The 57,671-nt window shown below is 42.3% G+C and carries 53 protein-coding genes, 2 tRNA genes and 1 rRNA gene (1 of these 56 running past the window's edge); 5 read left to right on the forward strand and 51 right to left on the reverse strand.

From position 1 onward, the window contains the following. The 13 genes from AYJ08_RS01600 to uvrB all read right to left on the reverse strand — a co-directional run. Positions 1-348 (reverse strand): 16S ribosomal RNA (locus AYJ08_RS01600); the annotation flags it as partial. 430 nt (positions 349-778) lie between these two features. Further along, positions 779-1,432 (reverse strand): bifunctional phosphoribosyl-AMP cyclohydrolase/phosphoribosyl-ATP diphosphatase HisIE, encoded by a 654-nt coding sequence (hisIE, locus tag AYJ08_RS01605; RefSeq protein ID WP_064016328.1) that lies wholly within the window; start codon positions 1,430-1,432, stop codon positions 779-781. Beyond that, complete coding sequence (gene hisF, locus AYJ08_RS01610) at positions 1,395-2,186, reverse strand: imidazole glycerol phosphate synthase subunit HisF (protein ID WP_064016329.1); 792 nt, start codon at positions 2,184-2,186, stop codon at positions 1,395-1,397. The genes hisIE and hisF overlap by 38 nt, the downstream gene beginning before the upstream one ends. Beyond that, on the reverse strand, positions 2,180-2,926 hold the full coding sequence (gene hisA / locus AYJ08_RS01615; protein WP_064016330.1) for a 1-(5-phosphoribosyl)-5-[(5-phosphoribosylamino)methylideneamino]imidazole-4-carboxamide isomerase: 747 nt from the start codon (positions 2,924-2,926) through the stop codon (positions 2,180-2,182). Before hisA ends, hisF begins: the two co-directional genes overlap by 7 nt. Continuing rightward, entirely contained in the window at positions 2,923-3,543 is a 621-nt protein-coding gene (gene hisH, locus AYJ08_RS01620) for an imidazole glycerol phosphate synthase subunit HisH (RefSeq protein ID WP_064016331.1), read from the reverse strand. Before hisH ends, hisA begins: the two co-directional genes overlap by 4 nt. Before the next feature lie 4 nt (positions 3,544-3,547). Further along, positions 3,548-4,147, reverse strand: coding sequence for an imidazoleglycerol-phosphate dehydratase HisB (gene hisB, locus AYJ08_RS01625; protein WP_022586210.1), 600 nt, complete (start codon positions 4,145-4,147; stop codon positions 3,548-3,550). A 48-nt stretch (positions 4,148-4,195) separates the two neighbouring features. After that, positions 4,196-5,479 carry a histidinol dehydrogenase gene (hisD, locus tag AYJ08_RS01630; protein WP_064016332.1) on the reverse strand — a complete coding sequence of 428 codons (1,284 nt, stop codon included), beginning with the start codon at positions 5,477-5,479 and terminating at the stop codon, positions 4,196-4,198. 19 nt (positions 5,480-5,498) lie between these two features. Further along, positions 5,499-6,116, reverse strand: a complete 618-nt coding sequence (gene hisG, locus AYJ08_RS01635; RefSeq protein WP_064016442.1) for an ATP phosphoribosyltransferase — start codon at positions 6,114-6,116, stop codon at positions 5,499-5,501. 35 nt (positions 6,117-6,151) lie between these two features. Further along, positions 6,152-7,324 (reverse strand): ATP phosphoribosyltransferase regulatory subunit, encoded by a 1,173-nt coding sequence (locus AYJ08_RS01640; RefSeq protein WP_064016333.1) that lies wholly within the window; start codon positions 7,322-7,324, stop codon positions 6,152-6,154. Positions 7,325-7,570: 246 nt separating this feature from the next. Further along, a complete protein-coding gene (locus AYJ08_RS01645) occupies positions 7,571-8,053 on the reverse strand; it encodes an acyltransferase (RefSeq protein WP_064016334.1) in 483 nt (160 codons plus the stop codon). Positions 8,054-8,099: 46 nt separating this feature from the next. Next, positions 8,100-9,026, reverse strand: a complete 927-nt coding sequence (gene hprK / locus AYJ08_RS01650; protein WP_197490564.1) for an HPr(Ser) kinase/phosphatase — start codon at positions 9,024-9,026, stop codon at positions 8,100-8,102. Between the two features lie 188 nt (positions 9,027-9,214). Then, the gene (uvrA, locus tag AYJ08_RS01655) at positions 9,215-12,103 is read right to left on the reverse strand and encodes an excinuclease ABC subunit UvrA (RefSeq protein WP_064016335.1); all 2,889 of its coding nucleotides are present in this window, start codon (positions 12,101-12,103) and stop codon (positions 9,215-9,217) included. Positions 12,104-12,115: 12 nt separating this feature from the next. Continuing rightward, on the reverse strand, positions 12,116-14,092 hold the full coding sequence (uvrB, locus tag AYJ08_RS01660) for an excinuclease ABC subunit UvrB (protein ID WP_064016336.1): 1,977 nt from the start codon (positions 14,090-14,092) through the stop codon (positions 12,116-12,118). Positions 14,093-14,266: 174 nt separating this feature from the next. On the opposite strand from uvrB, the gene AYJ08_RS01665 reads away from it, so the two are divergent. After that, positions 14,267-15,232 (forward strand): flagellar hook assembly protein FlgD, encoded by a 966-nt coding sequence (locus AYJ08_RS01665; protein WP_064016337.1) that lies wholly within the window; start codon positions 14,267-14,269, stop codon positions 15,230-15,232. A 126-nt stretch (positions 15,233-15,358) separates the two neighbouring features. On the opposite strand, the gene AYJ08_RS01670 is transcribed toward AYJ08_RS01665, so the two are convergent. The 17 genes from AYJ08_RS01670 to prfB all read right to left on the reverse strand — a co-directional run bounded on the left by AYJ08_RS01670 (position 15,359) and on the right by prfB (position 35,224). After that, positions 15,359-16,642, reverse strand: coding sequence for a PDZ domain-containing protein (locus AYJ08_RS01670; protein WP_064016338.1), 1,284 nt, complete (start codon positions 16,640-16,642; stop codon positions 15,359-15,361). A 188-nt stretch (positions 16,643-16,830) separates the two neighbouring features. Continuing rightward, positions 16,831-18,312: a S41 family peptidase gene (locus AYJ08_RS01675; RefSeq protein ID WP_064016339.1), complete on the reverse strand. Its 1,482-nt coding sequence runs from the start codon at positions 18,310-18,312 to the stop codon at positions 16,831-16,833. Between the two features lie 83 nt (positions 18,313-18,395). Then, entirely contained in the window at positions 18,396-19,583 is a 1,188-nt protein-coding gene (locus AYJ08_RS01680) for a murein hydrolase activator EnvC family protein (protein ID WP_064016340.1), read from the reverse strand. A gap of 46 nt (positions 19,584-19,629) precedes the next feature. Next, entirely contained in the window at positions 19,630-20,523 is an 894-nt protein-coding gene (gene ftsX / locus AYJ08_RS01685) for a permease-like cell division protein FtsX (protein ID WP_064016341.1), read from the reverse strand. After that, positions 20,513-21,199, reverse strand: coding sequence for a cell division ATP-binding protein FtsE (ftsE, locus tag AYJ08_RS01690; protein WP_031413001.1), 687 nt, complete (start codon positions 21,197-21,199; stop codon positions 20,513-20,515). The genes ftsX and ftsE overlap by 11 nt, the downstream gene beginning before the upstream one ends. A gap of 384 nt (positions 21,200-21,583) precedes the next feature. Further along, on the reverse strand, positions 21,584-23,032 hold the full coding sequence (gene argH / locus AYJ08_RS01695) for an argininosuccinate lyase (protein ID WP_064016342.1): 1,449 nt from the start codon (positions 23,030-23,032) through the stop codon (positions 21,584-21,586). Beyond that, the gene (locus AYJ08_RS01700) at positions 23,029-24,318 is read right to left on the reverse strand and encodes an argininosuccinate synthase (RefSeq protein WP_064016343.1); all 1,290 of its coding nucleotides are present in this window, start codon (positions 24,316-24,318) and stop codon (positions 23,029-23,031) included. Before AYJ08_RS01700 ends, argH begins: the two co-directional genes overlap by 4 nt. Before the next feature lie 90 nt (positions 24,319-24,408). Continuing rightward, the gene (gene argF / locus AYJ08_RS01705) at positions 24,409-25,380 is read right to left on the reverse strand and encodes an ornithine carbamoyltransferase (protein ID WP_064016344.1); all 972 of its coding nucleotides are present in this window, start codon (positions 25,378-25,380) and stop codon (positions 24,409-24,411) included. After that, on the reverse strand, positions 25,325-28,564 hold the full coding sequence (gene carB / locus AYJ08_RS01710; protein ID WP_064016345.1) for a carbamoyl-phosphate synthase (glutamine-hydrolyzing) large subunit: 3,240 nt from the start codon (positions 28,562-28,564) through the stop codon (positions 25,325-25,327). Before carB ends, argF begins: the two co-directional genes overlap by 56 nt. Further along, positions 28,557-29,663 (reverse strand): carbamoyl phosphate synthase small subunit, encoded by a 1,107-nt coding sequence (locus AYJ08_RS01715; protein ID WP_064016346.1) that lies wholly within the window; start codon positions 29,661-29,663, stop codon positions 28,557-28,559. Before AYJ08_RS01715 ends, carB begins: the two co-directional genes overlap by 8 nt. Positions 29,664-29,822: 159 nt before the next feature. Then, entirely contained in the window at positions 29,823-31,010 is a 1,188-nt protein-coding gene (locus AYJ08_RS01720) for an aspartate aminotransferase family protein (RefSeq protein WP_064016347.1), read from the reverse strand. A 22-nt stretch (positions 31,011-31,032) separates the two neighbouring features. Further along, positions 31,033-31,869, reverse strand: coding sequence for an acetylglutamate kinase (gene argB, locus AYJ08_RS01725; protein WP_064016348.1), 837 nt, complete (start codon positions 31,867-31,869; stop codon positions 31,033-31,035). 68 nt (positions 31,870-31,937) lie between these two features. Beyond that, a complete protein-coding gene (gene argC / locus AYJ08_RS01730) occupies positions 31,938-32,990 on the reverse strand; it encodes an N-acetyl-gamma-glutamyl-phosphate reductase (RefSeq protein ID WP_064016349.1) in 1,053 nt (350 codons plus the stop codon). A 123-nt stretch (positions 32,991-33,113) separates the two neighbouring features. Continuing rightward, entirely contained in the window at positions 33,114-33,467 is a 354-nt protein-coding gene (gene cccB, locus AYJ08_RS01735) for a cytochrome c551 (protein WP_003344497.1), read from the reverse strand. Between the two features lie 323 nt (positions 33,468-33,790). Then, positions 33,791-33,877, reverse strand: a tRNA-Leu gene (locus AYJ08_RS01740). Between the two features lie 7 nt (positions 33,878-33,884). Next, positions 33,885-33,967, reverse strand: a tRNA-Leu gene (locus AYJ08_RS01745). Positions 33,968-34,113: 146 nt separating this feature from the next. Beyond that, positions 34,114-35,224, reverse strand: a protein-coding gene (gene prfB / locus AYJ08_RS01750) for a peptide chain release factor 2 (protein ID WP_156037942.1) whose coding sequence is annotated in 2 segments (ribosomal slippage) — positions 34,114-35,142 and positions 35,144-35,224 — 1,110 coding nt in all. Because the reading frame shifts where the segments join, the coding sequence is not laid out codon by codon here. A 187-nt stretch (positions 35,225-35,411) separates the two neighbouring features. On the opposite strand from prfB, the gene AYJ08_RS01755 reads away from it, so the two are divergent. Both AYJ08_RS01755 and AYJ08_RS01760 read left to right on the forward strand, forming a co-directional pair. Next, entirely contained in the window at positions 35,412-36,152 is a 741-nt protein-coding gene (locus AYJ08_RS01755; RefSeq protein WP_064016350.1) for a response regulator transcription factor, read from the forward strand. Continuing rightward, positions 36,142-37,560, forward strand: coding sequence for a HAMP domain-containing sensor histidine kinase (locus AYJ08_RS01760; protein ID WP_064016351.1), 1,419 nt, complete (start codon positions 36,142-36,144; stop codon positions 37,558-37,560). The genes AYJ08_RS01755 and AYJ08_RS01760 overlap by 11 nt, the downstream gene beginning before the upstream one ends. Positions 37,561-37,571: 11 nt before the next feature. Here the strand turns inward: AYJ08_RS01760 and cls are convergent, their stop codons facing one another. The 7 genes from cls to AYJ08_RS01795 all read right to left on the reverse strand — a co-directional run bounded on the left by cls (position 37,572) and on the right by AYJ08_RS01795 (position 46,469). Next, positions 37,572-39,026, reverse strand: coding sequence for a cardiolipin synthase (cls, locus tag AYJ08_RS01765; RefSeq protein ID WP_064016352.1), 1,455 nt, complete (start codon positions 39,024-39,026; stop codon positions 37,572-37,574). A gap of 88 nt (positions 39,027-39,114) precedes the next feature. Beyond that, positions 39,115-41,589 carry an accessory Sec system translocase SecA2 gene (secA2, locus tag AYJ08_RS01770; RefSeq protein WP_064016353.1) on the reverse strand — a complete coding sequence of 825 codons (2,475 nt, stop codon included), beginning with the start codon at positions 41,587-41,589 and terminating at the stop codon, positions 39,115-39,117. 153 nt (positions 41,590-41,742) lie between these two features. After that, the gene (gene hpf, locus AYJ08_RS01775) at positions 41,743-42,294 is read right to left on the reverse strand and encodes a ribosome hibernation-promoting factor, HPF/YfiA family (RefSeq protein WP_031412985.1); all 552 of its coding nucleotides are present in this window, start codon (positions 42,292-42,294) and stop codon (positions 41,743-41,745) included. Between the two features lie 267 nt (positions 42,295-42,561). Further along, positions 42,562-42,759: a cold shock domain-containing protein gene (locus AYJ08_RS01780; protein WP_003334330.1), complete on the reverse strand. Its 198-nt coding sequence runs from the start codon at positions 42,757-42,759 to the stop codon at positions 42,562-42,564. An 854-nt stretch (positions 42,760-43,613) separates the two neighbouring features. After that, complete coding sequence (locus AYJ08_RS01785) at positions 43,614-44,369, reverse strand: OmpA/MotB family protein (protein ID WP_064016354.1); 756 nt, start codon at positions 44,367-44,369, stop codon at positions 43,614-43,616. Beyond that, positions 44,359-45,189 (reverse strand): motility protein A, encoded by an 831-nt coding sequence (locus tag AYJ08_RS01790; protein ID WP_064016355.1) that lies wholly within the window; start codon positions 45,187-45,189, stop codon positions 44,359-44,361. The genes AYJ08_RS01785 and AYJ08_RS01790 overlap by 11 nt, the downstream gene beginning before the upstream one ends. A 161-nt stretch (positions 45,190-45,350) precedes the next feature. Next, a complete protein-coding gene (locus AYJ08_RS01795; protein WP_064016356.1) occupies positions 45,351-46,469 on the reverse strand; it encodes a DegT/DnrJ/EryC1/StrS family aminotransferase in 1,119 nt (372 codons plus the stop codon). Positions 46,470-46,607: 138 nt separating this feature from the next. Here AYJ08_RS01795 and AYJ08_RS01800 point away from each other — a divergent pair, with 138 nt between their 5' ends. Next, a complete protein-coding gene (locus AYJ08_RS01800; RefSeq protein ID WP_064016357.1) occupies positions 46,608-47,168 on the forward strand; it encodes an acyltransferase in 561 nt (186 codons plus the stop codon). A gap of 86 nt (positions 47,169-47,254) precedes the next feature. Here the strand turns inward: AYJ08_RS01800 and fliT are convergent, their stop codons facing one another. The 14 genes from fliT to AYJ08_RS01870 all read right to left on the reverse strand — a co-directional run bounded on the left by fliT (position 47,255) and on the right by AYJ08_RS01870 (position 57,357). Then, a complete protein-coding gene (gene fliT / locus AYJ08_RS01805; RefSeq protein WP_064016358.1) occupies positions 47,255-47,623 on the reverse strand; it encodes a flagellar protein FliT in 369 nt (122 codons plus the stop codon). Continuing rightward, positions 47,623-48,015, reverse strand: a complete 393-nt coding sequence (fliS, locus tag AYJ08_RS01810) for a flagellar export chaperone FliS (RefSeq protein WP_064016359.1) — start codon at positions 48,013-48,015, stop codon at positions 47,623-47,625. Before fliS ends, fliT begins: the two co-directional genes overlap by 1 nt. Before the next feature lie 28 nt (positions 48,016-48,043). Then, complete coding sequence (gene fliD, locus AYJ08_RS01815) at positions 48,044-49,642, reverse strand: flagellar filament capping protein FliD (RefSeq protein ID WP_064016360.1); 1,599 nt, start codon at positions 49,640-49,642, stop codon at positions 48,044-48,046. Positions 49,643-49,654: 12 nt separating this feature from the next. Continuing rightward, complete coding sequence (gene flaG / locus AYJ08_RS01820; protein ID WP_003334318.1) at positions 49,655-50,011, reverse strand: flagellar protein FlaG; 357 nt, start codon at positions 50,009-50,011, stop codon at positions 49,655-49,657. A gap of 236 nt (positions 50,012-50,247) precedes the next feature. After that, positions 50,248-51,492 (reverse strand): flagellin lysine-N-methylase, encoded by a 1,245-nt coding sequence (gene fliB / locus AYJ08_RS01825; protein WP_064016361.1) that lies wholly within the window; start codon positions 51,490-51,492, stop codon positions 50,248-50,250. Between the two features lie 52 nt (positions 51,493-51,544). Further along, positions 51,545-51,916, reverse strand: a complete 372-nt coding sequence (locus tag AYJ08_RS01830; RefSeq protein WP_064016362.1) for a DUF8042 domain-containing protein — start codon at positions 51,914-51,916, stop codon at positions 51,545-51,547. 199 nt (positions 51,917-52,115) lie between these two features. Further along, positions 52,116-52,361 (reverse strand): carbon storage regulator CsrA, encoded by a 246-nt coding sequence (csrA, locus tag AYJ08_RS01835; RefSeq protein WP_031412969.1) that lies wholly within the window; start codon positions 52,359-52,361, stop codon positions 52,116-52,118. Positions 52,362-52,370: 9 nt separating this feature from the next. Then, positions 52,371-52,790, reverse strand: a complete 420-nt coding sequence (gene fliW, locus AYJ08_RS01840; protein WP_064016363.1) for a flagellar assembly protein FliW — start codon at positions 52,788-52,790, stop codon at positions 52,371-52,373. A gap of 13 nt (positions 52,791-52,803) precedes the next feature. Then, positions 52,804-53,382: a DUF6470 family protein gene (locus AYJ08_RS01845; RefSeq protein WP_031412966.1), complete on the reverse strand. Its 579-nt coding sequence runs from the start codon at positions 53,380-53,382 to the stop codon at positions 52,804-52,806. 21 nt (positions 53,383-53,403) lie between these two features. Beyond that, entirely contained in the window at positions 53,404-54,312 is a 909-nt protein-coding gene (gene flgL, locus AYJ08_RS01850) for a flagellar hook-associated protein FlgL (RefSeq protein ID WP_064016364.1), read from the reverse strand. Positions 54,313-54,455: 143 nt separating this feature from the next. Continuing rightward, positions 54,456-55,937, reverse strand: coding sequence for a flagellar hook-associated protein FlgK (flgK, locus tag AYJ08_RS01855; RefSeq protein ID WP_064016365.1), 1,482 nt, complete (start codon positions 55,935-55,937; stop codon positions 54,456-54,458). 14 nt (positions 55,938-55,951) lie between these two features. Then, positions 55,952-56,455: a flagellar protein FlgN gene (locus tag AYJ08_RS01860; protein ID WP_064016366.1), complete on the reverse strand. Its 504-nt coding sequence runs from the start codon at positions 56,453-56,455 to the stop codon at positions 55,952-55,954. 18 nt (positions 56,456-56,473) lie between these two features. Next, positions 56,474-56,752, reverse strand: a complete 279-nt coding sequence (gene flgM / locus AYJ08_RS01865) for a flagellar biosynthesis anti-sigma factor FlgM (RefSeq protein ID WP_003334308.1) — start codon at positions 56,750-56,752, stop codon at positions 56,474-56,476. A 191-nt stretch (positions 56,753-56,943) separates the two neighbouring features. Next, complete coding sequence (locus tag AYJ08_RS01870) at positions 56,944-57,357, reverse strand: TIGR03826 family flagellar region protein (RefSeq protein ID WP_064016367.1); 414 nt, start codon at positions 57,355-57,357, stop codon at positions 56,944-56,946. Positions 57,358-57,513: 156 nt separating this feature from the next. Here AYJ08_RS01870 and map point away from each other — a divergent pair, with 156 nt between their 5' ends. Beyond that, positions 57,514-57,671 carry the start of a type I methionyl aminopeptidase gene (gene map, locus AYJ08_RS01875; RefSeq protein WP_031412961.1) on the forward strand. The gene runs 592 nt beyond the window's last position, so the window shows 158 of its 750 coding nt (coding positions 1-158); the start codon lies at positions 57,514-57,516; its stop codon lies beyond the right edge, outside the window.

The following is a 57,671-nucleotide window of genomic DNA, read 5'->3' on the forward strand; positions in this document are numbered from 1 at the left end:
CTGCTGCCCGTAGGAGTCTGGGCCGTGTCTCAGTCCCAGTGTGGCCGGTCACCCTCTCAGGTCGGCTACGCATCGTCGCCTTGGTGAGCCTTTACCTCACCAACTAGCTAATGCGCCGCAGGCCCATCTGCAAGTGATAGCTTGCGCCATCTTTCCGTTTCGCTTCATGCGAAGCAAAACTCTATCCGGTATTAGCATAAGTTTCCCTATGTTATCCCAGTCTTGCAGGCAGGTTGCCTACGTGTTACTCACCCGTCCGCCGCTAGGGTCCGAAAACCCTCGCTCGACTTGCATGTATTAGGCACGCCGCCAGCGTTCGTCCTGAGCCAGGATCAAACTCTCCATTAAAGTAGTTCTTGATCAAAGCTTCAAAACTTGCTTGGCTAGTGTTTCTATCAAACATTTTACTGTTCAGTTTTCAAAGATCATATTTTGTCGAACATTTGCTAGTATATCATCTCTATCAGAGTGAGTCAAGCATTTTTTTCGACTTATTTCGAAGCCTTTCGACCTCGTTCGTTGTTGCCAGTGCAATGTTCCCTGGCGACATGTATTAATCTATCATATTTACATATTTAAAGTCAATAGTTTTTATAAAAAATATCTTTTTTTCTCGTAAAACATTGTTGAATCTACTATTGCAGACATCTAACTATACATGAAATCTCTTAAAAAACCTAGTAAGAAACATATAATCTAGCGTATTTTTCTTCACTACATTATATGCTTCTCTACCCTTTTATCATATTTACCGCTTTTTCATTCCAACATAAATTTCTTATCTATTTTTATTTTGTCGATTCTGTAATTCTAATAATACCTGTTCGAGCGGTAGGTTTTGCTCACGTAATAACACAAGAAGATGATAAAACAGGTCAGCCATTTCATAACGTAATTCATCTTGATTACGATTTTTTGCTGCTAGTAAAACTTCTGCTGCTTCTTCCCCTACTTTTTTCAAAATTTTATCTATTCCTTTTTCAAAAAGATACGTAGTGTAGGCTCCCACAGGCATTTCCTTTTGACGAGTAGCAATTAACGCTTCTAGCTCTTTAAGAATGAAGAAATGGTTATTCTCACTGCTGCTTTCAGCAATCTCACCTACTTCTTCCTCTCGTGAAAAACAGGAATAGCTACCGGTATGACAAGCTGGACCAGCAGGTAAAACCTTTAACAACAAAGCATCTCCATCACAGTCTGCAGAAATAGAAATAAGCTTTTGGCGATTCCCTGATGTCGCCCCTTTATTCCATAATTCTTGTCTGGAACGACTCCAGAGCCATGTTTCGTTTGTTTCATAGGTCTTTTCCAGCGCTTCCCTATTCATATATGCCAATGTAAGAACTTCTTTCGTCAAAGCATGCTGAATAATCACAGGCAATAAACCTTGATCATCAAATCTCAGCTGCTCTATGATTCGGTTCTCTTTCATATCGTACAGGCACCCCCTCGGTTGTTAAAAAATGCTTCACTGCAGAAATAGACGTTTCCTCATAATGAAAGATAGAAGCTGCCAGTGCTGCATCTGCCATTCCCACTGTCAGTACATCCAAAAAATGTTCTACACGTCCAGCACCACCAGACGCAATCACCGGAATTCCTACCGAAGTGGAGACTACACTGGTTAACTCGAGTCCAAAACCCGACTTCTCACCATCATCGTCCATGGAGGTAAGCAAAAGCTCACCAGCGCCTAGCTTCTCCACTTCCCTAGCCCACTCCAGCACATCTAAACCAGTAGCCTTTCGACCACCATGTGTAAATACCTCCCACCTGCCAGAATCCGTTTGCTTCGTATCAATCGCAACGACAATACATTGACTTCCAAAAAAAGAGGCTCCCTCCTGAATTAGCTTGGGATGTAATACTGCGGCTGTATTCAGCGATATCTTGTCTGCGCCAGCTCGCAAAATTCGTTTCATATCTTCAATGGAATGAATACCGCCTCCCACTGTAAAGGGAATCGTTATATGGGCGGCAGTCCTCTCTATAACATCTATCATTATTTTTCGTCCTTCATGAGAGGCTGATATATCCAAAAACACCAGCTCATCAGCACCCTCCCGGCAGTATTTTTTCGCGAGTTCAACCGGATCACCTGCATCTCGTAGGCCTACAAACTGAACACCCTTCACTACCCGGCCCTCTTTAACATCCAAACAAGGAATAATGCGCTTGGTTAACATATTTGTGTAGCCTCCCTTACTTTATCTAAGGCTTCGGAAAGGGAAATAGCTTTCGTGTAAAGTGCCTTGCCAACAATAGCCCCCTCTACGCCACACTCTATTTGATTGGCTAAAGTAAGCAAGTCATTTATATGGCCAACGCCTCCTGAAGCAATGACTTTTTTGCCAGTAGCCATTCCTATGTGAACAATCTCTTCTATATTAGGTCCTGTAAGTGTTCCATCCCTCCCGATATCTGTATAAATAAATAATTCGGCTCCGAGCTCTACCAAATGTTTAGCTATTTCTGTTGCCTGCACTTGGGTTGTGGATAGCCATCCTCTGGTCGCAACGTAGCCGCTTCGGCAGTCCAAGCCAATGGCGATACGCGAACCGTAGCGACGTAACGCCTCAATTGTAAAGCTACGATCCTCTAAAGCCGCTGTACCTAAGATAATTCTTGCGATCCCACACTCCATATATGCTTCAATATCGTGTAAAGTACGAATTCCACCCCCGACTTGAATGGGGACAGATATCGACTTAGCCATTTCACCAATCAGTTCAAAATGTACAGGGGTCCCTTCTTTTGCTCCATCCAAATCCACCACATGCAACCAAGCTGCTCCCGATCCCGACCACATTTGTGCTACATCATAAGGTGACTCCCCATATACTGTTTCTTGATTGAAATCCCCTTGAAATAAGCGGACGCACTTCCCTCCACGTATATCAATAGCAGGATAAATAGTGAATGTCATGCCAGCCCCTCCTTACATTGCTGTACAAAATTAGCTAATAAGGTCATGCCTGTTGACCCGCTTTTCTCTGGATGAAACTGCATGCCGGTAACTTTTCCAGACGAGACGATCGCCGCTACATCATGACCGTAATCCGTGGTGGCAAGCAAATGAGCCAAGTTTTGTACCTGTACATAATAAGAATGCACAAAGTACGCATACTCTCCATCTACTACTCCTTTTACTAAAGGATGCTCTCTATTTCTTAGCGCAAGTTCATTCCAGCCCATATGAGGAATTTTAAAATCTCCTTGAAAGCGCACAGCTCGCCCCGGAAGCAAATTCAAACCCTTATGCACCCCATGCTCTTCACTTTCGCTAAACAAAAGCTGCATTCCTAAGCATATCCCCAACAGCGGACGATCTGTCTGTACATATTCCCGGATCGCTTGATCTAAGCCAATTGTTCGGATATATCTCATGGCATCACCAAAGGCACCCACACCTGGCAGCAATAAACCGCTATAGCTATTTAACTGCTCTGGTTGACTAACAATCTCATGTGCCGCCCCTAAGCGTTCCAATCCTTTGCGTAAACTAAACAAATTTCCCATCCCATAGTCGATAATTCCAATCATATTTCTATAGCATTCCTTTCGTAGAGGGGACTCCTTTTACTCGTGGATCAAGTTGGGTAGCTTCATCAAGCGCGCGTCCGAATGCTTTAAATATTCCTTCAATCATATGATGGGTATTTTGACCATAATGCAAAATGACATGAACGTTCATCCGTGATTCTAAAGCAAATTTCCATAAAAATTCATGCACCAGCTCGGTAGGAAATTGTCCAACCTGACATGAAGGAAAAGTAGCTCGATATTCCAAATGAGGCCGATTACTTATATCAATCACCACCTGAGCCAACGCATCATCCATAGGAACAAATGCATTCCCATAGCGCTTAATTCCCGTTTTATCACCCAGTGCCTCACGTACAGCCTGACCTAAACATATCCCGATATCCTCAACCGTATGATGATAGTCGATCTCGATGTCCCCTTCTGCTTCCACTTGCAATTGAAAATGGCCATGGCGTGTAAATAAATCAAGCATATGGGACAAAAAAGGGACACCTGTATTCAGCTTGCTCTCTCCATTTCCGTCCACTGTAAACTGCAAAGCCACGTTTGTCTCATTGGTTTTACGCTTTATAGTCGCTGTTCTACTCATAGCCTGTTCCATCGCTTTCTTCCTTTCAGCTAGTTTGACAACAGTCTGTCATCCTATTTATCAGGATTTATCGCTAACACTAGCCAGTCTGACTTGAATGGCTTTGGCATGAGCCGTTAGCCCCTCTGTCTCCGCCAGTCTCATAATTTTTTCTCCATGCTCAACAAGATCAGCCTTACTATATGAAATAACACTCATTTTTTTAATAAAATCGTCAACCGATAAAGGAGAAGAGAAACGTGCTGTTCCGTTTGTCGGTAAAACATGATTCGGTCCGGCAAAATAATCGCCTACAGGCTCGGAGCTGTAAGGGCCTAAAAACACAGCTCCGGCATTTTTAATTTTTCCTATATGACTGTGGGCATCTTCTACAAGTAACTCTAGATGCTCAGGGGCTAAACGATTAACCACTGCAAAGCCTTCTTCCAAATCAGCCACAACACAGATAGCTCCATGAGAGCGCAGAGAAGCTTCCGCAATCTGTTTTCTTGGCAGGTTCATGATTTGCCGCTCTATTTCTAAAGCTACTTCCTCAGCTACTTTTTGTGAGGTCGTAATCAAGATAGCTGACGCCAGCGGATCGTGTTCCGCTTGAGATAGGAGGTCGGCAGCAATATAGCTAGGCGAAGCTGTTTCATCTGCTAACACTACGATTTCACTAGGACCTGCTATCATATCAATGCTGACCACTCCAAACACCTCACGTTTGGCTAGCGCGACATAGATATTGCCCGGTCCAACAATTTTATCTACAGCAGGAATCGTTTGCGTCCCATACGTAAGTGCGCCAATTGCTTGGGCTCCACCTACCTTATAAATCTCCGTCACACCAGCGATTTCAGCAGCAACTATAACGGCTGGAGCAATCTTCCCTTCTCGATCTGGTGGTGTGACCATCACAATTTTCTCCACGCCTGCGACTTGTGCTGGAATGGCATTCATGAGTACAGAGGAGGGATAGGAAGCGGAGCCGCCTGGAACATAAAGCCCCACGCTTTGTAGAGGCCGAATCATTTGGCCCAGCATAGTTCCAGACTCTCTTGTCATAAACCAGGATGTACGCGCCTGATGCTGATGATATGCACGAATATTGTCGGCCGCTTCTTGCAAAGCGCTCTGTACCTCAATGGGAACGTGAGCCTTGGCAGCTAGGTACTCTTCTTCTGTTACGCGAATCTTTTCGATGGTTACCCCATCATATTTTTGGGTAAAGGCACGAACTGCTTTATCGCCATTCTCTTTAACCGCTGCTAAAATCTCCCGGACAACACATTGCTGTTCTGTAGTGCCACGGTCAATACTGCGGGCAATACTAAGATTGTGTGCATTTGTAATCCTTAGCATGCTGTTTAGTACCTCCTATTCATCTGAGTACGCCTGCTTTTGGAATGGCCTGTATAAATTTTTCGGCAATGCTTTCTACAGCCTTACTTTTCATTCGATAACTGGAGCGATTGGCAATTAACCTTGTAGTAATATCGCAAATATGTTCAATCTCTATCAGACCATTCTCTTGTAACGTCTGCCCTGTGGAGACAATATCAACAATCCGTTCTGCAAGTCCGATCAAAGGAGCTAATTCGACAGAACCATTTAGCTTAATGACCTCGACCTGCTGACCTTGTTCTCGAAAGTAACGCGATGCAATCGCAGGATATTTGGTAGCTACTCTAGGCTGAACAGTTGGCTGATACTCGGCTAAACCAGCAACCACCATGCGACATTTGCCAATTTCAAGATCAAGTAATTCGTAGACATCCCTGTTTTCTTCCAATAAAACATCTTTGCCTACCACACCAACATCTGCTACGCCATACTCCACATAAGTCGGTACGTCAGTTGGCTTTGCCAAAATAAATTCCATCTGAAAATGCGGAACAGGAATAATCAATCTGCGGGAATCTTTCAAATTTTCACCAACCACGATGCCTGATTCCTGTAAAAAGACTAGCGACTCTTCAAATATGCGCCCCTTTGGCATCGCTATCGTTAGCTTTTGCAATGATTCCGTTTCCTTCACGGTTCCTCGCCTCCCCAGATAACAACATGATTGTGTTTGCAATTTCCAAAAGCATGCTCTGCCTCTGCTGACCATCTTGCTGTAATAACGACATTTTGTTCATCACGTTTTTTCTGTGCATAGCGAAGTGCTTCTGCTCGTTGGTGCTGCTTATATAAAATGACATATCGTTTTTTAGAAAATGGGGCTTCTATATTTGCTATCTGTAATAAACAATCCACTTCGAGTGCAAACCCTGTAGCTGCTGCTGGACGACCAAATTGCTCTAACAATCGATCATATCGGCCGCCGCTTAACAAGGATGAACCCAGTTCTGCTGCATATCCTTCAAAAACAATGCCTGTATAATAATCAAATCGGCCAATGAGCGTTAAGTCTAATAAGATATGCTCCTCCACACCATAAGCCTCCAACGCATCCCACAATGTTGAGATGGTTTGCATAGCTTCCACCGATTTTGAATTTCGCAAGAGCTGCATGCCTTCCCTAACGATCTCTTTACCGCCGCGCAATTGAAGCAAGAAAAGCAGCTTCTCTTTTTCTTTCTCTGTGACAGATAGTCTGCTCACGAGTTGACGATACCCTACATAGTCTCTATGCTGAAGGCATTTCTCCAAGCTTTGTCTCTCCTGCTGATCACCTATGATTTCTTCTAACAAGCCTGTTACCACATCTACATGACCAATTGTTAGTTTAAAGGCAGATACTCCAGCATCCTGCAAGCATGAAATCGCTAAAGCAATTACCTCAGCATCCGCATCTACACTAGCATCTCCGATAAGCTCTACTCCTGTCTGATAAAATTCAGCAGGACGACCAGCTTCTTTCTCTTGCGCACGAAATACATTGGCTTGATAAAATAATCGGATAGGATAAGGTACGTGCTTATACAAGGAGGAGACAACACGAGCTATAGGCGCTGTTACCTCGGGACGTAAAATGACAGTATGCCCCTGTTTATCTAACAGCTTGAACATATGGTCGGTCAGAGTTGCACTTGCTACTCCCACCGTTTCAAAGTACTCTAGCGCAGGTGTGGCAATTTCGTCATATCCCCACCTTGATATACATTGACGCAAAATTCGTTCAATTATACGTTGCTTTTGTAATACCTCAGGCAGTATATCTCGCATGCCTAAAGGCTTTTCAAAAACCAAGGGTGTAGCCATCCTCGTTCCCTCCCACTCCTCTAAACACTTTACTCTGCTAATAAACTAAAGCGAATGAATTAGTAGAAAATATACTACTAAATATCGAAGAGGTCAACACCTTTTTATGACAGCATGTCCGTGTATCATGTGTTTGCCTACTTAACCTAGTAGCAAAAAATTTTTTGGCACTATCACCATCAAGAGTTTTATTTACCTACAAAAAAACCTTTGTCTCCTGACGAGACAAAGGTCCTCTACTTTACTTTACTTTCGAATGGTTTGTAACGGATTTCCACCCACAAATGCTCCTGCTGGTACATCGCGGTGAACAACACTTCCTGCTGCAACCACGGCATTATCACCAATGGCTACTCCTGGCAAAATCGTGGTATTGGCCCCAATTAAAACACGATCGCCAATAATAACTTCCCCAAGGCGATACTCGTCCACTAAATATTCATGGGCTAAAATAGTAGTATTATAGCCAATTACGCAATTTCGTCCAATCGTAATGAGTTCAGGGTACATAATATCCATCATAACCATCAATGCTACAGCAGATTGATCGCCTACCTTGATTCCCAGAAAGGTACGATACATCCAATTCTTCACAAACACAAACGGACAATAACGCGCCAGTTGGATAACAACAAAGTTTCTGCAAACCTTCCAAAAACTCACGGTTTTATACATATGCCAAAGCGGATTGACTCCTCCCGCTACGGGATATCGTTTGGTGTTACGCATAAGCGTCAGATTGCTCCTTTACCTCCCCTACAGGGATCGCATCATCTTAGATAAATGAATCATGGTCTTCAATTGTATCTGTCAAACGCTTGGAGAAATGTACAGCAGCATTGTAGCCCATGCGTTTTAGGCGATAGTTCATAGCTGCTACCTCGATAATTACGGCTAAATTTCGACCCGGACGAACAGGGACAGTAATGACTGGCACATCGGTATCCATTACTTTCATTTTTTCTTCATCTAGTCCCAAACGCTCGTAGTGCTTATGCTGATCCCACAGCTCTAGCTTCACGACCATATCAATGTTTTTCGTATTACGCACAGCTCCCGCACCAAACATCGTCATTACATTGATAATACCTACTCCGCGTATTTCCAATAAATGTTGGATTAAATCAGGGGCCATTCCTGTTAAGTGACCTTCTTGGGTTTGACGAATTTCTACAGCGTCATCGGCTACAAGACGATGACCACGCTTTACCAGTTCCAGAGCTGTCTCACTTTTCCCGATTCCACTTGCACCAAGGATAAAGACACCCACTCCGTATACATCCGTAAGAACCCCATGAATCGTAGCTGTTGGAGCGAGGCGATCCTCCAGATAATTTGTCAGCTTACTAACCAAGCTGGTCGTTGGTAAAGGAGATTGAATGACCGGCACTCCTCTGCTGTTAGATACGTCCAGCACTTCTTGCGGCAATTCCAAATTACGCGCTACACACAAGCAAGGTGTCTCCTCACTCATTAAGAAGCTGAGTCTATCCACTATGGTTTCATTAGGCAATGTATGTAAAAATTCCATTTCAGTCATTCCGAGAATTTGAATGCGTTCTCCAGGATAATGGGATTTATATCCCGCTAGCTGTAATCCAGGTCGACTTAAATCAGTTACGCTGATCGGGCGACTTAATCCCTTTTCGCCACTTACTATTTTCAGTTGAAAATGTTCGACAAGATGACTGACATTTACCATTTGTATCAAACACCACTTTCCCAGCCGAGATCGCTGTTTTCCGTTATTTCTTACCCCTATTGTAACGAACCCACCTTGTGCAAACAACCGTCTTCATGAATTGGCTTGTAACTCCCATCCTTATGTAGATGAAAAGGCATCCCGTTAATTAGGATGCCTTTTGAATGTTGTACTGTAAAGCTTTTACCTTAGGTTTGATTAACTAGTTCTTGAATCCGTTCTTGAGTACGCTTGCGATCACGCTCAAGGATAGGTCCCAAAAACTCTCCTGTATACGATCCCTTAACCTTGGCTACCTCTTCTGGAGTGCCCGTAGCTACAATACTGCCTCCCCGTGTTCCGCCTTCTGGCCCAAGGTCGATTATATGGTCTGCTGTCTTAATAACATCCAGATTATGTTCAATAACCAAAACCGTATCCCCATTTTCTACTAATCGTTGCAAGACTTTTAGCAAGCGGTCAATGTCATAGGTATGCAAGCCTGTAGTCGGTTCATCTAGGATGTAAATGGTGCGCCCCGTACTGCGGCGATGTAATTCCGAAGCTAATTTCACGCGTTGGGCTTCTCCGCCTGATAAAGTAGTGGCCGGTTGTCCTAACTTCATGTAGCCTAAACCAACATCAAGCAGCGTTTGAATTTTTCTTTGGATTTTCGGTACATTTTTGAAAAACTCAACTGCATCTTCCACTGTTGTTTCCAAAATATCAGAAATGCTTTTGCCTTTATATTTAACCTCTAAGGTCTCACGATTGTAGCGTTTTCCATTACAAACCTCGCAGGGTACGTACACGTCCGGCAGAAAATGCATCTCAATCTTGATAATACCGTCTCCTGTGCAAGCTTCACAACGCCCGCCTTTTACGTTAAAGCTAAAACGCCCTTTCTTGTATCCACGCACTTTTGCTTCATTTGTGGAGGCAAATAGGTCACGAATATCATCAAACACACCCGTATACGTTGCTGGGTTGGAACGAGGCGTACGCCCAATTGGCGACTGATCAATATCAACTACCTTGTCCAAATGCTCCAAGCCATTCATTCGTTTAAATTCTCCAGGCTTAGCTTTTGCCCGATTTAATTCACGCGCCAAAGCCTTGTGCAGGATTTCGTTAATGAGAGTACTTTTTCCGGAACCAGAGACACCCGTTACAGCGACGAATACGCCTAATGGAATCTTGACATTCACATTTTTTAGGTTGTTTTCTTTTGCCCCTTCAATCACTATCCATTTATCGCAGGCTTCACCATTTTGAGCAGGCTTGCGTCTTTCAAGGGGTACAGGGATAAATTTACGCCCACTTAAATAAGCTCCTGTCAGAGAGTTGGGATTTTCCATTACTTCTTGCGGAGTTCCTTCCGCCACTATCTGTCCGCCGTGAATCCCTGCTCCAGGACCAATGTCGATAATGTAATCGCAGGCTAGCATCGTATCCTCGTCATGCTCTACCACGATCAGTGTATTTCCTAAGCTTGTCATATGCTCCAGCGTCTTAATCAAGCGAGCATTATCACGCTGATGTAGACCAATGCTTGGCTCGTCCAAAATATATAAGACTCCCATTAGACTAGAGCCAATTTGTGTAGCTAATCGAATGCGTTGCGCTTCTCCACCTGATAATGTACCTGCCGCTCGGCTTAATGTCAGGTAATCAAGCCCCACATCAATAAGGAAATTCAATCTTGCTTTGATCTCCTTTAAAATCATATGAGCGATCTTTATCTCTTTCTCACTTAATTCAACCTGATCAAAAAATTGATGGGCATCCACAATAGATAGACTGGTTAGCTCTGAAATATTACGTTTGCCGATTAAAACAGCAAGGCTCTCTTGACGCAAACGCTGGCCTTTACAAACCGGGCAGGCTTTTTGCCCCATGAAGCCTTCAATTTGTTCACGTATATAATCAGAGCTGGTTTCTAGGTGGCGTCTTTGCAGATTCGGGATTACACCTTCAAATGCCACTGTAGCCTCACGTACTTGACCAAATTCATTCTCATAACGGAATTGAATTTTTTCCCCTTTGCTGCCATATAAAACGATTTGTAATTGCTCATCATCTAGCTCTTCCACCGGCACATCTGTAGGAATGCTAAAATGGCGGCAAGCTGATTCTAATAGTTGAGGGTAGTAGGTAGAAGACTTTGGCTCCCAGGCTGCTATAGCCCCCTCTGATAATGTCTTGGTGGAATCTGGAACAACCAGATCCGGGTCAACCTCCATCCTCACTCCCAATCCATCACACTCTGAGCAGGCTCCGTACGGACTATTAAATGAGAAGATTCTCGGCTCTAACTCGCCAATCGAGAATCCACAGAGCGGACAAGCATGCTTCTCGCTAAATAGCAGTTCTTCCTGATCAATAACATCGACAATTACTTTACCATCAGCTAAACGCAAAGCTGTTTCTAAGGAATCAGCAATGCGTGTCTGAGAATCAGGTTTGACAACGATCCGGTCAATGACAACTTCAATGCTATGCTTTTTGTTTTTTTCCAGACGAATCTCCTCAGATAAATCCCGGACTTCACCATCAACCCGAACCCGAACATACCCTTGTTTACGAATATCTTCTAACAGCTTGACGTGTTCTCCTTTACGTCCCTGAACTAGTGGAGCCAGAATTTGCATACGGGTACGTTCCGGAAATTCCATAATACGATCTACCATTTGTTCGATCGTTTGGGAACTAATCTCTATCCCATGAGTTGGGCAAACAGCTCTTCCAATACGTGCATATAACAGACGCAAATAATCATAGATTTCTGTCACGGTTCCTACGGTAGAACGTGGATTGCGACTCGTGGTCTTCTGATCAATCGAAATAGCCGGAGAGAGACCATCAATGGAATCTACGTCAGGCTTATCCATTTGTCCAAGAAATTGACGAGCATAGGCGGATAGCGACTCTACATAACGACGCTGTCCTTCCGCATAGATCGTATCAAAAGCAAGAGACGATTTTCCTGAACCGGATAGTCCCGTTAAAACAACAAATTTATCTCGTGGGATGACGACATCTATGTTTTTTAAATTATGAGCGCGTGCACCCTTCACCACGATTCGATCTAATGGCATGTATTTCACTCCCTACAGGTCAGCTTTCAACTCCAATATCAAATCGCGAAGCTCTGCTGCACGCTCGAACATGAGATTGCGTGCGGCTTCCTTCATTTCCTCTTCCATTCGCTCGATGACTACTATGCGATCTTTTTTCGGCATCTTCTTTACATCTAAGTGTGGTAGATAATCAGCTTTCTCCTCTGCCACTTTTGTTGCTTCAATAACTCCGCGAACGGCTTTTTGAATCGTTTGCGGTGTGATGCCGTGCTTTTCATTGTAAGCAAGCTGAATACTACGGCGCCGTTCCGTTTCTTGTATGGCTTTCGACATGGAATCAGTCATTTTGTCAGCGTACATAATTACGCGACCCTCTGCATTCCTCGCAGCACGTCCGATGGTTTGGATTAATGACCGCTCATTGCGCAGGAAGCCTTCTTTATCTGCGTCTAAAATGGCAACTAAAGACACTTCCGGTAAATCCAGCCCTTCCCGCAACAAGTTAATCCCGACCAAAACATCAAATTCGCCCAAACGCAGGGCACGTAAAATCTGCATGCGCTCTATGGTCTTAATATCAGAGTGCAGATAACGTACTTTAATGCCAATCTCCTTCAGGTAGTCGGTTAGGTCTTCTGACATCTTCTTGGTAAGAGTCGTTACTAAAACACGCTCGTCTTTAGCAATGGTTGCCTGAATTTCCCCGATTAAATCATCAATTTGTCCTTTTATTGGACGAACGGTGATAGTTGGATCCACTAAACCTGTTGGACGAATGACCTGCTCTGCCATTTTAGGCGTATGCTCCAGTTCATATACTCCTGGCGTGGCTGAAATATAGACAGCTTGCTTTACTTTCTTTTCAAATTCCTCAAACCTAAGCGGACGGTTATCGCGGGCGGACGGTAAGCGGAAGCCATGCTCCACCAGTACATCCTTGCGGGCTCTATCTCCATTGTACATCCCGCGAATTTGTGGGAGGGTCATGTGAGACTCGTCTATCACCATTAAAAAATCATCCGGAAAATAATCAATCAGCGTGTATGGAGGATGTCCCTCTGGTAACCCAGTCAAATGACGGGAGTAGTTCTCAATTCCTGAGCAAAAGCCCATTTCCAGCATCATCTCTATATCGTATCTCGTACGCTGTTCTAGCCGTTGCGCTTCCAATAACTTGCCTGCTGCCTGCAATTCTAACAGCCTTAGTTCCAGCTCCTGTTCAATATTTTCAACAGCCTTCTTCATTTTTTCTTCACGGGTAACGAAGTGAGACGCAGGAAAAATTGCTACGTGGTCCCTGCTTCCCAGAATCTCCCCGGTTAATACATCAATCTCTGTGATGCGTTCAATCTCATCACCAAAAAACTCTACTCGTATTGCCTGTTCACTGCGCGACGCCGGAAATATTTCCAGTACGTCTCCTCGAACACGAAACGTCCCACGAGTAAAGTTAATATCATTGCGGTCATATTGAATATCAACGAGGCGATGCAAGACCTCATCTCTGCTTTTTTCCATGCCTGTACGCAAGGAAAGCACCATCTCTCGATATTCAATCGGGGAACCCAAACCGTATATGCAAGAAACGGATGCTACAATGATGACATCCCGTCTCTCCAATAACGCGCTGGTTGCTGAGTGGCGCAATTTATCAATCTCATCATTAACGCTTGAATCCTTTTCAATATAAGTATCCGAATGAGGAATGTAGGCTTCCGGTTGATAGTAATCGTAGTAACTAACGAAGTATTCTACCGCGTTATTTGGGAAAAACTCACGAAATTCTGCTGCCAACTGAGCAGCTAAGGTCTTGTTATGCGCCATGACTAGTGTAGGTTTGTTCACCTGAGCTATCATATGAGCAGCAGTAAAGGTTTTACCTGTTCCGGTAGCACCCAGCAGAGTTTGATGGCGTTTACCCGCCTTTATTCCTTCCACTAGCTCTGCAATTGCACTAGGCTGATCACCCGAAGGCGTATACTCCGAAACTAACTCAAAACGATCCACGGTCCCCTCATCCTCCTTTTTATATCCTATCCTTCATTATAGCACAATTATTTAAAATTTAAGCAAAAACTCGAACGTTTGTTTGTCTATTCGATATAAGTGATTTTACCGATAATATAGAAAGATAGCAAGTCTATCTGTCTGATAATTTTTACCCATTTGGGAGGAAAATGAATGCCGACCAACAGCATACAAAAATCGCTGGGAGCAGCGAGAGCAGCAGCCAAAGCGACAGCACAAAGCACAACGCCGAAAACAAAGTCTTCCGTACAAGCAGAATATAGCTATGCTAATACAAAAGAATTTTCAACGGGCTTGGATAGCGAATCTTTTATGAAGCTAATGATTGCCCAGATAAAGAATCAAGACCCGATGTCACCGATGGATAACTCTCAATTTATGATGCAAACCGCTATGATGACCATGGTGGAAAAAGTGACGAATATCGAGCTTCTTATGAAGGAGTCAAATAGCAGTCTGTTAAACGTAAAAGAGTACGAGGAAATCATCGGTAAAAAAGCTACCTATGAAGTGGCTCGTAAGGATGACTCTGGTCAAATTTATGTAACAACAGCTTCTGGTACCGTTGACGGAGTAAAAATGGTTGATGGTAGAATCTGGTTTATCGTAGGTAAAGATATTATCTCCCAACAGCAAATCCATGGCTTAGAATCTCTTACATCTCAAACTGGCGTGGACCAAACATTAAAATATGCCAATATGATTGGTTATAAAGTAACGTATACAGAGGAAGGAAAAGACGCGGACGGCAAACCAACCTCAACTGAGTCAACTGGTATCATTCAAGCAGTCAGCATGAAAAACGGTTTGGTTGAATTTGTTCTAGCTGACGGTAAAAAGATTAAATCTACAGATATCGTTGGACTTGAGGTAGTAAAGCCTGAAGAAGAGGAAGAAGTTCCTACTAAGCCGGACGGTTCTGAAGGCCCCGACGAAAACGGCGGCACTGATGGTTCTGAAGGCACTGGTGAAAGCGGCGGCACTGATGGTTCTGAGGGTACTGGCGAAAGCGGAAATCCCGACTCTCAAAAGCCTGATGAATCAGGAAACACTGGAGATTCCCAAACGCCCGGTGACAAGGAAAAGTCTGAGGGTAACACGGATAAGCCCTCTGCATAAATGGCAAGAAGAGGAGTCCAAAACCGTTCTTCTCAACCGAAAAAGATGACCTCATACAAGCTTGAGGTCATCTTTTTGTTGTTTCAATGCTTTTTCCGCGGCACGGGTAACGTAGGGTTTTCCCTGCTACATGCCCAACTCGTGCTCGCCTTTCGGTTTATGCTTCCTTACTCCAAGGAAACCAATTTCTTGCATGGACACAAAATGCGTTGTCCGTTCGTCTGGTACCACAATAATACCCAGCTGATGATGCTGTCCCGCATAGATCGCACTCTGCGTAAATTTTATTTCATGATCCAGTGTCAAAACTTCCATTTTACAGAAAGCTGGATTGGCTTGTAACGCCGGATATAAATCTTCCTTTACCGAGATCGGGTGTCCATTTACCTTAACGATTACCTCGCCGATCCTAATCCCCATTACGTCCGCTGGCGTCCCTGGGAGAACAGCCATCACTTTCAGACCCTTACCAGTAGGAACGTAGTAGGGAGGCAATTTCTCCTCTTGGCGTGAGCTTAGCCAGCCCAACCATTCGTGCCCAAAAAAGGCAAAGAGGGCAGCTACATAAACAAGAGAAGGGACAATAACTGCTACATAGCTTATTCCAAGCAAAATGAATGAATAGAGAAATAAATGCTTGGATAAAGAGTTCGCTTTTTCCTGTGGTGTTTTGGTTTTAGTAATAGCAGAAAAACCAGTAATTGCTGGTAAAAGCAACATCCCAAGTGTAGCCATCGACCAATCCGGAGAAAACAACGGCCATCCCTGAAATAGTGCAGGTACCTGCAATGCCCCTTCTGTAACAGGGGTTAGTACAATGACAGGTGTTAGCCAAAAGGAATGGAGCTGGTAAGCACCTACGACTCTTCCGCGTTTTCCTTCTACAAATAATGGAGATGCATGTCTGCCTCCATGACTTCTAATAAACCATGCTTCTACAATATGTAATAGAGCGACTAAAGCTAGCAGCGGTGCTGGATTAGCATGAGCAAACCACCCCCATACTTTAGCGGCACCAGATACCTCTTCGGCTATGGGAAATAGTTTGGCAAGCCCGTGTAAGCCGGTAAAAATAGCCGTTCCATAGGCCAAGCATAGAAAACGAAATCTTACAAAGGCAAGTAATAAAGCAATCGCCCAAGCAATCCACATGTCAGATATCTGAATAAAGATGCCTAGTAACCCAGCTGCAAGGCTAACGAACAAACCGCCCACTATCCCCAGACCAACAGAACGCAGTGTTTGTGCTAATGGCGAATGGATTCTTACGGAAAACAGTTGACGCTCCCATAGCATTTGTTTGCGATAATGCAGGTAAATCAATATGAGAAACGCATATAGGAGCGGATTTAACAGAAAATGTACCAATGCGTACAAATAGTTGCTTATCAGGTTCCAGAGCACACTCAATTTTCTCTCCCCCTCTAAAAATATAAAAGAGCTTGGCAGCTGCCAAACCTCTAGTGCCGGCAAAACTTATTGCACTTTTACTATCAATCGAAACCATTTATCTTTATACAAAAAAGAACCACGACCGTTTTGTTCGTGGTTCTTACTTTCTACAGAATAGAAAGGTTTCCCTGCTTTTTTTCTTTGGATTATTTTACCTCAGACTGCGCAGTGATTTCCAATGCACGTTGCAATTGGCGATCGTTGTTCGGATCTCTCATTACTTTAATTAAAGCAGTTTGCATTGCTAGACCCGTCTTTTGATCTACTTTTCCCGTCACTTCAAGCTTGTGAGCCTGTTGGAACTTTTTCACTGCGGCTTCAGTAGAAGCATCATAATAGCCATCCAAACGATCTGGCTTCAATTGCAGACCTTCAAGAATTAATTGGAGGTTCTTTACTTCTATCCCATTCATATCGCGTGATAATACCTTATCATGCGGGAGCTGTGTTGCCTTAAAATAATCTGGCTGAGTGACAACCTCGTCAGGTTGGATTCCTTTTTTATGAATCCATTCCCCTTTAGGCGTTAACCATTTAGCAATTGTCAGCTTTAATTGGCTTTTATCCTTCATTTCCATCGTGTTCTGAACGGTACCCTTGCCAAACGTTTTTTCGCCAACCAATTTTGCGCCTGCACTCTCGGACAAGGCACCAGCTAAAATTTCGGAGGCACTAGCAGATCCTCCATCAATTAAAACAGTGATTGGATACGGTTTTCCCTTATCCGCTTTGGAATAAAACGTCTCTACCTGTTCATTATTATTTCCATAGGAGATTTCAACAATTTTAGCCTTATTAGGGATTAAGCCCTCGCTGATACTAGTCGTCGCTTTTAGATAGCCGCCTGGGTTACCACGAACATCAATGATTAATCCTTTAATGCCTTTTTTCTCTAGTTCGGCTAATTCTCTATTAAAATCGTCAGCCGTAGCACTAGCGAAGGAGGTCATTTCTAATTTCCCGATCTTTTTACCGTTACTCTCTAGGATAGAGCTATGGACGGTCTCAATTGGAATATCATCTCGAACAATCACAACAGTAATCGGTTCAGGATTTCCCGCACGCAAAATTTTCAGAGTAGCCTTCGTTCCTTTAGGACCACGAATTTTACCTACCGCTTTATGCAAATCTAAGCCTTCCAAAGATTCGCCATTAACGCTAAGCACCTGATCGTTTGGACGAAGCCCCGCTTTTTCCGCTGGGGAGGTTTTTATCGGTGATACGATGGTAAGCTTACCATTCTTCATTGTTACTTCTGCCCCAATTCCTTCAAATGAAGAATTAAGAGATGCATTAAATTCCGCTGCTGCCTCAGGATCCATATAGTCTGAATACGGATCATCCAACGCAGAGATCATGCCGTTGATGGCTCCCTCCATGAGCTTGTCATCAGCTACCTCATGCACGTAACGCGATTTGATTATTTTATATACTTCCTGTAGCTTGGCAAAGTCTTTGGGCGAACCTTGTCCACCACCAAGAGAGAAAAGACCGTTGCTCCCGCCAGCCACTACTGCATTTGTTGCAGAGCTTAACGGAACTGTTTTCACAGCAATCACAGTTAGAAGACTGCTGGTCAACATACCGGCTAGCACAAGGGCAAGCACCTTGCGTCCGTTCCATTTCATACTATACACCATCCTTTTTGTCTGCCATGGAAAAGCTATGCAACTAGTGTATGCAAAGTGGAGCTACAATATTTGCGACAATCCTAGCGGATGTATGGTGCTGGATCAACAGGTCGATTGTTTCTATACACGGTGAAATGCAGATGGTTACCAGTTGAGCGTCCAGTGGAACCTACCTCTGCAATCTTTTCACCACGTTTTACAGCTTGTCCAACACGAACTTTGATCCCGCCTTCACGAATATGCCCGTATAACGTACTGATTTCTTTATTGTGCTGTATAACAACTGCATTACCATATCCTCGCATCGTTGAAGCAAAAATAACGATACCATCCTCGGCTGCTTTAATCGTCGTTCCCCTTGGTGCTGCCATGTCTAATCCATCGTGCCCTGCGGCTTTGCCTGTGAATGGATCGGCCCGATAACCAAATGAGGAAGTAAGAACGAACGAGTCAAGCGGAACTCCCAATTTTCCACCTTTGTAATTACTTACACTGCTTAAATTGCGCTTTTCCAATAGCTTAGCAGATTCTGCTTGAATCATTGCTCTCATGGCTTCTTGTGCCTCTGCTTCGATTTCTATGAGATTGTTTTCTTTCTTCTTAAGCTCGGCTTTTATAACCACACTGCGATTATATTGTCGATCGAGCTCTTCTTTTAAATCTTCACTTTTTGAGAACATTGTTTTATAGGAAGCAAGTAAATTATCCACGTCTTTCTTCCGTTTTTCAATGGTTTGTTTATCCTTTTTGTTCTCCTCCAAAATCCGATTATCCTGTTCCACGATCAGCTTCATGCCGTGCATGCGTGTCAACAAATCGCCAAAATCCGAGGAGCCCATCAGCACATCCAGATAGGATACCTTACCTCGCTTATACATTGCTTTGACACGTGTTTTTAATAGTTCATCACGCTTAGCCACTCGATCTATAGCGGAATCTAAATCTTCCTGTGCAACCACAGCCTTTTTAGCTGTCAGGTGAATGTCTTTATCCAGCTTGTCCAGCTTCTGCTGTGTTTCTTCTCGCTTTAGATCGATGGCAAATAGTTCATGATCTAAATTTTTCTGCTCATTTCTCACTGTATTAATTTGATTCTTAATAGTGGTTACCTGTTGCTGTTGCTTCTTTTTCTGCGACCGAATTTGTTCTAGCTCTCGATTGATCGTTTGTAGAGATTTCTTGCTGGCATACCCCGCAGGAGCAGGCGCTAGTCCCCATGCCAGCATACTGGTCGCTAAAACAGAAAGAATGAGGTTATTCTTTTTCATTTCCACGTGCCCTCCCATAGCCTTATTCTATCAATTGCTCTATCATCTACACCTTCAAGAATTTGCGAACGGAAAGCATACTTCCCCAAATACCAATAAAAGCACCAATCCCTATCAATAACAGTCCTACCTGATAGGCAAACGGATTCATTGGCAATAAAGGAAGCATAGAGCTATACATACTAGCGTGTATTTGTTGCAATAAATAGTAGTAACCTACTGTAAGGATAGTAATAGGAATAATCGCTCCCATTACACCCATAAACAGACCTTCAACAAAGAAAGGCCAACGAATAAACCAGTTGGTTGCTCCTACTAACTTCATAATTTCAATTTCACGACGGCGTGCAACAATTGTTAGTTTAATCGTGTTAGCAATAAGGAACATCGCCGTGAAAGCTAATCCAATAATGAAGAAAATGCCTACATTACGCAAAATATTGGTCGCAGCAAACAAATTGTTTACCGTGTCCGCTCCGTAGTCGACATCTTCAATATGTTCCATCTCTTTGACCTGCTTAGCGACAAAATCTACATCTTTTGGTTCTTTGGTTTTCACCACCAATGCATCTGGCAGTGGATTTTCCTTCTCCAAGCCATCTAAAAGCTTCCCATTTTCACCTAGCTGCTCCCGCAAATCCTTTAACCCTTGGGCTTTTGGAACATAGGCAACGGTCTCTACAGCTGGCAATGCCTTCACTTGCTTTTGTAAGCTCTCCGCTACCGCCTTATCTGAGGTAACATCCATAAAAACACGTATTTCAACCTGATTTTCCACCAATTTTGCCATGTGATTAACATTTAGTGCGAGCAGTAAAAATACACCTAAGATCAATAATGTAATGGTTACGGCACTAACTGAAGCAAAAGTCATCCAGCCATTCCGTCCCAGATTTTTTACACCTTCCCGCACATGGCGTCCGTATGTACTAATCTTCATAACCGTATTCCCCTCTCTGTTCATCGCGGGCAATTTCACCAGCTTCAATCGCGATGACACGACGGCGAATCGTATTAACAATCTCACGGTTATGTGTTGCCATCACAACGGTCGTTCCACGCTGATTGATCTCTTCAAACAAGCGCATAATATCCCAAGAAGTTTCGGGATCAAGGTTACCCGTAGGCTCGTCCGCAATAATGATACTTGGATTGTTAACGATAGCCCGCGCCAAAGCGACTCGTTGTTGCTCCCCACCCGATAATTCTCCTGGCAGCATTTTTGCTTTATGCTTTAATTTGACAAGATTAAGCACATCTAAAACACGAGGCTTGATGCTCTTCTTATTCGCCTCAATAACTTCCATTGCAAATGCAACATTTTCAAATACCGTTAAAGTTGGCAATAGTTTAAAATCCTGAAAAACAACTCCGATACTGCGGCGTACATTTGGTATTTGTCTTTCCTTAATGCGACTGACATTAAATCCGTTTAAAAAGATTTGTCCTTTGGTTGGTCTTTCTTCCCGATACATTAATTTAATAAAGGTGGATTTACCAGCACCACTTGGACCTACAACATAAACAAATTCACCCTTATCGATTTTTACATTAATCCCCTTTAGCGCATTGGTGCCATTGGGATATGTTTTCCAGACATCATACATCTCGATCAAAAAAATCACACCCTACTATCGCTTATGTTCTTGAAGCATCAGAAAAAGACAAAAAATACTAGCATCTGATCACTTTTTCTATTATACCACTGAGTTTCCGTGTTGTTATCCCCTAATTATCGCATTTCTTGTCGGTAAAATGGAAAAAAACAACAAAAAATTGTGATCTTGTACCCACTTTTTCATATTGACAACTATTTTCTTACTTTTTTTACATAAGTTCTTTATTCAAAGAAATCCAGTATCTAGCCCATTATTGCATGAACTAATTTACATACAATTCTCCACTCATAGATATTTGTAACTGGAGAGTTCACAGCAAAAAGGACCAGCTTTCGATTAGCTGATCCTTATAACGTTTGCAAGTTTGCCCTCTATTTTTATCTATACCACAGGCGACTTAATGTCTACCAGCGCCTCCACCATAACCTTCTGACTATGTGTTGCGACCCAAGCCCTGTTTCCTTTACCTTTCTCCTGATAAAATTGAATCTGCTGTTCAACCTGTTGTTTAGCCGTTCCACCTAACACATTCCGTGCATTCACTACCGTATCAATATCTAGCGCTTGGTAGACATCTCGGTCGATGAGTGGGGAAAACTCACGGAACTCCTCTAAGGAAAGATCGAGCAAATATTTGTGACGTTCAATGCAATAGAGAACCGCATTTCCTACGATTTCATGCGCCTTCCTAAACGGAATTTGTTTCGTGACTAGATAATCTGCCAGGTCTGTTGCATTGGAGAAATCCTGGGTGACCGCTTTTCGCATCTGCTCCGTTTTAACCTGCATAGTAGAAATCATCGGCGTTAACAAAGCCAATGCTCCATGCAACGTCTCCACAGTATCGAACATGCCCTCTTTATCCTCTTGCATGTCTTTGTTATAGGCCAGCGGCAAGCCTTTTAGCACCGTTAGCATTCCGATTAAGTTTCCATAAACACGCCCTGTCTTACCACGCACAAGCTCTGCTACATCCGGATTCTTCTTCTGTGGCATGATGCTTGAACCAGTGCAAAATGCATCGTCTAATTCAATGAAGGAAAATTCCTGACTGCTCCAGATCACTAGCTCTTCGCACAAACGAGAGAGATGGGTCATTAATAAGGAAGCATGCGATAAAAACTCAACAATAAAATCTCGATCGCTGACCGCATCCATGCTATTTTGATAGATCCCGTCAAATTGAAGCATAGAGGCAACGAACTGCCGATCTATCGGAAACGTAGTCCCAGCAAGCGCCCCCGCTCCCAAAGGCAAGATATTTACCCTTTTAAACGAATCCTGCATCCGTTCCAAATCACGTTGCAGCATAGATACATACGCCATCAAATGATAGCCAAAAAGCACTGGCTGCGCCCTTTGCAAATGCGTATACCCGGGCATAACCGTTTCCAAATGATTCTGGGCTTGCTCTAATAAAGCCTGCTGCAGATACATGGTTAATTCGATAATTTCCATCAGTTTTTCACGCAGATATAAATGCATATCTAGCGCTACCTGATCATTTCTGCTTCTGCCTGTGTGAAGTTTCCCGCCTAAAGGTCCTATTTCTTCGATTAGTAGCTTCTCAATGTTCATATGAATATCTTCATGAGCGATTTCAAATTGAACCTGCTTCCGTTCAATTTTTTCTTTGACCTTTTTCAAACCAGCAATGATTTGACGCACCTCATCCATCGAAAGAATGCCACATTTTCCGAGCATTGCGACATGCGCCGAGCTGCCCACAATATCCTGACGCCACAATCTTTGGTCAAACGAAATAGAGGCTGTATATTCATCTACGAGTTGATTGGTTGGTTTAGTAAAACGTCCTCCCCAAAGTTTCATGGCTTAATCGCTTCCTTTTCTGTTTTACTTGTAGAAGGAGAAGCCGCTGAAGCAGAGTTGCTTTCAAGCTCGGAATGGTTTTCTTGTACAGAATTGCTATTAACCTGTGAATACACCTTTGTAGGCAAGCCCCACAATTTAATAAAGCCAAGTGCCGCCTTATGATCAAATTGATCGCCGGCATTATAGGTAGCCAACTCATGGCTGTACAAGGACGCATCTGATTTACGTCCGACTACAATGGCCTGACCCTTATGAAGCTTAACACGAACAGTACCTGTTACATTTGCCTGAGTCTCTTCTATAAATGCTTGCAGAGCAGAACGAATTGGGGAATACCAGAGACCCTCATAAATCACCTGAGCCATTTTTTGTTCCACGATTGGTTTAAATTGAGCGACTTCACGAGGCTGTGTCAAAAACTCTAGCTCCCGATGCGCTAGAATGAGTGTAGTAGCCGCCGGTGTCTCATATACCTCACGAGATTTAATACCTACTAAGCGATTTTCCACATGGTCAACCCGACCGACTCCGTGTTTGCCTGCTATTTTATTTAGAGCTAGAATGAGCTCAGCAAGCGTCATTGCTTCCCCATTTAAAGCAGTCGGAACACCTTTGGTAAAGCTAATCTCGATCTCTTCCGCTTGATCTGGAGCATCTTCAATCGAGGCCGTTAACTCATAAGCTCCCTCAGGCGGTGCAGCCCACGGATCTTCGAGAATACCGCACTCGCAGCTTCTTCCCCAAAGATTCTGGTCGATTGAATATGGGTTATCCAGATTAATCGGGATTGGAATATTATTTTTCTTCGCATACTCAATCTCTTCATCACGTGTCCAGCCCCACTCACGAACTGGCGCAACAATTTGAATATTTGGATTGAGGGCAGTAAAAGAAATGTCAAAACGGACCTGATCGTTTCCTTTACCCGTGCATCCATGAGCAACAGCTACTGCCCCCTCCTGATTCGCAATCTCAATCAAAATTTTAGAAATCAAGTAGCGAGACAGAGCGGATACCAATGGATATTTTCCCTCATACATAGCATTGGCTTGTAGAGCCGGCAAAACATATTCTTTCGCGAAAGCTTCCTTCGCGTCTATTACGATGGATTTATATGCACCAACTTGCATCGCTTTTTTTTGGATAAACTCCAAATCCTTCCCTTCCCCCACATCGAGGGCAACCGCGATCACGTCGTAGTTATAAGTATCTTGCAACCATTTAATTGCTACAGAAGTATCTAAACCACCAGAATACGCTAATACAATTTTATCTTTTTTCATCGTTGTCTCTCCATTTCGTAGTATTTTTTCTGGGTAATTATTCATATTGTACTATAAAATGACATTGGTTCCATATTAATAAGAAGGAATTTACATTACAGATGCCAACAATGCTTTTTGTGCATGGAGACGATTCTCCGCTTCTTCAAACACCACAGAATGAGGTCCATCGATAATCTCTGCTGTCACCTCTTCACCACGGTGCACAGGGAGACAATGCATAAAGATATAATCTGAATCGGCTCTGGATACCAGTTTTTCATTTACCTGATAGGCGGTGAAATCTTTCAAACGTTGCTCATTCTCTTTCTCAAAGCCCATGCTGGTCCATACATCGGTATAAATCACGTCTGCTTGATCAACAGCTTCATTTGCATCGTGAGTCATCATAAATTTTCCACCATATTGAGTAGCGTATTCCACTGCCTTTGCAGCAATAGCCTTTTGCATCTCATATCCTGGAGGTGTAGCAAGACGTACATCTAATCCGAGAATCAAGGCCCCTAGGGCAAGCGAATTTGCCACATTATTGCCGTCTCCGATGAAGGCTAGCTTAATTCCCTGCAATCTGCCTTTGTGTTCCTGTATCGTTAAAAGATCAGCCAAAGCCTGGCAAGGATGATACAAATCAGTTAGCCCATTAATAACCGGTACACTAGCATGCTTTGCTAGCTCTACGACATTTTCGTGAGCATGAGTTCGTATCATAATTCCGTCTACATAACTAGATAAAATTTTCGCTGTATCTGAAATTGTTTCACCGCGCCCTAGCTGTAGGTCTTTATCAGTCAGAAACAAACTGCTTCCCCCTAATTGATACATCCCTACTTCAAAAGATACACGAGTACGCGTGGAGGATTTCGTAAAGATCATCGCTAATGTTTTTCCAGCTAATGGTTGGTAGGCCGTGCCGCTTTTTTGCATCGACTTTATTTGACTAGCATAATGCAGTAGTTCGAGCATCTCCTCCCTACTCCACTCGTCAATCTGTAGTGTATTTTTTCCTCTATAAAGAGAGGGTTGAACGTCTGCATAGAGATCCAAGTTCTTCACAGGCTTCATTACTTTCGCTCTCCTTTTCTTGACAAATTTGTAAATAGGCCGCAAATGTCTCGACAACAGTGAACAACGTAATGCCATGCTGAACAGATAAGCTACGCAGTTGAAACCCTGTACGTTCTGCCTGATTTCCTTTTGTAGCGGTAATTAATGACGTTTGAATGAATCCAGCTTTAACCAACGACGTATAGTCAGCTAATCCTTTACATATTTGCGTAATTTCAATGCCGTGATTATTCAAAAACTGCGCCGTGCCCTCTGTTGCATAGATACGTACCCCCGATACTTTTCTTTCCCGAAGGTAGGGTAATACGCTTGCTTTGTCAGCATCGTTTAGTGAAAGAAATAGACCATCTCCACTAGCTAGCCGTTTATTCGCACCCTGTTTGTAGGCAAAAGCTTTACTGAATGCCTCTGTTACAGTTCGACCAAGTCCCAGAATCTCACCTGTAGATTTCATTTCAGGTCCTAATAAAGGGTCTACACCCACTAGCTTAGTGGAAGAAAACACGGGAGCCTTTACCACAAAAAAATGAATGTCTTCTGAAAGTCCTAGCTCATAGCCCATATCCGCTAAACGCTCCCCAAGGGAGACTAGCACAGCCAATTCCACCATCGGGATATTGGTCACCTTACTCGTAATTGGCACTGTACGAGAAGCACGTGGATTTACCTCTAACACATAAACATTTGAATCCTGTAGGACGAACTGGAGATTCATAATCCCGATTGCTTGCATTTCCTTAGCGATTTTCTTGGTATAGTGGACTATTAGTCGCTTTTGTTGTTCTGTGAGATGCTGGGCAGGAAACAAGGCAATACTATCTCCTGAATGTATTCCCGCTTTCTCAACATGTTCAAAAATTCCGGGAATTAATACATCATAGCCATCCGTTATCGCATCTAACTCGACTTCGATACCCGATATAAATTGATCGATCAGCAAGGGAAAACAACTGGTGTCAACCTGTTCATCAATCCAGCCTTGCATAGCTGCACGCAGCTCGCCCTCATCATGCACAACCGTCATTCCTTGGCCTCCAATAACGTAGGAGGGGCGCAGCAATACAGGATAGCCAATGCTAGCAGCAACCTGAATCGCCTCTTCTGTGGAATAGACTCCCCTCCCTGGTATGTGGGGAATATTTAGCTTTTGGAGCATCTGATAAAACAGTTCTCGATCCTCGACCCGTTTCATTTGCTCTAAGGCTGTTCCCAAGACGGTCAGCCCCGCTTCTTGGATAGCACCAGCCAGGTTAATCGCAGTCTGACCACCGAATTGGACGAATACCCCACCTACTTCTTCTTGCCTAGCTACATGTAGCACATCTTCAATATGCAAAGGCTCAAAATAAAGATGATCGGCCGTTTCGTAATCGGTACTCACTGTCTCTGGGTTATTGTTAATCACAATGGCTTTCAGCTTCTGTTTTTGCAAAGCCTTAGCTGCATGCACAGAGCAATAATCAAATTCAATCCCCTGCCCAATACGGATGGGCCCCGAGCCTAGCACCAATATTTTTTTTGCTGATAAAGATACCACCTCATTCTTGCCTTGCCATGTGGAGTAATAATAAGCTGTCTTTGCATCAAACTCTCCCGCACACGTATCGACCATGTTATAGACCGGCATGAGACCCCATTTCTGACGCATTTTCCAAATTTCACTTACAGGAAGCTTCATCATCCAGGCAATCGTCTGATCGGTAATGCCAATTTCCTTACAAGCTCTCAATTCTTCCATACGCAACGTGTCTTTGCATGATGCTTTCAACCTTTTCTCCCACTGGATAATGGACTTAATATGATCTAAATAGAAAGGGTCAATTTCTGTTTTCATGTGAAGCTCTTGTATACTCATACCCCGACGTAACGCTTCTGCTACAGCAAATAAACGAAGGTCCGTGGCAATCTTTAATAGTTTCTCCAACTCCTCCAAAGATAGAGATGCAATATCCTTTCGGTAGAGATAATGACAGCCAATTTCTAAAGAACGGAGAGCTTTTAACAAAGCAGCCTCAAAAGTTCGAGCAATGGCCATTACCTCGCCTGTTGCTTTCATTTGTGTTCCTAGATTGCGGTCAGCTAATGGGAATTTATCAAAGGGCCAACGTGGAATTTTGACAACTACATAATCCAATGCTGGTTCAAAGCTAGCATAGGTATAGCCGGTGATAGGGTTGAGCACCTCGTCCAAGTGATAGCCCAATGCTAATTTTGCAGCGATCCTTGCGATCGGATAGCCTGTCGCTTTGGAAGCTAAGGCTGAGGAACGACTAACCCTCGGATTTACTTCAATGAGGTAATAGCGATCTGAATGTGGGTCTAAGGCAAATTGAATATTACAACCACCCACTACACCTAACGCTCGAATCACTTTGGTAGAAACACTGCGTAGCATCTGATATTGACGATCTGTTAAGGTTTGAGAAGGCGCTACAACGATACTATCTCCCGTATGAACACCGACTGGGTCTATATTTTCCATGTTACAAACGATCATGCAGGTATCATTTGCATCTCGCATGACTTCATACTCAATTTCCTTCCAGCCCTTCACACTTCTTTCCACTAGCACCTGTTGTATTGGACTTGCTGCCAGTCCTTGTTCAGCGATCTGTTCGAGAGCCTGTTGATCAGAAGCAATTCCTCCTCCTGCTCCTCCAAGTGTATAAGCTGGACGAACAATCACGGGATAACCAATCTGATCCGCAAAATGTAGAGCTTCCTGTATAGTACTCACTGTTATGCTTTCAGGAACAGGTTCATGAATGTTATTCAACATTCGTTTAAATAACTCGCGATCCTCACCGTTCTGAATAGCAGTCAAGGGAGTCCCTAGCAAAGCTACTCCAAAGCGATCTAATACGCCTGCCTCAGCTAATTCCACAGCCAAATTAAGTCCTGTCTGACCGCCTAGTGTTGGCAGCAATCCATCCGGTCGTTCCTTTTGTATAATTTTTGTGATCGAAGTGACAGTTAATGGTTCCAGATACACCTTATCTGCAATCTGCTCATCGGTCATGATAGTAGCTGGATTGTTATTCACCAGCACAACTTCTACGCCTTCCTCCTTCAGCGAAAGACAAGCTTGTGCCCCGGAATAATCAAACTCCGCTGCCTGCCCAATCACAATCGGACCCGAACCGATTACCAGCACTTTATGAATGTGTTGTTGTTTAGGCATAATGCTTCGCTCCTATCGTTTGAACCGACTCCAAGAAGGTCGCAATAATATGTGAGGTATCATCTGGTCCCGGATGTGCTTCTGGATGGAATTGCACGCTCATAATGGGCAGATACATATGTCGTAGCCCTTCCACACTGCCATCATTTACATTTCGGTAGGTGACCATTAGGTTTTGCTTATCTAATCCCTCCTCCTTCACCACATAGCTATGATTCTGCGAAGTTATATATACTTTACCAGTGCTCAGCTCTTTTACAGGATGGTTGCTTCCGCGATGCCCAAAGGGAAGTCGTTCTGTCTGTCCACCAAACATCAATGACAATATCTGATGCCCCAAACAAATTCCTAATGTCGGAAATGCTTCGGCTAATTTACGCCATTGTGGACAATATTTTCGTAATTGTTCAGGGTTACCAGGCCCATTGGAGAAGACGATACCATCTGGCTGTAGGGCCCTAATTTCCTCCATACGCGTCTGATAAGGTACAACCGTTACCTTGCAGCCAAGCTTTAACAGGGCTTGCAAAATAGAGTGCTTCATACCCAAATCAATGACTACAATATGCTCCCCTTCTCCTCGATAGGTGATGGACCGGGTTCTGGAAACATGCTCTACAAAAATGCGCTCCTCCTGACGAAGCTTATGCAAAGCAATCTCCTCTGCTGTCATGGGCTGATCAGCTAGAACACCGTAAAGCAGACCACCCTGCCGGACCTTTTGTGTAATCGACCGTGTGTCTACTCCAGCTAAAATAGGGAAGCCGAACTGCTTTGCAGCCGCATCTAGAGATATCCGGGAACGAAAATGGCTAGGGTTTTGACAAAGCTGACTAACGACCATGCCAGAAATAGCAGGCTGAGTTGATTCATAGTCGATTTCATTAACACCATAATTCCCAATCAACGGATAGGTGAAGGTGACGATCTGACCATAAAAGGAAGGGTCGCTCATCACCTCCTGATACCCAGTCATTCCTGTATGAAAAACCACCTCTCCGTATGAGGTAAGTGGTGCTCCATATAGCTTGCCTGCAAATACTTCTCCGCTCTCTAACGTAAGAAAACCTGTATTGTTGCTCTGTAAATACTTATCCAACGCAACCAGCTCCTATCGGCAAAAAGTTACCAACACTCCACTTTATGAATATATATTCGTTATTTTTGTATAATAATACATTCACTCCAAAAAAAATGCAACGATTTTTCTGAATAAAATCAAAAATCGTTGCATGATTATTTCTGATATCTGGCGATCTTACTTCTCTCCTGACTGCAAAATCTCTTTTAGCACTAGCACTAATTGGTCGATCTCTGACTTTTGTATGATGAGCGCCGGCAATAATCGGATAACGTTTGGACCTGCCTGTAGCAATAATACGCCTTTTTGCTGAGCCGCTTTTAGATACCCGCTTACCTCGCCAGTCATTTCTAAACCAACCATCAACCCGAGCCCGCGTACCCCTTTTATTTGATGGGGATATCGCTTGGCTATTTCTTTTAACGCATCAAGCAGGTATTCGCTCATAGCTTTTACATGCAATAATATGTTCTGTTGCTCCATCTCCAAAAGTGTTGCCATTCCTGCTGTTGCAGCTAATTGATTCCCTCCAAAGGTGGTCCCATGTGAGCCTGGAGAAAAGGCCGCGGCTACCGCCTCAGTTGCAAGCATTGCTCCTATTGGAAAACCACTGCCTAATCCTTTAGCCAGCGTAATCACATCGGGTACGATTCCATAGTGCTGATAACTAAACCATTCACCTGTTCGACCAATACCTGTCTGCACCTCATCTATCATCAATAAAATATCATTTGATTTACACCACTCGTACAATTTGGTCACGAACTCCGTTGATGCCGGATGAACGCCGCCTTCTCCTTGTACAAGCTCTAGCAATACGGCGCACGTTTGGTTTGTCGTCACGTTCTTCACTGCTTCTACATCTCCGTATGGCACAGTGATAAATCCGGCCGGCAAAGGATTAAAGCCCTCTTTTACCTTTTGCTGACCTGTAGCTGTTAACGTAGCTAGGGTTCTGCCATGGAAGGACTGCTCAAACGTAATAATTTCGAAACGATCCTCATTCTTAGTTTTTTGGGCATAACGTCGCGCTAGTTTAATCGCCGCTTCATTCGCTTCCGCCCCGCTGTTGCAAAAGAACACTTGATCTAAACCAGACAATTCAGTCAGTTTTTTTCCTAATTCCTCTTGCAGCGGATGTTGCGTTACATTGGAGCTATGCCATAAGGTATCTAGCTGCTGATGCAGTTTTGCTGATACGGCAGGAGGACAATGCCCCAGCGATGTCACACCGATACCAGATGTGCAGTCTAAATACGCTTTTCCTGTATGATCCCAGACCGTGGTGCCACTCCCTTTGACAATTGTAACATCCCAACGTGCATAAGTATTCATCACATGCATTTTTTCTGTATAAACAGCCATGAGCGATCTCTCTCCTTTTTCCCTAATCAATTTCTGTTGCAACGAAAGCCTGTGAGTCCTGTCCACGCGGCATCCCGGCCGAAATGGAAGTACCTACAGCTCTTCCTTTTACCAAACCATCAAGCGTTTCTGCCGCTCCCTTGCAAATAACAACCTCCTGAACCCCCTGAGCCAGTGCGTCTAAAGCTGCTTGAACCTTCGGAATCATTCCACCCGTAATCATTTGGTTCTGAATCATCATTTGGATGTCTTCAATCGTAACGCTTGGCAGCAATTGTTTTTCTCCTAGCTCATTCTCCTCCCAAATTCCCGGCACATCTGTAAGCATCAGCATTTGTTTCGCGCCCAGAGCAGATGCAATCGCCCCTGCTGCTGTATCTGCGTTGCAGTTAAAACGTGTGTTGCCATCCTCTGATACGGCAATAGGTGCCACGACTGGAATATAGCCATTCGCAAGCAACAATTGAAGAGGTGCTGGATTCACTGCTGTAATCTTTCCAACCAGTCCTAATCCATCCATTTTCTCTACTGCTTGCAATAAGGAACCATCTACTCCGCTTAATCCCCATGCTTTTCCCCCTGCATGCAATAGCTTTCGAACGACCAGTTTATTCATTGGACCGCTTAATACCATTTCCACGGCTTGCATGGTAGCCTCATCCGTTACTCGCAATCCGTTAGAAAAGATAGGCTCGATCTGCAATTGATCTAGCATTTGATTTATCGCCGGTCCGCCCCCATGTACAATTACAATAGATTTTCCTTCTGCTTGTAGGGTAGCAAGCTTGTTGTAGAAAGATTCAGGCAATTGCCCCAGCATGCTTCCACCGCATTTGATTACCATAACCTCATGTAGCATGTTACAAGTCTCCTATTCATAAGTAGTTGACCTAGAATACCTTGCTTCGCGCAAAACGTCACATATCACTACGGATAAAGAGCATGTTTAGGTAACCCCAGCGTCTCTTCAAATCCAAACAACAAATTCATATTTTGGATTGCCTGACCCGCCGCACCTTTAACCATGTTATCAATAACGGATAAGATGATAATACGACCCGTTCTTTCATCAAAATGAAGGGCGATATCGCAGTAATTTGTCCCAAGCACCTCTTTCGTGCGCGGATAGGACCCAAATGGTCTTACACGGACAAAAGGAGCATCCTGATATGCATGTTCATACAGCTTTTGTAAGCCTTCAACGGTAAAGCCTACGTCCTTACTTTTATCTATGAGAATATAACTAGTGGTCAAAATCCCTCTGGTCATCGGCACCAGATGAGGAGTGAACTGAATAGCTATCTCTTTCTTCGTCATTTGTAAAATTCCCTGCTCGATCTCTGGTGTATGCTGATGCTGCCCTACTTTATAAGCGTGAAAGCTATCATTTAATTCGCTGTAATGAACACTAAGCGACGCTCCACGCCCAGCACCCGAGACTCCTGATTTAGCATCAACAATGATACTGTCAGGCTTGATCCACTCTGTTTGGAGTAGCGGTAACAGGGAAAGCAGGGCAGCAGTTGGGTAGCAGCCCGGATTAGCAACCACCGAAGCTTCTCTTACTTTAGATTTGTTCCATTCAGGCAAGCCATAGACAGCCTGCTGCAATACTTCCTTCGTTGCTGGTGACTTCTTATACCATTCCTGATAAGCCTCAGGAGATCGGAGCCTAAGATCACCAGATAAATCGATAATCTTCACTCCCCCCTTTATTAAAGCAGGCGATATTTCAGCACTCACCCCGGCTGGTGTTGCTAAGAACACGACATCATTCTCCTGTGCAATTTTCTCTGGCTGAATCCCCTGTAGCATGGGTAAATCTGCACTCTGCAAATGAGGGAAGAATTCAGCCAATGATCTGCCTTCTGCTGAGCTAGAATAAAGACTATGTATGTATATCTCAGGATGCTGCAATAAGATACGAATGAGTTCAATACCGCTATATCCAGTGGCTCCAATAATCCCAATACGTTTCATCGCTCTCACTCCTAGATTTTATGCATAAATATACATTTATAATAATAAAAATTCTAATTGATTACAAATATTATTTTGGCTAAAAAGGATGAGATCCCAAGGACCTCACCCTATTCGTTCGTTCTATTTCTTTTCTGCTAGCCAAGCTGCAATTGTTTCTGCATCTTCGCCTTTAGACATGTTGGCTGGCATGCTGCCTTTTCCATTTTTAATGATCTCTAATATTTCATCTTTATTGTATTTGCTACCTATTGTTTCTAGGGAAGGACCGGTCGCTCCCTTCAAGTCCACACCGTGACAGCCAACACAACTGCTTTGTTTGAATTTTTCTTCTCCCGCTGATGCAGTCGCTGTATCTCCACTTGCCTTCTCTGCCGCCGGCTTTTCTTCCGGTGCAGGTTGTGATTGTTGTCCACCACAGGCTGTTAATCCCACAGCAAGCGCTCCTACCATCAATACAGTTGCTAAACGTTTCATTTTTTGAATGCCTCCCTTTCTTTGCAACTAAAAATAGGTACAAACGAGCAGTAGACTATATAGCCATTACCGTTTGTACCTGTGCTACTTTACTTCACTTGCTTCTCTGTTTTTACCATTAGCTAAGCTACATCCAAATTGGTGTAATTTGCTAAATGTAGTATATCATAGTAGTATGCGTTTTCTCAGCAACTGTATCAGTGTTCATAAGATTGTAAAACATTTTAGAAAAGAGCAATATATCAAAACTATCAAACTTAAAAAACTACGCAAAAACGAAAAAGCACTTTTGCATAATTGCAAAAGTGCTCACTGTTCTTATATGGTGCCGAAGACCGGACTTGAACCGGTACGGGATTACTCCCGACAGATTTTAAGTCTGTTGCGTCTGCCTATTCCGCCACTCCGGCAGATAAATGGTGCGGGTGGAGGGACTTGAACCCCCACGGTCGCCCGCCAGAACCTAAATCTGGTGCGTCTGCCAATTCCGCCACACCCGCATCGTGTTGACTTCTATAGTCTAACATAGCAATCTGGTAAATGCAATACTTTTTCTATTTTTTATTTCTAATTCTTTTCTAGTAAAAAAAGAGGCTGAAAAAACTAGCATTCTTCAGCCTCTTCTTCTGTTAACATGCACGCAAGCTTATTGTAATTGGGAACGCAGATAAGCATCAATAAATGGATCAAGCTCTCCATCCATCACTGCCTGCACATTGCCTACCTCCATATTGGTCCGGTGATCCTTCACCATGCTGTACGGGTGGAATACATACGAACGAATTTGACTGCCCCAAGCAATGTCCTTCTGTTCTCCCTGAATAGAAGCTAGTGTTTTCTCTTGCTCCTGCTTTTGAAGCTCGAACAACTTGCCTAATAGCATCTTCATAGCCCGATCGCGGTTTTTAATCTGAGAACGCTCGGTTTGGCACGTCACAACTATACCAGTTGGTAAATGAGTAATACGAACGGCAGAATCCGTCGTGTTAATATGCTGTCCCCCTGCGCCACTGGAACGGTACGTATCAATCTTTAAATCCTCAGTTCGAATATCTACTTCTTTATCGTTTTCAATCTCTGGTAGGACGTTGCACGATACGAAGGAGGTATGGCGGCGTCCTGAAGCATCAAACGGCGAGATACGCACTAATCGATGTACCCCTTTTTCCGCCTTTAAGTACCCGTACGCATTGTGTCCTTTAATTAACAGCGTAACACTTTTGATCCCTGCCTCATCACCTGGCAGATAATCCAGCGTCTCTACTTTGAAGCCTTTGCGTTCAGCCCAGCGTGTATACATCCGCAGCAGCATAGAACCCCAATCCTGCGACTCCGTTCCACCAGCTCCTGGATGCAATTCCAAAATAGCGTTATTTTTATCGTATTGATCGCTCAATAACAATTCTAGCTCAAAGTCCTCAAAGTTCTTTTTTAAATCCTGCGTACTCTGATACAGATCGGAAATAAGAGAACTATCGCCTTCTTCAATCACTAGCTCCAGCATCATCTGTAAGTCGTCATAAGAAGCATCCAGACGTCCCATCGTATCTGTCAGACTTTTGATCCCATTAAGCTCTCCAATGGTTTTTTGTGCAGCATCATTATCATCCCAAAAATCTGGAGCTAACATCCGCTCCTCCAATTCACCAATGCGCTCTAGCTTTTCTGGGAGGTCAAAGAGACCCCCTAATATCCGCCAGTCGTTTGGACAGACTAGCCATTTCTTGCTTTACATCAGCCACGTCGATCAATGCCATTCTATCTACTCCTTTAAAACTCATTTTCTTATTGTTTATTGTAGCTGAAAATAAGACAGGTGCAAACTTTCTAGGTTTTGTTGAAGATGAAATTTTATCTATTTCCTAAAAACATCACCACGTTTTTCCAAAACGTGTAGAATAGTGAGTAGTGTTTTACTTATAGACGTAGCGGAGGGAAAAGAGAATGAATCGGACAATCCTGGTTGCCGATGATGAGCAGGAGATAGTCGAGCTACTGCGGCTATATTTAGAAAAAGAAAACTTGCGAGTCATTGAAGCCTCAGACGGAGAAGAAGCCCTTCTCTGTATCCAGAATCAATCAATAGATCTAGTTTTAATTGATATTATGATGCCTAAGCTAAATGGTTTGCACCTGCTTACGCAAATACGTCAGGACTACACGCTCCCCGTCATTTTCTTGTCGGCTCGCAGTCAAGATCACGACATTATTTTAGGATTAGGCATGGGAGCAGATGATTATATTACCAAACCGTTTAATCCCTTAGAGGTCGTAGCACGAATCAAAGCACAACTACGACGTTCCTATCATCTGAATCCATGGAACGATGAAACAACACAGGCCCTATCCGTTCTTACTGTAGGCGATTTAACTTTACATAAGCAGCAATGCATCCTATGCAGGAATCAGGTGGAAATTCCTTTAACATCAACGGAATATAAAATGCTTGAGATGTTTATGGAGCAGCCCAATCGTGTTTTTACCAAACGCCAGATTTTTGAAAAGGTATGGGGCGATCCCTTTTACAGTGACGATAACACCATCATGGTTCATATTAGTAAATTGCGGGATAAGATAGAGCCGGACCCCAAAAAACCGCTTTATGTAAAAACAGTTCGAGGTCTAGGCTATAAACTGGTTCATTTTTCGTCCAATCAAAGAGGGTCAGCACACAATGAAACATAAAAAAATACACTCTACATTATTATGGAATTATAGCATCTTTATATTTATTATTAGCTCCATTTTAACGATAGCGCTCGGTTATCTCGTCTATCAAATCAACTCAAGCGTTGAACAAGGCTTATCTCCCATTTACCGGGCGAAGGACATCGTATCGGATGACTACGAAAATATTAGGGCAAATGCCATTTTGGAAAACGGGGGCTGGGTAGAAATCCTCAATTCTAACCACCAAGTCATCCATGTTATCGGTGTGAAAATGGATTCCATCTACAATTATACGGAGGAACAGCTCTATCAGTTTTTAGACAATACGGAGGAGCAGCTCTATTACTACTCCATTGCGCCATTTACCACCAAAAGTAATAAGAAATATATTTGCTTGGTCAAAATTCCCCGAGACAGCATTAACATTGACATTCAATACTTTAAAAATTTTGATCATACGGTATCTCAGGTCAGCAAGATTATCCTTAAATCATGTTTGCTCCTATTTGTCCCAATCATTATTATCATCTTTTTATATAGTCGGTGGACAGCTCGTAAAATTAGTGTTCCTCTTCATACGATCACCATTGCTATTAAAAAGATGATCGACGGAGACTATCAAGCTCGTATTCATCTAAAAGCAGAAAGTGAATTCGGAAAAATCCGTGATGCATTTAACTTTTTGGCAGATAAACTAGAGGCTACTCGCGCTGAGAAGGAAAAATTGGAAGAAAGCAAGCAACGTATGCTCATGGATATATCACATGATCTTAAAACGCCGATTACAAGCATTCAGGGATACGCCTCTGCCTTACAGGATGATATGGTGGTGGATGAAGAAAAGAAAAGGCGTTATTTGCAGCTTATTTATAATAAATCGCAGAGTGTAAATGCTTTGATCAATTCGTTATTTGACTTTTTAACACTAGATGATGGTCAGTATCCCCTCTCCATTCGTACCTATGATCTATGTGAATTCATCAGAGAAATTACAGTCGATTTTTTAGATGACATGGAAGAAAAACAATTTAAATTACATATTCAGGTGCCCGAATACGAAATTTTGTACGATTTTGATTACCGGCATATGAGCAGAGTCATAAGCAATCTCATTTCCAATGCGATTAAATATAACCCGACAGGAACGAACGTCCGAATTGCTGTTCAGGAACAAAGCGATTCCATCATCATTGAGATTGCAGACAATGGTACCGGCATTCCTGCCCATGTACAGCGTCATATATTTGATCCCTTCGTCAGAGGAGATCATTCTCGACAAACCGATGGAGGGACAGGCTTAGGCCTGTCAATCGCTCATAAGATTGTTAAATTGCACGGAGGTCTACTGGAATTGGATGAAAATCCTTTAGAAAAAACCGTTTTTCGTATTACTCTTATCAAACAAAAAAGGAGCCCAGAATAACATGTGGGCTCCTATAAAATGGCTGACAGTAACCGTGAAATAGATTCTTTTAATCGAATAGATAATGGACGTTGTCTATACTTTTCCAGTGTTAATTCAGATGAAAGCTCTATATCAGCTAAGAAATGTTTAGCCAATTGTTTAGCCGTATGGGAATGGTAGAGAAACGCATTCACCTCAAAATTTAAGCGAAAACTCCTCACATCAATATTAGCAGTTCCTACTGTGGAAAGCTTATCGTCTACAACAATCGTTTTAGCGTGCATAAAGCCATTCTCATAGGTGTATACCTTTGCCCCAGCTCGTAATAGCTCACCTGCGTTTGAATAAGTAGCCCAATAAACAAAGGGATGATCCGGTTTATTGGGAATCATAATTTTGACATCGACACCAGATAACGCTGCAATGCGCAACGCATCCAAAATACTGTCATCAGGGATTAGATACGGGGTCTGGATATACACATATTCTTTAGCCGTTACTATTAGTTTCATGTACCCATTTTTAATTTGCTCCCATTGTGAATCGGGACCACTGGAAACGATTTGTAGGGGAATATCCCCACGGGGAGCAGACGGGGCTTGATAATAATTTCGAAAGGCCATGTCTCGCCCAGATGCTTGCTTCCAATCTAGCATAAAGCGTGATTGCAAATCATCCACCGCTGAGCCTTGTATTCTTAGATGCGTATCTCTCCAATAACCGAAGGCAGGGTTTTTGCCCAGATACTCATCTCCAATGTTAAAGCCCCCAATATAGCCAATTTCTCCGTCAATAACAACTATCTTTCGGTGATTGCGGTTATTTGCGCGCAGATTTAGTAGCGGAATCTTGGAAGGAAAGAAAGGTTCAATCTGTCCACCCGCTTGCCTAATTCGACGTATCAACCCCTTAGACAGCCAACGCGACCCACTCTCATCGTACAGGACTCGAACCTCTATTCCCTCCCGTGATTTTTCGCATAATAGATCAGCCAGTCGATTGCCAAGCTCATCGCTTTTGATGATGTAATACAGCAAATGGACATGTTTTCTCGCCCGGCGAATATCTTCAAACAAGCGTTCAAATTTATGCAAGCCATCCGTAATAATCTCTACCTGATTATCTTGAGTCAGTAGTGCTTCATCATTGTTTAGATGTAAATACACTAAGTCCTGATACTCTTTGCCAACAGGGTCATGGAACTGGAGCTTCTTGGCTTTGAGCTGCTCCATCTGTTTAACTACCTCTCGCTTCATATAAGCATAGACATGCTTATCCCACTTAAAAATTTTCTTTCGACTTAAATTTTGTCCCAGCATAAGATATAAAACAAATCCAAGAACAGGAATAAACCATAAGATCATTAACCATGCCCATGTAGAAACAGGGGTACGTCTCTCTAAAAAAACAACCACGATGGCAAACAAAAAGTTTAATAAGAATAAAATTTTTAAGAGCCATGAGGTTATCTCAGCTGTTACCATTGTCTCCCCCATTTCAGTCTTATTGCTCTTATTATATGCGAAAAAAGCTGCCATTCAACTGAACAGCAGCTTTCTTGTCAGACCTGTTTTATTTTTTCTTTTTATCTGCACGGCGTTGTGCTCTGTTTTTTTGCTCTGGCTCAGATGCTCCAGCCTCATCAGATGGTCCGGACGTTTTTAACTTCTCAGCATCAATTACTTCCTGACGCTCGAGGTTTTGTCCAACCTCCGATTTCATGATATACAAGGATACTTCCTCTTCAATGTTTGCAATCATGCCTTGGAACATCTCATATCCCTCAAATTGGTACTCACGCAATGGATCAGTTTGTGCATAGGCGCGTAGGTGGATACCTTGACGCAATTGTTCCATTGCATCAATGTGATCCATCCACTTGCTATCAACAGCACGTAGAACAACCACTTTTTCGAATTCGGCCATCATATCGCCAATTTCTTCCTGACGTTGTTTCAATTGCTTATGAGCAATCTCTTTCAACATCTCCTCAATCTCTTCCGCTTCTTTTCCTTTCAGATTAGAAACCGTAATCGCATCCTCGAACAAGAATGTGCTTACGCATGTTTCAAGCAGACCCTCTAGATCCCATTCTTCCGGAATCTGTTCTTTCGGGCAATACGCCTGAACTATCCGCTCAATCACGCTATTTATCATGCCCTCAACGATATCATGTAGGTTATCGCGCTCAAGAATCTCTTTACGCTGCTTATAGATGACTTCACGTTGCTTATTCATTACGTCGTCATATTGCAAGACAACTTTACGTGCATCAAAGTTGCTACCCTCTACTCGTTTTTGAGCAGATTCAACAGCACGGGATACAAGACGGCTTTCAATCGGCATATCTTCTTCCATTCCGAGTCTGTCCATCATATTCATGATGTTGTCAGCTCCGAAACGGCGCATAAGCTCATCCTGTAGGGACAAGAAGAATTGAGAGGAACCCGGGTCCCCTTGACGACCTGCACGTCCACGTAGCTGGTTATCAATACGACGGCTCTCATGGCGCTCTGTACCGATGATATGCAGACCACCTATTTCAGGTACTCCTTCACCCAACTGAATGTCTGTACCGCGACCAGCCATGTTTGTAGCGATGGTTACTGCACCGAATTGACCCGCGCGAGCAACAATCTCTGCTTCACGTTCATGCTGCTTCGCGTTGAGCACATTATGCGGTACACCTTTTTGACGCAATAGGTGAGATAGTTTCTCTGAGTTTTCGATGGAAATGGTACCAACCAAAACAGGTTGTCCTTTTTTATGGCGCTCCACGATCTCTTTTACTACCGCACGATATTTGGCATCCTCGGATTTATATATCGCATCCGCCATATCTATACGTTGAATTGGGCGGTTTGTAGGAATCACAACTACGTCCAATCCATAGATTTTTTTGAATTCCTCTTCCTCAGTCTTAGCTGTACCGGTCATACCGCTCAACTTTTGATACATACGGAAGTAGTTTTGCAGCGTAATTGTTGCCAAGGTCATGCTTTCACTCTGTACTTTTAGCCCTTCCTTCGCTTCAATCGCCTGATGCAAACCATCACTGTAACGACGACCCACCATCAGACGCCCTGTGAACTCGTCTACGATCACAACCTCGCCATCCTGCACAACATAATCAACGTCACGTTTAAACAGAACCTGAGCCTTCAAAGCCGATGTAATATGGTGGTTAAGTGTAACATGGTTGGTATCGTACAAATTGTCCACGTTAAACGCTTTTTCAACCTTGCTCACACCCTCATCGGTTAAAGTAGCGATTTTTAGTTTTTCATCAATACTAAAATCCGTTTCAGGCTCCAGCCTTTTTACAAAATGGGAGCAAATATAATAAAGTTCAGTAGATTTATTAGCTGATCCGGAAATGATCAGTGGAGTACGTGCTTCGTCGACTAGGATACTATCCACTTCGTCAATGATTGCATAGTGCAAAGGACGTTGTGTCATTTGCTCTTTATAAAGCACCATGTTGTCACGCAGATAGTCAAACCCAAACTCATTGTTTGTACCATAGGTGATATCGCAGTTGTAAGCCTCTCGCTTTTGTTCAGCACTCATACCGTTTATGTTCAAACCTACTGTCATGCCAAGAAATTGGTACAGCTCACCCATAATCTTGGAGTCACGCTCAGCTAAGTATTCGTTAACCGTTACAATGTGAACACCTTTACCAGCCAAGGCATTCAAGTACGTAGCTAAGGTCGCTACAAGGGTTTTACCTTCACCAGTCTTCATTTCAGCAATGCGTCCTTCTTGCAGGACCATACCACCAATTAGCTGTACGTCAAAGTGACGCATCCCCAATACACGTTTGGACGCTTCACGCACTACAGCAAAAGCTTCGTTTAATATATCATTCAGCGTTTCTCCCTTTTCCAAACGGGCACGGAATTCCGCCGTTTTTTCCTTTAATTGGTCATCAGTAAGTAATGCTACTTGGGGTTCTAACGCATTAATTTTTTCTACACGCTTAACTAATTTCTTTAATTCACGTTCATTTGTATCGCCAAAAAGCTTCTTTACAAGCCCTAACATAGGGACACCCCTTCCACCGTTCCCCTAAGGGTACTTTCTAACAATCTATTTTACCAAATCTATAACAGTAAACACAAGTAAAGGAGTTGCCAATCGACAACCCCTTTACCACTTTTTGTATATATTTTTAAATTTTTTAATGATTGTATATGTTTATTTTGGTTCTATTAACCCGTATCGTCCATCATTTCGACGATAGACTACATTTACATCATTGCTTTCACTGTTTTCAAAGACGAAGAAGTTGTGGCCCAGAAGTTCCATTTGCATAACGGCCTCTTCTGAATCCATCGGTTTTAAGTTGAATCGCTTCGTTCTTACGATATCAAACTGTACGTCATCCTCTTCATCCGCTACAGCTACAGAGGAAGCTTCCATGTTTGGCATCGCTTTAGCCCCTGATTCATGACGCTGTTTACGGTTGATTTTTGTTTTGTACTTACGCATTTGACGCTCTAATTTTTCGACAACCAAATCAATTGCTGCGTACATATCGTCGTGAGTTTCCTCAGCTCGGAGAATAACGCCAGTCATCGGAATGGTTACCTCAATGGTTCCTTCTCCACGAAGCACGCGCATTGTCACATGTACCTCTACATGACCTAGATTGTCAAAATAGCGTTCGAGACGGCTTATCTTTTTCTCTACATACTCCCGAAGAGCTTCTGTAACTTGAATGTTTTCGCCACGAATATTGTAGTTCATGGACACAACCTCCTTCCGTCTATGCTATTTGTATTCTACATAGACGTAATTAAAACCTGCTGTTTCTTCTTTTTGTTTTAACAAAATTCGTGAAAAAAAGACAAAATGTTTAAAAATTTTCACTTGATTTTAATCTTTCGTCAACACAGCAAGTAAGGCTTGTCTCTATTTTAAACCTATTTTGATTTTTTTGAAACAAGGAATTGAGTGGAAATAAACACCAAAAACCCCCTAAGTTTCCCTAGGGGGTATTGATTATAAAATCAATTAGATTTTAGTAACGTTTGCAGCTTGAGGACCACGGTCGCCTTCAACGATATCAAACTCTACAGTTTGACCTTCATCCAAGCTTTTGAAACCTTCAGATTGGATAGCGGAGAAATGTACGAATACATCGTCGCCTCCATCGCGCTCGATGAAACCAAAACCTTTTTCTGCATTAAACCATTTTACTTTTCCTTGCATGTATTAAACATTCCTTTCATAAGAAAACTGTGGACTATTTGTTAATCCATGATCTGACTATACACCTTGCCTATGGTAAAGTCAAATGCTGGATTATCGACAAATTTCAACGTGGACTTTATTTTTTTGTTAAACCTCTCATCGCAGCCTTAGAAAGGCTTAATGTTACAAGCAAATAAGCCATTACTGCCGTAGTAAAAGCAGGAAAGCGCTCCCACATATTTTTGGCTAAACACATTTCCATATATGTAATTTTAGCAAAAAATGGAGTGCTACAAGAGACTCGACCTAGCGTTGAGAGACGTGGTCTTTGCCCTATAAACGCGGGAATTACGATACATTTTTAGCTATAATTACCAGTGTGGGGTTTGAAATTTATTTGGCTCTCGAAAACAAGCTTCCCCACCTACAGATATTGTCGATTAATTGTATTCTAGCTCGAAAAATTTCTTCAATCTTTATAACAAAATCATGTCACACATTGGACACATAAGATTTTTTTGCTTTTTTATTCTTTATCCACAGCTATAGCATTAATCTAGGTTCAACACTCGCTCACATAGCCGTCTATCCACTTCATTTCTTATGTCAATTATGCTTTAGCTTTGCCATCTGTGGGTAACCTTGCCCATAATTGCGCATTTCCACAAAGTTGTCCACATTATCCACAAGAAGTTGTGCACAAGAACTCGTTTTTTGTGTATAACTCTGAAAAAGCATTTCTTTCTTGTTCACCACAGCTTTTTTGTCTTATCTATAAATAAAAAAGACCTCCTATTGCTCATCTCAAAAAGGAGGTCTTATAAAGAAACATATATCATTCACTAATATGAATAGTTATGCTGATCACACCATCATTCTGTCTGCTCGCTTAGTACAGTAATTTCCACACGGCGATTTTGTTGGCGATTTTTTTCTGTTGCATTCTCTACAAGAGGCTTTGTTTCTCCAAGGCCTGCGACAATGAATCGTGCTGGAGATAACCCTCGTTCTTGAACAAATTCCTGCATAACGGCCTTTGCACGCGCAAGAGATAGATCCCAGTTAGCGACATACTGGCTTTTTGTAATAGGAGTGTCATCGGTGTGCCCCTCAATTCGCACTTGATGAGGAAATTTTTGTAATACGTCAGCTAACCTGTCTATGACTTTTTGACCATCTGGAGCTAAATCGGCTGATCCGCTAGCAAACAACAAATTTTCCGGTAAACGGATCATCACTCCATCGCTTTGCTCCACAAAGGGGATATGGAACTCCTGCAAGGCCTCTCCCACTTTTTCCTTCACTACCTGCATATTTCGCTCTACTAGTTCGTCTTGTTGCCCGGCACCAATCGCCATGACATCACGCTTTGCAGACAGCTCGCGAATTTCTGCTTCCAATGCTTTCTTTTTCATTTCAGCTATGGCTTGCTCAGCTTTTGCTATTTCGGCCTTTTCCGTCGTTTGAGATGCCTTCTGCTGAAGCTCTTGCTGTTGTTGCTTGACCTGAGCCGTATACATCGCCGCAATGATAATGACGATTATAAACAGCAAGGTAATTAAATCACTGTAGCTTAATAACCAGCTTTTCTCTAGCTCCTTTTCATCATACAGACGATCATCCTGCATACTCGCTCTGCCTTTCAATAATTCCTTTCATGCTGCCAGGCATTTTTAAGAGCACTAGCTTTTGATCAGCAGGTAAAAAGGAATTTAGTTTTTCAAACAAAATTCGTGGTGTTTCCATGCGCTGTAACCCTACGCATCCTTCAATATAAAGCCGCTTTTCAAACATTTCCTGATCATGGATATCCATTAACCGATAGTAACATGGCAACGCCAACAGATTGGCTAGCAAGGCTCCATACAAGGTAGCTACCACCGCTGTGCTTAGGCTCTGGCCTGTCTGCGTAAAATCGGACAGGGTTTGTAATACTCCTGTCATCCCCAATAACGTTCCTACAAGCCCCATTCCAGGCGCCAGCAGGGCAACCAAGCGAAACATTCCGCCCATTTGCTGGTAGCGATGCTGTTCACCCTTGCACTCGTTTTCTAAAATCATCCGAAGTTCTTGCTCCGACACACCTTCGATCGCCAGCAACGCCCCTCGCTGAACAAATGAATCGGGCTCGTCCATCAATTCTTTTTCCAAGGAAATGTAGCCTTTCTCTTTTAAAACAACCGAGTATTGATAAAAACGCTTGATCGTCTCTTCAATGTTATTTTCTCTGCCGTGGACCAATAACCGAAATAAATGTTTGATTTTAATATGTTTACGCTTAATAGCATACGAGATAATGACAGATAACCCAACTATTTCAATTGCCGCCGGATGTAACAGTTGACTTGCACTTCCATTTAAATAAATGGTATGTATTAAAATCAACAGAATAAATAGAACAAGTAACAACGAACGATTTCTTCCCGCAAAAAATGTTTTTACATTCATGTTAGTAACCTCACTTGCCCAAGCATGTATTTCTGAACGAATTCATTATAGCAAATGAATATCCAGAGTTAGATGAAAAAGTAAAAAATATTTCTACTGTCAAAAAAAACAAAGAAAAAAGCGAACCCCTGCTTTTCACCAGCAAGTTTCGCCCCTTTGCCCTATCCTACTTTAGCCATGAAGCTCTGTATTGCATGTACTACCCTCTGTTGTATTTCTAAGGTAATACGCGGCCATATCGGCAAACTTAACGCCTCACCTGCCGTTTGCTCCGTAACAGCTAGCTTAGGCTGTTGTGTTGCTTGGTACACTGGCAGTTGATGCACAGGAGTAGGATAATATAACATTGCACCAATTCCTTGTTGATGCAGATAACGGTGCAATTCATCGCGTAAGCCATGTTTCACCCGTATCGTGTATTGATGATACACATGCTTGGCATATCCTGCTACCTTTGGCGTCACAATGCCTGGTACGTCTTTTAGCATCTGATTGTATTGCTGGGCAGCTTCTCTTCTTGCTTCATTCCATTGGTTAATATAAGGTAGCTTCACACGTAAAATACAGGCTTGCAATTCATCTAAACGCGAATTGTAACCTGTAAGTTCATTTTGATAAGGAATCAACGAGCCATGGGTACGTAATTTGCGAGCTATCTCTGCCAGTTCATCGTTATCTGTGGTTAACATACCTCCATCACCATATGCTCCCAGATTCTTGGTGGGATAAAAGGAAAAACATCCAAAATGCCCAAAGGTTCCAAGCTTCTTGCCACAGTACTCTCCACCAAATGCCTGTGCGGTGTCCTCGATAAGCCCTAATCCGTATTGTTGTGCAATCGTAATCATCGGTTCCATTTTAGCCGCATGTCCATATAGATGAACAGGAATAATTGCTCTGGTCCGCTCGGTAATTTTGGACTCTATATCAGCTGGCTCTACATTGAATGTATCTGGGTTAATCTCAGCAAACACCGGCGTCGCTCCGACTAGCTCAACAGCTTCAGCCGTAGCATAAAAGGTAAAGGAGGGGACGATCACTTCATCTCCTGCTCCAATTCCCAAAGCCCTCAACGCGATAAATAACGCATCCGTACCTGAATTTAACGTGATTGCATGTTTGCATCCCAAATAGTCAGCTACTTCCTTCTCAAACGTTTTTCCCTCGTTACCAAGTACGAAATGGCCCGAACGCAGCACTTCCTGGACAGCACTGTTAATCTCATCCCAAAGTAATTCTACCTCGTCCGTCAAATCAATGATGGGTATCCTCACGTTCATTCCCCCTCGCATCCGTAATTAAATCCCTCTATTAGTAATACGTTAAGAAGAGGTGCATCGTGCAACATCTGAGTAATTTGCGGAAGGAAAAAATAATCCTTTTCCAAAAAGGGAAACTGATTGACGAGGGGGCAAACTATGTCTCACCAGACACATGAAAATGTCTTTATTCACCCAACAGCAGAAGTGTCTAAGCAAGCCATGATTGGAGCTGGAACGAAAATCTGGAACAATGCACAAATTCGAGAGCAAAGTACAATCGGCAGCCAATGCATCATTAGTAAGGATGTTTACATCGATCAAGGGGTAAAAATCGGGAATAACGTCAAAATTCAGAATGGTGTTTCTGTCTATCAGGGGGTCGAGATTGACGATAATGTATTTCTCGGACCCCATATGACATTTACGAACGATTTGTTCCCACGCGCATGCAATAGCGTTTGGAAAGTGGTGCCGACCAAAGTCGAGATAGGAGCATCCATAGGAGCGAACGCCACTATCGTATGTGGAACAACCATCGGGGCCTATTCTATGGTAGGAGCAGGCTCTGTGGTCATCAGGGACGTAGGGGCTCATCAGCTTGTGGTAGGAAACCCTGCTCGTATGATTGGTCTTGTTTGTTATTGCGGTGAGAGAATTGAATACCACAAGCCTTGTCAGGCTTGCGGTCAAAGTATTCCATCAGATGTGATGCCATAAATTCTTTTTGGCTCACCAAGAGCTTTAGCAAGAAACAAAATGGTCGATTGCTCGACCATTTTTTCGTGTTAAAACTAGCATATATCTTAATTTTTTTTGTCAAAGAAAGCTCCATAGGCAACATGAGTCGTTTCACCAGCGTACTGTTTGTTTGCTACTTTCGCCTTGTTTACCTGTTGTAGCTGTTCTTCAATTTTTGCTTGCTGCTGGTTCATCAGAGAAAGGATTTCTTGATCAAGCTGATAGCTTTTCTGCAATAATTCCTTTTCCTGTGCTTGTAGGTCTATGCCTTGTGTTTGCAGTTTGCCTAAGTGCGTAATTTGCTCTTCTCGCTGTTCAAGGACGGAGTTCCACTCATCAGGGTTCGGCTCTTCATCATGCTTCAGGATTTCCATTAGTTTTTCAGTAAGGATAAGGATATTGCTCGCTACATCCATCGCAGAAACATTCGTCATTATATCTGATTTCCTTCTGGCTGCCTTCTCGCAATCAGCATTGCCTGTTTCCATGTATCGCGGAATTGCACAAAAAACTCTTCTACCTCCGTGATAATGGCGCCGTCCTTTTTCAAATTCGCTTCAATTGTACGATTATACATATAATCATACATCAGCATAAACTGCTCAGAAATTGGCACTTGTTGATCTAACGTAACCATTAATTCTCGGATAATATCCTGTACCTTAATAATGCTCTGATGAGCTTTTTGAACGTCCTGTTTCTCCAAAGCCATCTTTGCTTCTTTACTAAAACGGATGCCTCCATTGTACAGCATTAACGTAAGCTCGCCTGGCGAGGCTGTTTTCACTTGGTTCTGTTGATAGATCTGTGCAGCCGTCTGATTCATGCATTCCCCTCCTTATTCCTCAAAACCATTACGCACCGAATTTAGATAACAGGTTCGCGCCTTGAGCATTAAGCTTATTAATCGCTTGCTCCATGGCAGAGAATTTTTTCCACAAATTCGTTTCTTTATCCTTTAGTTTCTTCTCCCAGACATTAATCCGAGTGTTGATATCTCGGATATCCCTTGAAATTAGACTATTATCACTGGTTGTACCTGTCCGACCCGCTTTTTCCCCAATTTTTTTCATAGCAGCATTCGTCTGACTATAAATACGTTGAGCAAGACCTTGGGTTTTGAATGAATCAGATCCTGAAGCAATCCCGCTACCATTTGTGAAGAGAGCAATTACTCTTTCCTGATCATTTGACAAGGCATCTTTAAGCTTTTCTTCATCAATGTAGATCTTACCGTTTTCCATGTAATCAAACTTACTGCCCAGACCATCGGATTTCTTTGGACCGATTCCAATGCTAGCAAGTGTATTTTTTGGCGGTTCTACTCCTTCTACAGGAGTATAGAACGAGCTGCGCATCTGTGTGAGCACATTAGATAAAATACTGTCGCTTTTTAACAGACCGCTTTTCGCTTTCTCTTCCCATTTCTCGACTTGTTTTTCTTTCATTGCTTCTTTTTCTTCATCAATAAGCGGGTAGAAATCGCGGTACACTTTTTCTGTCAGCTTGTTATTAAATTGATCGATTACCTTGTTGTAGGTGTCGACGAACTCTTTGATAGCAGTCATAACTGACTCCGTATCTTTGGCTGTAGTAATGACTACATTTTTATCACCGACACCGATATTATCTTTAAAAGTAAAGCTCATACCATCAAAATCAAGTGTGTTTTTGGAATCTAGTGCAAATTCAATACCATTTACAGTCGCTTTTCCGGCTTGTTTTACGATGCCTTTAAAAACTTGCGCTCCAGAAAAATCATTAGTAATAGGGTCTTTATCATTAGCACTTTGTTTGACTTCACCATTCTCGATCTTAAGCTTATTATCTGTGCTGCTAGTTGTAATTTTAATAGCTGATACTAGTGATTTATTTTCATCAGTTGGAGGTACCTGAGATGTGAAAACGATAGATTTGTCCGTATTCGAATAAAAAGCTTTAACGCCGGTCTTACTGGACTCACTATTAATTTTATTTAAAACCGACTCAATTGTGTCTTTTTCACCTACTGAAATGGTGACTTCGTCTGAGCCATCATTACCCTTCAGTGTAAAATCAAAGGAACTATTTATTTCTGTACTACTATCCTTGATAGCGTCGTCAACCTTAAACTTCACGGAAACACCAGTACCTGGTTTCGCAAGCTGAACATTAGATACATCGTACTGGGTTGTAGAATTCTTCTTTGTAATACTTGCTGTTACTTTAGCGTCATCAGAAGAAGATACTTTTTGCTTTGTAAAATCTGAAGTCAGACGCAATTTACTTACTTTGTTATTTAGATCTAGCAATAATGCATTTTGCTCACGATAGCTGTCGCGCGTCCATTCTTCTTTTTGACGCTTACGAAGCAATTTCTCCATTGGAGATCTTTCTGCCTTCATTAATTTTTGAATCATTGTTTCAGTATCAATACCTGAAGCTATACCAGATAATCTCAAAGGACCTGCCATTTTGAACCCCTCCTAAATTTTTCGATCAACCATAATACCAATTAGTTCGTACATTTGGGCAACTGTATCCATCATCTTTTTAGATGGGATCTCTCTGACGACTTCATCAGTCTGATTGTCAATCACCTGTACATAGTACTCACCTAATTTTTCATGTAGATTGAATTTTAAATGCGTTTCTTTGGCTTGCATAAATTTATTTAAAGCTGATATTTCCTTTTGTAATTCTTTTTGAAAAGCATCCTTATGCTCAATAGCTTGCACCACATCTTTTTCTGTTGAAGGCTTCGGTTTTATAGTAGCATCTAATGGTGGCTTGGTTAGCTCTTGAGGATTCGAACCTGCATTTCCATTTTGACGAATTTCCACAGTAATCCCTCCGTCATCTTCATCTTCTATCTAAAGTATCGGCATATTGCTGGTAGAAATTGAGCGGTAGCGCTCTTTTCCTCGTTAAAATAAAAAAAGAGACCTCACAAATGAGGATCTCCTTTCGTTCAGATAGATATGGTCATCAAAATAATAACGAACAGCCATTGAGCAAGCTGATTGGTTTCTACTATTTGGATAGAGCTACAGCTCTGTATGACTTTTGACTTTATATTTTAATTTTTGATTAAAATGGACATATATCCCATTGTGGTGAACCCATTTTCCTCCAACAAGCCTTTCATTTTCGTTAAATAGGACTGATTATGCTCGACAGCTCGTCCAAATGATTGAATAAGCTTCACAACATGGTCTGTAGAAAACGCTGTTTTATGGTGTCTAGACATTCCGATTAACTGCAATTTAATCAATGCATAACGAATAACGAGCATAACATATTCTTCAAAAATATCTTTATCAAGAGCAGTTGGGAAGAGCTTGGAAAACACATGATTTACCAAATAATTTTCTAAAATATACTCATGATTCTGCATGAATGGTTGGTAATGGTTTTCATAAGCGTCTATATATCTAGAAAGGGTACCTTCCTCTTCGATACCCTCGAAATGCTCAAGTCCCAACAAGCACTCCGTATAACACTCTGTATAGCGGTCATGAACTCCACCTTCGAAGAAACGCTGATCCGTTAATTTTTTAAGCAGCTTCATCTGAATGGTATGATTAACAGGTACATCGGCAAACATTTGATCAATGGTCCCGCTTTGCAGCATATTGGTATAGGAACCTATAAGCTGTAAAACTTGATCTACCTCAGAATTGTTCACATATTCTTGAACCTTTTGAAAGAATAAACCTAAAAATAGTAAGCGATCCTCAAACTTATATTGTCGGTATTGCAAGACTTGAATCGTAAAAATTCGCAGTTCCCAGAAGTATTTTTGGAGTTTCTTCCCTTTTATTTGCTTAGAGGTATTAATATGGCCAGAGAAGTTCAAGCCTATCTCAACACTCTCTAATTGCTCTTGAAATCCTATTCCTTCTGGGTTAAGAAGTGCTAATCTCGCTATTTCTGGGCAGGAGATCGTTGCTGCTCGCTCAACAACATCATTCACATTGTTCCAAATACGAGGATAGATTTTACAGGTGTTACAGAGATAATCTTCCCCTTTTTTTAGTTGGATACGACATAATTTCTGTTCGTTCAGAAACACACAGCTATTTGAAGAATCCATCATAATTTTGGCATAATTACTTGATGAAGCCTTAGAGCGAACTCGTTTTATATTCCGATCTATAATTGGTGACAATTCTTCATCTTTCAAACGTTTATATTTCTTATACATATCCTGGTCAACTGTGACCTTCCATCCAGCGCAACAAGTATCCTCACACTCTGAACCGATGCATTGGAATGATAGCATATACTCCGGCACAAGCGTTTTCTTAGTTGTTGTCGACATTTGCAGATTCCCCCATATTCCTTACTGTTTATCAACTTTTTTAAAGACATACTTATGAGAGTACGTGAGGGACTACATTACGTGTCATTTCCTCTTGCCACTCTTTTTGTAATGGGATCATTTGGGACGATAATACTTGAATTGCTAGCACCTGATCCGATTGTTCAAAAGCACCTACTAACTTCTCTAGTATTTCAGTTCTGAATTTTGTTAACTCTTCCAGACGGTTGTCACTTAGCAAAAAAGGTGAAATCATCCCTGTTGACTTTTCTAATTGATTGCATGCATCAACGATATCTGCCATTAAATAGGCCATTTCATGGATCTGATTCTGATGCAGGCGCTCATGTAGTAATTCGATTGCCTCTCCACAAGTCGTTGACAGTCCAATCATTCCTCGCATAACATCCCAATATTTTTCCATGATAATTAAATATTTCCTTTCTAAGACAATAGATCATAGATGGCTCAGCTCAGCAAATTCCTAATCGTATTTAGCATTAGCTTACTAACTTCTCATACTACATATATCGGTAATTCGTTATACCTTTCATAGCTTTTTTAACAAAACTATTTATTTACAAATGAAGGAAACTGAAAAAGACAAAAAAAAAACTTGAAGCTTATTCATCTTCAAGTTTTTTTTCAGTTCCTAACCATTGGGCTAGTTGGGCCCAATCTACTTTTGTTTGTACAGCTAATTGATTCTCTTCTTGAATGGCTACATATACTTCTTTTCGATGAACGTTAATATCGCGTGGAGCCGATATGCCGATACGGACAAAGTCTTTCTCAACTGCAATCACTTTTATCTCTATCTGATCGCCAATCATGATGGACTCATTTTTTTTACGCGCTAATACCAACATATTTATCACCTACTTTGTCACTGGCTTCTCTTTTTGTAAAAGGAGGGGCTGCCGCAAATTGTAATGATCTCCTTGCAGAATAAATTGTGTAGCTTTTCTGTTTTCCACATTAATGACAAGAGGTGATTTCAAATTAACTGTGATTTGGTCTTTTCCTCGTATTGTCATGACTGACAAAATCACCACCTGAGATTCTTCCGTAATCTCCAAGGCTTCTCTCACTGAACGAGGTAGATCAAATTCATAATCCTTAAAGAAAAGAAACGGATCTACCACCCAAAAACTAATCCCCTGTTCTTCCAATGACTGAAGAGACAAAAAAGGCATTTCTGGATTTTCTTGCACCAATTGATACTCATGCAAATTCGAAAAACCAATCATACCCTCTACAATATCAAGTTTTCCCATTTTTTCCTGTTGATACATCATCAGACAACACCTCTTATCTAGCTACGTCCACATTTAAACCTACGACTTCGATATCCAGCCGATTCCACTGTTTTACATACGCCTCTACCTTGGCAGGCGTATATTTGTGAACAGGTGGGTTGACGGTTGTCTCAATTTTTGCTCCTCTTGGTGTAAATTTGATCTCTACTGGCTTGGCTTCATAACGTATTTCAACACCATCACCAATAAGAGAACCCGCAGCTACGACTCCTTCACCTGAAAACATGATGCTTTTTTCAAAAGCGATCTCAGCGATGGCGTTACCTCCACGTTCAAAAGCACGCAGTTGATCTCCTTCAACTCCGGCTTGCTCAATCGCTTCCATTACTTTGTTATAGCCATACTCGGCATTATCACTAGACCGTCGCAGTGGACCTCTCATATCAATATTTTCACGTGCTTCATTGGAATCAATCTGCAATTCCCCTTGAGGTTGGCGAATTTCAAGAATAGCCGCTTCCTGTTTTATTTCCATGCTTGCTCTTGGCTGCTCAATCTCTTGCTTCCCATGCGGACTTTGCAAGTTTAGCAAGAGAGGAGTAGATCTCATAGATAAAGAAGCTAGTTGCATTCTACTACTCCCCTTCCGCCTTTATCTTAGAAAATCAAGTAACGATGGTTGAATAATTCTTGCGCCTGCTCCTAAAGCAGCTCGGTGTACATTTTCTTGCATTTTTAAGTTCGTAATAACTTCTGCCTCATCTGCATCTTCATTACTAGACATCATGGAAGTAATGCTGACACTATCAGCATCAAGTCGATCAGTCATTAATTCTAAACGATTAGAACGCGCTCCTAAAGCAGCACGCTCTAACAGCAAGTTATTAATGTGATTGTCCATTCTATCTAAATAATCCGCTGCAGAATTCCCTGCGTTTAGATCTCCTACGATGTCTTCTAAGGTTTTGAAGATATTTTCACCTGCTGGCGAATCAAAAATGTTTTTCCCACTAATGTTTACTTGGAAAAATACCCCTTGACTCATTTCCATTTCTACTTTGCCTTCGTTGGATGTAAAAACGAACTCTTCTTTACCAGTACCAGGTTGTTTTTTAATTTCAAACGGTGGCTTATTATTATTGTCGCCTCCGTAAATATACTTCCCATTCACGGTCTGATTAGCCAAATCACCTAAATGTTTTTTTAATTCTTCAATCTCAGCAGCAATACTCTGTGTTTCTTCTTTTGAATACGTACCATTACCTGAACCAGTTAATAGATCACGAACCCGGCCAAATACTTTTCCAACCTCGTCCATAGATGTATCATAAGATTCCATCCATGTTTTGGCTTGTCCAGCATTGCGTAGAAATTGCTCATTTTCCACTAAAGAAGTTCGATAATACATCCCTCTGGCAGCAATGATTGGATCATCAGACGGACGGGACACTAATTTTCCTGTAGAAAGTTGTTGATAAGATTTACTCATCTGGCTCATGGAGTTATTAATATTACGAACCATGGTGTTATTCATCATATTCTGTGTAATACGTACCGCCATTTGGGTTAGCCTCCTCGTACAGTGTCTAGTTCAATTTTATTTCATTCCTACTGCTCCCCGTTTATAGAGCAACAGGAACTTAGACTTAATTTCTTACCGTTTTAAAAAAAGCGTCGCTACCTACGACGCTTTTCTCTAGTAACCTACAAGCCTACACGCCCCATACCATTAATGATTTTGTCTAAGATCTCATCCATGCTGGTCATGACACGAGCCGCTGCGCTATATGCCTTCTCAAATTTGATAATGTTCGCCATTTCTTCATCGGGATCAACTTCTGATACAGATTTACGGTTCATCAAAATCATGTCTGAAGTTGTATCTGCATTTTTAAAATTACGGATAGCTTCTTGACCATCTACACCTAATTGAGCAATTGTATGGCGATAAAAATCGTCAATCGTTGTAGATTGCGGAAAATCATTTGGATTGTTACCAGTTCCCGCAGGAATTAGTTTCTTTTTAATTTTGGAGATCTCCAATGCATTTTGGTTATTTCCGTCATTAACCTGCCCTGTTCCATCAGCTCTAGCTGCTGCAATCTTATCTAGGCTTTTTAATATCTCAGGATTTACTTTAATATTTGCTGCACTTGTTGGATTATCTTTTCCACCGTCAATTACAAAGAAATTAAGGCCTTCCTGAGTACCATTTTTAATATCATCAAGGTTGTAGCCCGTTCTATGAACTTCATTTATCTCACGAGCTAAATTAACAGCGAGAGAATTCAGCTTTTGTAGCATATTAGCTGTAGTTTCATCTCTTCCTTCAATTGCTGCTGACAATGTTCCCGTTCCCTTAAGCGGTTTAAACTCTCCTCCACCCAAGGTAACATCAAACTTTCCTGTTTCGGTGTTTTTTGTCGCTTTCACTTCAACAGATGTAGCATTGTTCACAAGTGGTTGTCCACCTATTGTAATATTCACCATGCCACGTTCAGTTGGCGTAACCTTAACCTCAACCATCGAAGAAAGCTTATCAATGAGAACATCGCGTTGGTCATATAAATCATTCGGCTGGTACCCATGTGGCACAACATCACCAATTTGCTTATTTATAGACGCGATTTGCTTGGCAATGGAATCAATAGATTCAGCTTGTACAGCTACCTCATTATTTAAATCATCTTGTAGTTGTGTAAGACGGTTGTGCATATGATTAAATGTGTCGGCTACTGCTGCCGCACGTTCCCGTAAAACAGAACGTACGGATTGGTTCCTTGGGTCTCCGGATAAATCCTCCCACCCTTGCCACATTTGATCCATAACCTTCTGCAGGCTATTTTCAGACGGTTCATTCATGATATCCTCTATGTTATTAATCGTTTTTACCATGTCATCCCAATAGCCTGTATTTTTAGCCGCAGCCCGATATTGACCATCTATGTAATCTTCCCGAATGCGCTGAATATCTGTTGCATACACCCCTGTGCCAAGCAACCCCGGTGCACGGTCTGCATTCATCCCAGGTCCCGGGATTGGAGTTGAAGCAGCCATATTTACGCGTTGACGAGTATAGCCTTCGGTATTAGTATTTGCAACGTTGTGTCCTGTTACGTTTAAAGCAGCCTGTTGTGCCAACAACGCTCTCTTGCTTACTTCAAGAAGATGGAAGGTTGATCTCATATGGACACTCCTTTCTATGCCTTGTGGTTAAAAATAGAACGATTCATTGACGAGTGTATCTGTTGATTCCCTGGGTTTTTATAAATAAAGTCCTCTTCCGGTCGATCAGTGAACAAGTCGAGGCTCATATTGACAAAGTCAAGGGAGTACTGCAATAATTGCTGATTTTGCTCGTTCTCTTCCTTCAATTTTCCAATGACTCTGAGTAATTCTTCCCGACGCTGAGTTAACTGATTTTTCATCTCTACATCCGTACACAATCTAATAACGTCTTGTAGGGTTCCATTCGTAACAGCTACACCCTTTTCATTAAAGATCGTGTTGGTCATATCTTTACGCAATATCTCAGTTCGCTGGACAGCTTTTAACAACTGTTGCTCTTTTTTAATAAGGTCAGTTAATTGTTGCATATCGTTTTTTACCAAAACTTCTCGCTTCTCCAACGCTAGTGTATATAGCGCTTGGTGAAGCTCCGTCAAATTATCCAACACGGCAAAGAGTTCGTTTACATGCGTCATGAGCTCCCTGTCGCTCCTCTACGATTTTTTCCAAAAAGCAATGAATTTCTCAGCGATTTGATCGCTAGGTACTTGATATGTACCATTTTCAACCTTGCTTTTTAGTTCAGAAATTTTAGCTAGACGAGCTGAGTCCATTTCTTGTTCTTCCCCTAGCTTCAGAAGTTCCATTCCCTCAGTAGAAATTGAAACTTCATCTTTTCCCCATTTATGCTTTAATTGGCTATTCTGCTGCACCTTATTAGCCTTATTATAGGCTTGTATCATTCCTGTGCGGTTGGTTTCATTAATACGCATATTATCACCTCGATCATTGAGACTTGCGCTAGAAAGAACTTACGGCTACCCCCCATATTTAAGAAGCGGACCGCATTGTTCTTAGCTACAGGATAGAAAATCACCGTTTGCTTGCTCTAGTAGTAACATCGGCTTTTCTTATGAAAACGATTAATGTTTCTAATCACCCAAAATCGTTTGGTTGGATAGTCCTATTCTTTTCTAAACTTATAGGCCTGATCTCTTTTTCGATCATCATCCGTAAGACGACGCTCAACGTCAATTTGTTGTGTTATTTCACGTTGTAGCTTACCGGAGCAATTTGTACACATAGCCCCTGATTGAATAATTTCCCCACAGCTTTCACATGGATATCCAAGGTTCGGGTTGCTTTGAACCGAAATCCGTCCTTCACGAATAAATCGAGTAATTTCTTTCACCTCGACACCCGTACCCTCGCTCAATTGATAAATGGTAGCACCGCGGTTTTCCCTTTTTCTCAGGAAGCTAGCACATAATTCGTATTGCTTCTCTTGTTCTTTATAGCATGATGGACATACATCTCTTATTCCTTTCACAAACAGCACGTCACATATCGGACAGTTTGCTAGTTGTCCTAATCCCATAATTTATTCCTCCCTAATTCACTTTGTTTTTGGCATGAAAAATATATGTTATCATTACTTATACTTATGTTTATTGCTTGAATTCAGCGCCGTGTACAGTTTTTCTAGTCGACTGAATAAACTTTAGGCAAATATCAAGTACATGGAGGTCTTACCATGATCGTTATTAAAACCAAGGAAGAAATTGAACTCATGCGTCAGGCTGGCATCATTTTGGCAAGTATCCACCAAAAAATTGCTACCATGATTCAACCAGGTATTACGACTTGGGAAATTGATCAATTCGTAGAACGTTACCTAAAAGAACATGGTGC

The organism is Brevibacillus sp. SKDU10 (genome assembly GCF_001645205.1).
Taxonomy (GTDB): Bacteria; Bacillota; Bacilli; order Brevibacillales; family Brevibacillaceae; genus Brevibacillus_B; species Brevibacillus_B halotolerans.

Excerpts from the sequence above, each read along its gene's own strand:
- hisIE (WP_064016328.1), bottom strand. The coding sequence starts at position 1,432 with ATGAAAGAGAACCGAATCATAGAGCAGCTGAGATTTGATGATCAAGGT.
- hisF (WP_064016329.1), bottom strand. The coding sequence starts at position 2,186 with ATGTTAACCAAGCGCATTATTCCTTGTTTGGATGTTAAAGAGGGCCGG.
- hisA (WP_064016330.1), bottom strand. The coding sequence starts at position 2,926 with ATGACATTCACTATTTATCCTGCTATTGATATACGTGGAGGGAAGTGC.
- hisH (WP_064016331.1), bottom strand. The coding sequence starts at position 3,543 with ATGATTGGAATTATCGACTATGGGATGGGAAATTTGTTTAGTTTACGC.
- hisB (WP_022586210.1), bottom strand. The coding sequence starts at position 4,147 with ATGGAACAGGCTATGAGTAGAACAGCGACTATAAAGCGTAAAACCAAT.
- hisD (WP_064016332.1), bottom strand. The coding sequence starts at position 5,479 with ATGCTAAGGATTACAAATGCACACAATCTTAGTATTGCCCGCAGTATT.
- hisG (WP_064016442.1), bottom strand. The coding sequence starts at position 6,116 with ATGCCAAAGGGGCGCATATTTGAAGAGTCGCTAGTCTTTTTACAGGAA.
- AYJ08_RS01640 (WP_064016333.1), bottom strand. The coding sequence starts at position 7,324 with ATGGCTACACCCTTGGTTTTTGAAAAGCCTTTAGGCATGCGAGATATA.
- AYJ08_RS01645 (WP_064016334.1), bottom strand. The coding sequence starts at position 8,053 with ATGCGTAACACCAAACGATATCCCGTAGCGGGAGGAGTCAATCCGCTT.
- hprK (WP_197490564.1), bottom strand. The coding sequence starts at position 9,026 with ATGGTAAATGTCAGTCATCTTGTCGAACATTTTCAACTGAAAATAGTA.
- uvrA (WP_064016335.1), bottom strand. The coding sequence starts at position 12,103 with ATGCCATTAGATCGAATCGTGGTGAAGGGTGCACGCGCTCATAATTTA.
- AYJ08_RS01665 (WP_064016337.1), top strand. The coding sequence starts at position 14,267 with ATGCCGACCAACAGCATACAAAAATCGCTGGGAGCAGCGAGAGCAGCA.
- AYJ08_RS01675 (WP_064016339.1), bottom strand. The coding sequence starts at position 18,312 with ATGAAATGGAACGGACGCAAGGTGCTTGCCCTTGTGCTAGCCGGTATG.
- AYJ08_RS01680 (WP_064016340.1), bottom strand. The coding sequence starts at position 19,583 with ATGAAAAAGAATAACCTCATTCTTTCTGTTTTAGCGACCAGTATGCTG.
- ftsX (WP_064016341.1), bottom strand. The coding sequence starts at position 20,523 with ATGAAGATTAGTACATACGGACGCCATGTGCGGGAAGGTGTAAAAAAT.
- argH (WP_064016342.1), bottom strand. The coding sequence starts at position 23,032 with ATGAAACTTTGGGGAGGACGTTTTACTAAACCAACCAATCAACTCGTA.
- AYJ08_RS01700 (WP_064016343.1), bottom strand. The coding sequence starts at position 24,318 with ATGAAAAAAGATAAAATTGTATTAGCGTATTCTGGTGGTTTAGATACT.
- argF (WP_064016344.1), bottom strand. The coding sequence starts at position 25,380 with ATGAAGCCTGTGAAGAACTTGGATCTCTATGCAGACGTTCAACCCTCT.
- carB (WP_064016345.1), bottom strand. The coding sequence starts at position 28,564 with ATGCCTAAACAACAACACATTCATAAAGTGCTGGTAATCGGTTCGGGT.
- AYJ08_RS01720 (WP_064016347.1), bottom strand. The coding sequence starts at position 31,010 with ATGGCTGTTTATACAGAAAAAATGCATGTGATGAATACTTATGCACGT.
- argB (WP_064016348.1), bottom strand. The coding sequence starts at position 31,869 with ATGCTACATGAGGTTATGGTAATCAAATGCGGTGGAAGCATGCTGGGG.
- argC (WP_064016349.1), bottom strand. The coding sequence starts at position 32,990 with ATGAAACGTATTGGGATTATTGGAGCCACTGGATATAGCGGTATTGAA.
- cccB (WP_003344497.1), bottom strand. The coding sequence starts at position 33,467 with ATGAAACGTTTAGCAACTGTATTGATGGTAGGAGCGCTTGCTGTGGGA.
- AYJ08_RS01755 (WP_064016350.1), top strand. The coding sequence starts at position 35,412 with ATGAATCGGACAATCCTGGTTGCCGATGATGAGCAGGAGATAGTCGAG.
- AYJ08_RS01760 (WP_064016351.1), top strand. The coding sequence starts at position 36,142 with ATGAAACATAAAAAAATACACTCTACATTATTATGGAATTATAGCATC.
- cls (WP_064016352.1), bottom strand. The coding sequence starts at position 39,026 with ATGGTAACAGCTGAGATAACCTCATGGCTCTTAAAAATTTTATTCTTA.
- secA2 (WP_064016353.1), bottom strand. The coding sequence starts at position 41,589 with ATGTTAGGGCTTGTAAAGAAGCTTTTTGGCGATACAAATGAACGTGAA.
- hpf (WP_031412985.1), bottom strand. The coding sequence starts at position 42,294 with ATGAACTACAATATTCGTGGCGAAAACATTCAAGTTACAGAAGCTCTT.
- AYJ08_RS01780 (WP_003334330.1), bottom strand. The coding sequence starts at position 42,759 with ATGCAAGGAAAAGTAAAATGGTTTAATGCAGAAAAAGGTTTTGGTTTC.
- AYJ08_RS01785 (WP_064016354.1), bottom strand. The coding sequence starts at position 44,369 with ATGCAGGATGATCGTCTGTATGATGAAAAGGAGCTAGAGAAAAGCTGG.
- AYJ08_RS01790 (WP_064016355.1), bottom strand. The coding sequence starts at position 45,189 with ATGAATGTAAAAACATTTTTTGCGGGAAGAAATCGTTCGTTGTTACTT.
- AYJ08_RS01795 (WP_064016356.1), bottom strand. The coding sequence starts at position 46,469 with ATGAACGTGAGGATACCCATCATTGATTTGACGGACGAGGTAGAATTA.
- AYJ08_RS01800 (WP_064016357.1), top strand. The coding sequence starts at position 46,608 with ATGTCTCACCAGACACATGAAAATGTCTTTATTCACCCAACAGCAGAA.
- fliT (WP_064016358.1), bottom strand. The coding sequence starts at position 47,623 with ATGACGAATGTTTCTGCGATGGATGTAGCGAGCAATATCCTTATCCTT.
- fliS (WP_064016359.1), bottom strand. The coding sequence starts at position 48,015 with ATGAATCAGACGGCTGCACAGATCTATCAACAGAACCAAGTGAAAACA.
- fliD (WP_064016360.1), bottom strand. The coding sequence starts at position 49,642 with ATGGCAGGTCCTTTGAGATTATCTGGTATAGCTTCAGGTATTGATACT.
- fliB (WP_064016361.1), bottom strand. The coding sequence starts at position 51,492 with ATGTCGACAACAACTAAGAAAACGCTTGTGCCGGAGTATATGCTATCA.
- AYJ08_RS01830 (WP_064016362.1), bottom strand. The coding sequence starts at position 51,916 with ATGGAAAAATATTGGGATGTTATGCGAGGAATGATTGGACTGTCAACG.
- csrA (WP_031412969.1), bottom strand. The coding sequence starts at position 52,361 with ATGTTGGTATTAGCGCGTAAAAAAAATGAGTCCATCATGATTGGCGAT.
- fliW (WP_064016363.1), bottom strand. The coding sequence starts at position 52,790 with ATGATGTATCAACAGGAAAAAATGGGAAAACTTGATATTGTAGAGGGT.
- AYJ08_RS01845 (WP_031412966.1), bottom strand. The coding sequence starts at position 53,382 with ATGCAACTAGCTTCTTTATCTATGAGATCTACTCCTCTCTTGCTAAAC.
- flgL (WP_064016364.1), bottom strand. The coding sequence starts at position 54,312 with ATGGCGGTACGTATTACACAGAATATGATGAATAACACCATGGTTCGT.
- flgK (WP_064016365.1), bottom strand. The coding sequence starts at position 55,937 with ATGAGATCAACCTTCCATCTTCTTGAAGTAAGCAAGAGAGCGTTGTTG.
- AYJ08_RS01860 (WP_064016366.1), bottom strand. The coding sequence starts at position 56,455 with ATGACGCATGTAAACGAACTCTTTGCCGTGTTGGATAATTTGACGGAG.
- flgM (WP_003334308.1), bottom strand. The coding sequence starts at position 56,752 with ATGCGTATTAATGAAACCAACCGCACAGGAATGATACAAGCCTATAAT.
- AYJ08_RS01870 (WP_064016367.1), bottom strand. The coding sequence starts at position 57,357 with ATGGGATTAGGACAACTAGCAAACTGTCCGATATGTGACGTGCTGTTT.